We start from the raw sequence: 56909 nt of genomic DNA, 5'->3' as shown, positions 1-56909 counted from the left end.
ACGTTGTCGGTGTCGCCTGGAATGCCCGCGGGACTGCCGAATCGTGAGGCGATGGAACGCGCCAGCGGCCCACCGGGCGACCCGCGGCAACCGGACGCAACGCAATCCGACGTGACGGTCGGCGGTGTGACCTACATCGTGCGCACTCAGCGCAGCCCCGACCGCGTCGTGCAAGCGGTGTTCAGCAAACAGGACAACGATGCGGAGATGGCGCGCTTGGCCGTCGCATTTCTCGTGGCCGGAGTCGGCGCCGTTCTGCTGGTGAGTGTTCTCGCTGCATGGCTCTCCCGGCGGGTGATGCGACCGCTGTCGGATGCGCTGGCGATGCAAAAGCGATTCGTCGCAGACGCAAGCCACGAGCTCCGCACGCCCGTCACTATTCTGAGCACTCGTGCGCAATTGCTGAAACGCGAGTTGAATCGGCTGCCGGGCGAAACGACGGCTGCACAGGACGCGGATGCACTGGTTCAAGACGCCCGCGCGCTCACCGAGATCCTCGAAGACCTGCTGACGGCCGTGGACCCACGGGAAGCAGAAGCGCGAGAAGATGTCGAACTCGCCCACATCGCTGACGATGTCTGTCGAGGTCTCGCGCAGCGGGCAACCGCGAAGGGCGTGACGATCACTCGCGCTGGGGTCGCGCACGCCGTTGTGGTCGGGTCGCCGGGCGCTCTACGCCGCGTATTCGTCGCACTGATCGACAACGCGCTCGAGTTTGCCCGATCGTCGATCGTCGTCGACCTACGGCGTGAGTCCGGCAACGTGGTCATCGAAGTGACCGATGACGGGCCGGGCTTCCCCGCGGAGATTCGCGATCGCGCCTTCGAGCGCTTCGCGCGTGCACGCCTCACAGCGCAGGACCCAGGCGACGCGAGCGCTGCGCGCCACTATGGCTTGGGGCTGGCGCTTGTGGCCGAGATCGCGACACGCCATGGCGGAACCGTCGAGCTCAGCGACGCGGCAACCGCCCAGACGACCGGCGCCGCAACCGGCTTGACCTCTGGTGCGCTCGTCAGGCTGCGGCTTCCCGAGGCAGTTGCCCGGCCGTGACCGTGCTGCCATCGGAACGCACGGCGAAAACACTGCACTCATACTCGCGCGCCGCCCACTCGACGCCGTGCGCCCCCAGCGCGAAAACTGCCGTTGCAAGGACGTCCGCGATCGTCAAGGTGGGCGCGATCACCGACACGCTCGCCAGTTCGGGATGCGCGGCGAGCCCGGTGCGCCCGTCGACGATATGCTCGCCGCGCTCGTATGCGCCTGACGTCGCGATCGCCTCATCGTGAAGAGCGAACACGGCGATCATCGTCATCGGGTCCCACGGCGAGCGAACGCCGATGTTCCATCCGCTGTGCTCATCCGCATTGCCGCGCACCACGATGTCGCCGCCCGCGTTGATGCAGAAGTCGCGCACACCCGCACGCACGAGGATGTCGGCAGCACGCTGAACCGCCCACCCTTTCACCACTCCGTCCGTGTCGAGACCGGCCCCACCAGGCACCCGTAACGCAAACGCGCCGTTCGAATTGCGCTGCACTGATGCGCCGATCGCGAGCACCTCGCGCAGGTCGTCGCTGTAATCAGACGGCACCAACCGCCCCCGATTGACGCGGCTCACCTCGCTGTCGGGGCGGTACCTGCTGAATCGCCGGTCTGCGTCGGCCAAGGCGTTGAACGCGGAGCCGACGGCGGCCGTGAAGTCGCCCTCGCCACGGATGTCGACCGAGATGGGAAAGCCCATGACGGTCTGCATGTGCCTCATCGCTTGTCGATCGCCGCCTGCACGGACGCCGCATATCCCTGCGACGTGTAGGTCGCACCGGACACGGAGTCGATCTGGGCGGATTGCTTGGACAAGACTTCTTGGGCCAAAATCGGCGCGGCCTGCGCGTTGATCTCGACGCTGCGGTCGCGATCGTTTGGAGACTGTAATTCGGTCACCGCCGTGAGCTTCGTGCCTGAGAACGTGACGGACACCTGCACCGGCCCATACGGCGTTTGTTCCACGGCACCGTTGATCGTCGCCGTGCCGGTGACGGCAGTCGACCCCGAGGATGAAGACCCTGAGGAGGACCCCGATGACGAACCGCTCGTGGCAGACGCGGACGGCGATGCGGATGCTGTCGGCTGCGAACTCGATGCGCCCGCGCCGGCGGCAGGCACACCGACCGCGCTCGACGCCGCCGCCAGATTCGCCCCGGAACCGGTGTACAGTTTCAGCCCGATTGTGAGCCCCATCGTGACCAGGATGGTTGCGAACAGCGCCGTGCCTCGCCACTTCTTGTTCATGACATGCTCAATTCTTCTCGATGGATGACCCGCGACGGCAACCGTAGTTTGTGGAGTGAATCGACGACCTGCAGCGCCATTCCCTCTGGGCCGCACAAGAACACTTCACGTGCCTGGAGGTCTGGAACGATCTGACTGAGCACCTCTGCCGACAGCGGATCGTATCCGAGCTCCTGTCTGCGACCGACCAAGGGGATGACAACCAGACTCGGAATAGCGTTCAATTCGGCCCACAGCGCCAGGTGTTCGCCCGATCGTGCGCGATAGAGGAGCACCACCTGATGCCCCCGAGCCACCAGATCCTCCGCGAGGGCGCGGATCGGCCCGATGCCGGAGCCGCCTGCGATCAACAGAATGCGGGCCCGCGTGGCGCGGTCCGCTGTGAAGTGCCCGAACGGGCCTTCGGCGAAGACGAGCGTTCCCGGTCGAAGTTGCCGGATCGCGCGAGAGTGATTGCCGAGCGCACCAACGGTGATCCGCAGATACTGGCCATCCGGAACGCGCGAGATCGAATACGGATGCGCCGTCAGCAGGTGCCCCCAAGACAGAAATCGGAATGACATGAAGTTGCCTGCACGCACTCCGAGTTCTTCGAGGTTGCGCCCGCTGAACCACACGCTGGTCGTTCCTGCGTTCTCCGCCACGACGTGCTCCACGCGCAACCGGTGGCGCCACGCCACTCGCAGCGGCAACACCACGCGCCAGGTCAGGACGGCGGCCGCCGTCGCGAGATAGAGCAGAAGCCACGCCGCACGGTTCGCCGGATCGTTGATGAAGTGCACTCCCGCGCTCAGTTGGTGCAGGAAGGTGAGGAAGATTGCGGCGTACACGCTCACGTGCAGCCAGTACCAGACCTCGTAGGACAGCCGTGCACGAATAGCGCGGGCACTGCTGAAGCCGATCAGGAGGAAGGCGATCGTGCCGATCAGAGCGGTGAGCATGTCCGGGTAGCTTTGCAGGATCGTGATCAGTTCTGACCATGGCAGCTGCTTATCGAGGAACATGCCGCCGACCACCATGAAGATGACGTGGGTGACGATCAAGAACACGACCGTCGTGCCAAGCGTTCTGTGCCAGGCGACGAGCCTGTCCAATCCGACGGCAGCTTCAAACCACGGGATGCGCGCAATCAGCAGCACCTGAACGCACACCAGATAGCCACCGAGCATTCCGCTCAACTCACCGATCGTCGTCGTCACCTGCGCAGGCGTGCCGGCCAGCGGCGCCGGGGTGGTTGCCCACCACATGAACAAGACGATGAAGGTTCCGACAACGATCGTCAGCCGCAACATCACGGCGCGCGCGCGGGTGGCGGGCGGGCGCCTCCTGCGCAGTGTCTGCGCCTGATTGGCTGAGCTGATCGCGGTCATACCTCAACGCTACGGACGCGTTTTTTGCGCATTCTGGGAAACTGGGAGCAAGCTATGCACGCGGCCTCAACGAGGTGAGATCGGCGGTCGCCGGTCATAGAGTGGGCGCATGCACAACCGCCATGCTGAAGTCGACACGACGATCGGTCGGCTGACGATCTGTGCTGCGGATGACGCCGTCACCGGGCTGTACTTTCCACAGCACCGGCATCTGCCCGCCGCAGAGACCCTCGGCTCACTGACCACAATCGCTGACGATCCGCTCCTTGCGAGCGCCGCGGTTCAATTGTGCGAATATCTGGACGGCACCCGCACCAGCTTCGACTTTCCAATGGCCACCTTTGGCGATCCGTTCCAGGAGCAGGTCTGGGCGATTCTCAGAGAGATTCCCTTCGGACAGACCGTCACCTACGGCGAAATCGCACAGGAACTCGGAAACAAGGCACTGGCCCAGAAGGTCGGGCAGGCGGTGGGGCACAATCCCCTCTCGATCTTCATCGCCTGTCACCGCGTCGTCGGTAAGGACGGCAAGCTCACCGGATACGCAGGCGGCTTGCAGCGCAAGCAATTTCTGCTCGATCTCGAAGCACCAGCTGAGGTGAAGGCCGCCAGGCTGTTCTGAACGCTGCGTCAGCGCGCGACCCTCACCCATGACATGCCGCGGGCCGTGAGACTGTAGCGCTCCCCCGTGCGCACCATGACCATCAGCACCTCTTCACAGGTGGGACACCGCACGACCCAACCCATTGGACTGCCGTAGACGATAGCGCGCGCGAGCGGCTCGACATCTGAGCAGCTGGCACAGCGCTCGAGTGCGGTCGTCACGTCGAACACGAACAGTTCCGCGAGTGGGCCGGCCAGCACGTTGCCGTCAAGCAGGTCGCTGCCAGGCGCATGCTGGCTATGACGCACGGACATCAGCCACCTCCGAATCGTTCTGTCTTCACCAGGTGCGGATCGTGCCCGTGCGCGACAAGCACGCGAGAGGTCGCCTCGACGAATCCGGTCGGTCCGCAGACGAAGACCGTCGGATGCTGCGCTGCCGGAATCGTCGCGGCCGCCAGTTCCGCTTCGGTGGCGCGCCCGGGCGGGCGAGGCCACGCATCCGGAACGCGCCGAGTGTAGAAGACCGTGACGCTGACGTCGTCGCCGGGCTGCTCGAGTTCGTCGCGGAAGAACGCGTCTTCGGGTGTTCGCACGGAGTACAGCAGTCGAAACGGCGTATGACTGGCAACTGCTCGATGCGACCGGATCATCGCGATCAGCGGAACAATGCCGGACCCGCCGCCGATCAGCTGCACCGGGTCGAGGCCGGTGCCGTCGGATAGTTCTGGCTTCCAGACAAACCATCCGCCGAGCGGCCCACGGACTTCCAGTTGATCGCCGACCCGAAGGTCGTCGACGAGATAGGGCGAAACCTCGCCGTCCGGCAACCGGTCGACGGCCAGCTCGACCTGTTGGCCTGCGCCGACAGATGCCAGTGAATAGGAGCGCACCGCCTGGTACCCGTCCTCGGCCGTGAGTCGGACATCGGCATGCTGGCCGGCGATATTGCCGGGCCAGCCCGGCACATCCAGCAGGATGCTGCGTCCGCTCGGGGTGAGCATCCGCGTGTCTGCGACGACGCCGACGCGCCAAGCGCCGACGCCGGGTGTCGTCACGGGAGGGCCTTCACGCGTTCGCGTTCACGAGTAGCGCTGTTCCCGCCACGGGTCGCCATACAGGTGGTAGCCGTTCTGCTCCCAGAAGCCCGGCTCGTCGTCGGGTTGCATCACGAGGCCGCGGACCCATTTGGCGCTCTTCCAGAAGTACAGGTGCGGCACGAGCAGGCGCGCGGGCCCACCGTGCTCCGCAAGCAGCGGCTCACCGCCGAACTCGAAGGCGATCCAGGCCTTGCCGTCCCGAAGATCCGCCAGCGGAACGTTGGTGGTGTAGCCGCCATACGAGTGCACCATAACGAACTCGTCAGTGGTCTCGACGTTCTCGAACAGGGTGTCGAGAGAGACGCCGCGCCAGTGCGTGCCGAGCTTCGACCAGCGGGTCACGCAGTGGATGTCCGTGGTGACGTCCTCGATCGCGAGCTGGTGCAGCTGCGTCCAGTCCCACCGATGCGTGACCCCGCTCTCGGTGCGGATCAGGAACTCCCAGTCGGCGGTGGCGATCTGCGGCGTCGGCCCAGCCGAGAGCACCGGGAAATCTTCGGTCAGATACTGCCCGGGCGGCAGGTCCGGGTTGTGCTCGCGGCTGCGACCACCGAATCCGCGGGTGAAGATCGCCATCGCTGCGCCTCCTCAGCTGGCGGGCTGACTCTCGCGATGCGGCAGCTTCCAGCCCGGCCGCACGTAGTGGCAGGTATACCCGTTCGGGTACTTCTCGAGGTAGTCCTGATGCTCCTCTTCTGCCTCCCAGAACGGCCCGGCCGCCGTCACCTCGGTGACGACCTTTCCCGGCCACAGGCCGGACGCGTCCACATCCGCGATCGTCTCTTCGGCGACGCGCTTCTGCTCGTCGGACGTATAGAAGATCGCCGAACGATAGCTGGCTCCCACGTCGTTGCCTTGACGATCCCTTGTCGACGGGTCGTGGATCTGAAAGAAGAACTCGAGCAGATCGCGGAAGCTGATCTGTTCAGGGTCGAAGACGATCTCGACGGACTCGGCGTGACTGCCGTGGTTGCGGTACGTCGCGTTCGGGGTTGTGCCACCGGAGTAGCCGACCCGGGTCGAAATCACACCTGGACGCCGACGAAGCAGTTGCTGCGCTCCCCAGAAGCATCCCCCGGCAAGAATCGCTGTCTCTGTTGTTCCCGACATCGTGATGATCTCCTCTCCCCCAGCAGCGTACGCCGCTGCCGGCCTCACAGGGCTAGACAACCGTATGACCTGTCGCCCTGTTCCCGCTTCTCTGGGTGCGCGCTGTGAAATTGCGGAAGTGTCGCATTCTTCAACAACGCGAACGTGCCGTGGCAGACTCCGGGTATGAGCATTCGCAATCAGCTGACCGACGTGATGATGAAGTCGATGAATGCGTCGCACCGCGCGCTGGTGGCGGTGACGCGTGGACACGTCGGATGGTCGATGGGATCGGTCACCGTCGTCGAACTCCACACGATCGGCCGCAAGTCGGGCAAATCCCGCGCGACGATGCTCAATTCGCCGGTGCATGATCACAGCCGATACTGCCTGGTCGCATCTAAGGGAGGCGACGACAGGCATCCGCAGTGGTATCTGAATCTTCTGGCCAACCCTGACGTCGAATTGACTGTGCGTGAGAAGACCATTCCGATGCGCGCGCGAAAGGCGACACCTGAGGAACGAACCGAACTGTGGCCCGCGATCGTCGCGTCGTACCACGGCTACGCCGAATATCAGAAGAAGACCACCCGTGAGATCCCGGTGGTCATCTGCGAGCCGCGCCAGGCCGCATAGCGAGGAACAGCCGGCTGGGACTGCACAAGGGCCGACGTGGTCTTACTGATATGATGGCTTCATCATATTGCAATCTGATTCCCGAAGCAGTGCCCGAGCTCGCGAAAGGAGCTAGCCACAACTGTGATCATCGCGACTGAACAACGCCCGCTTTACGAGATCAAGGCGAACCTGTTCAGGGGACTCGCGCATCCGTATCGCATCCGCATCCTCGAGATCCTCTCAGCTGCGGCGGCTGCCGCGGCGGTATCGCCATCAACGGAGACCGCGGAGGTCTCCGTCACACAAATGCTGGTCGAGACCGGTCTCGAGCCGTCCCACCTGTCGCAGCACCTGGCGGTGCTGCGCCGCGATCGCCTCGTGCTCTCCGAGCGGCGGGCGAGCACGGTCTTCTACCGGCTCGCATTCCCCGAGGTCGCAGAATTGCTGCGCGTGGCACGCCAACTGCTTGCCGATGTGCTTGACGCCTCGCAACGGCAGTTCCTGTCGGTCGACTCGCTGCCGGTTATCCCAAGCGCCGCGCCGGGAGCCGGTCAGTGAAGGCGCGAGCCGTCGCCATCCGATCGCTGTTGCCAAGCGGGGCCGATTACCGCTCGCTACGCACAAGCTGGCGTGGCGACGTGCTCGCCGGCATCACCGTCGGGATCGTCGCGCTGCCGCTGGCTCTGGCTTTCGGAGTCAGCTCTGGGGCGGGAGCAGAGGCCGGTCTGATCACGGCGATCGTGGCTGGCCTCGTCGCCGCTGTGTTCGGCGGATCCAACATTCAGGTGTCCGGCCCGACCGGCGCAATGGTGGTGGTTCTCGCGCCGATCGTGGCGAGTCATGGTGTCGCAGCCGTGGCCGTTGTCAGCGTGCTGGCCGGCATCATCGTGTTGGCGGCCGGACTGCTGCGACTGGGCAGGACCGTCAGCTACATCCCCTGGCCCGTGATCGAGGGCTTCACGGTTGGGATCGGTGTGATCATCTTCCTGCAGCAAGTTCCCGCTGCGGTCGGCGTCTCAGCTGCCGGCCGCAGCACCAACGCCGTAATCGCGGCCATTCAATCGATTGCGGCTGCGCAGTGGCCGCGGGCGCTCGTGCCGCTTGCGGCTGTGGGTGCCGTCTGTCTCACGATGATTCTGATGGTTCGCGTCAACCGACGCTTGCCCGCCTCATTCATTGCGATCGCCCTCGTGGCGGCGATCGTTGCCGTGACGGGGCTCGACATAGCCACCATTGGCGAGTTACCACGATCTCTGCCGACGCCGTCGATACCGACATTCGGATGGCTCGACCTGACCTCACTCGCCGGCCCGGCATTCGCCGTGGCAGCGCTGGCCGCAATCGAGTCGTTGCTCTCCGCACGGGTGGCCGCATCGATGTCTGACACCGGCCCGTACAACGCGGATCGCGAGCTGGTCGGGCAGGGCCTGGCGTCGCTCGCATCCGGATTCTTCGGTGGAATGCCGGCCACTGGAGCGATCGCTCGCACTGCGGTGAACCTGCGCTCCGGCGGCAAGACCCGCCTCGCTGCGATCGTGCACGCGCTCGCGTTGCTCGGCGTCGTGTATTTCGCGGCGACCGTGGTCGCGTTGATCCCGTTGGCCGCGTTGTCCGGAGTTCTGATGATGACAGCAGCCAAGATGATCTCGCCGAGTATCGTGCGCCGTGTGCTTCGCTCCACCCGATCTGATGCACTCGTGTTCATCGTCACCGCGATCATCACGGTCTCATTCGACCTGATCATCGCCGTGGCCATCGGAATCGCCGTAGCCGCGTTCTTCGCCCTGCGGGCATTGAGCAAGGCGAGCGGAGTGCACCGCGAAGAACTCGATGACGCAGTGTTGCCGGGCGACGAACGTATCGCCGTGTTCCGCATCGACGGTTCACTGTTCTTCGGCGCGGCTGAACGTATCGTCGAACGGGTTTCGGAGCATCACGGCATCGACGTGGTGATTCTGCGACTGTCCCAACTGCAGCTGCTCGATGCCACGGGGGCGCACACACTCGCAGAGCTCGTCACCGCACTCGAGAACCGCGGTGTCACCGTGATCATCAAGGGCATCAAGCCGGATCACCTCGCCCTCCTCGAGCGCGTTGGCGTCATCGGCTCACTGCGCCATCCGAACCATCTCTTCGAGCAACTCGAACCCGCGATCGCACACGCGCGGTCCCACATCCAACGAAACAGGGTGCAATCGTGATCTCAGCAGACGACGCAGCGCAAGCTTCCATCGTTCGGGCCTTCATCGACAACGTCCCCGGCACTGTTCGACGCCGTGATGCTGACACGCTGCTCGAACTGATGACCAGGGTAACGGGGCAGGCTGCACACCTGTGGGGCCCGTCCATTATCGGATTCGGCAGCTACCACTACAAATACAGGAGTGGGCGCGAAGGTGACGCTCCTGCTGCTGCGTTCTCTCCGCGGAAGGCCGCAATGAGCGTCTACCTGCCCGACGGCGTCGGCGCGTACTCAACGCAACTCGCGCGGATTGGCGAGCACACCACCGGCGTCGGATGCCTGTATCTCAAAAATCTCGACACAGTCGACCTCGGCGTGCTCGAGTCGATTGTCATCAACTCGTACCGCACAGTCACGGCGGCGACCTTCGGCCATCGTGCGGCAGACTCCGGTGCTTAGCCCTGCGGTTGGGTGTTCGGCGGTTGGGTGTTCGGCGCTTGGGTACTCGGCGGTTGGGCTCCGGCCATCGTCACCTTCGTACGCCGCGCGTAAGCACCTCCTGCAACCGTGGTGACGAACACGCTGAGTACGGCGCCAAGCAGAATGGCTGCGTCTTCTCCGGGGGCCAGCAGCCCGGATTGAAGGCCGAGCGCGACCGCAGCGATCGGCACACCGAGTTGCCCAGCAGACATCATGGCGAGCAGCCATGGCAGACCTGTCGCGCGCGACACGAGGTGTGCGATAAGAGCCGCTGCGCCGAGAGCGACGCCGAGCATAATCATCCACGGGTGCTCGATGAGCCCGCGCAGTCCGATGGACGCGCCGAGCCAGACGAAAAAGAGCGGAGCGAAGAAGCCCTCTGTCACTCCGAACAGCTGTCGAGCCAGCCGGCGCGGCTCCCCTACCCCGCCGATGACCAGCCCCAGCGCAAAGCCCGCAAGCATGATCGAGATGTGGGTGAACTGGGCGAGTGCCGCCATGGAGAACAGTAGGAGCAGGCTCACCCGCAACTCGAGGGCGAACGCTTGCCGCTCTGAAACCGCGTGGAACCGCTTGAGCGCACCACGACGGTCAAGCCAACGCAACAGAACAAAGAGTATGACGGCGCATGCTCCGATACTCACGGCCCCGAGGCCGGCCCGGCCGGCGTGAACGGGATCGATGGCCAATGGTACTGCGACGATGCACACAACGTCTGCGACAACGACTTGCACGGTGAGGCCCAGAATCCCGGCTCCGGTCAGTCGCAGCGAGTCGACAACGGGCAGGATGATGGCCGCGGACGATGACGCGATCAAAACACCGTACAGCGCCGCGTGTCCCGTGCCGAAGATGGCAGAGAGCGCGATTCCGAGCGCGGCCGCTGCAACGCCGACGACGACGGCCCCGATCGCTCCCCTGCCGAGTGCTGCTCGGATTGCGCGATCCCGCAACGGAACGTGAGATCCGACCACGAACATGGTGAGGCCGAAGCCGATGTCGGCCAGCACGGTCAGCGTCGGATCCTTGGCGTCGATAAGGCCGAATCCCGACGACCCGATGACCATCCCGACGGCCAGCTCGCCGACAGCGACGGGGATGCCCCAGGATCGCCGCAGCGCGAGCAGCGGTCCAGACAGGCCGACGAACACGACGAGGGCCAGGATCGAGAAATTCACTCGCTCACGCTATCAACTCACGCCTGGCCGCCCGGCGCCGGATCGGTGGGCTGAGACGGCTCCGCCTTTGGCTGCTTTTGCCACGGCCACCGACCGGAGATCTCCAGTTCCAGTGAGAAGCTCAAGAATGTGCGGATCAGCACGATGCCGGCAAGCACCGCCACGCTCTCCAACGTGGGCGTGAGCGCGACCGTTCTGATGATGTCTGCCGCAACGAGCAGTTCAAGGCCGAGCAGAATGGAACGCCCCAGCGATCGCCGGAACGGAACGTAGATCGCTCCGCTCTTGCGCAGGTAGCTCCGCACCGCGATGACTGACGCTGCGATCGCGCCGACGACGATGGCAGCGACTCCGGCAAAGTCGATAACCATCCCGATGATCTCGATCACCTGGTGAAATCCCATGGTCCATTGGCACCCCTCACCGGCCTCCGTGTCAAGCTACGGCGAGCGTACCGCGTGGCAGGCGCAGCATCCCTTCGACGGCGTGTGCAAGCAGCACGCTGCGATCCGTCGCTGTACCCCAACGCACGAGCGCCTGCGCATTCAGCCCGTCGATCATTCCGAGGATCTGCCACGAGAGCGATGCCGCGTCATCCGTCTCGAACTCCCCCTCCGCGACACCCCGCTCGAGGATTTCGCGCACGACGGTCTGCCACGCATCCATTTCGGCGCGCACGCGCGCGGCCAGTGGTTCGTTGCGCCTGCCGAGTGTCCAGGCATCCACCCAGATCACTGTCACGTCGGTTCTGCTGCCATCGAGCAAGGTATTCAACAGGTGTGCAAGCTGGTCCACCGCGGTCGGGTCCGCGTCGATCAACACGGTCACCGCCTCGATCTCCGCATGCACGAGCGTTGCGAACGTGTCGGCGACCAGCGCGTCCATATTGGGCTGGTAGTGCGCGACGAGCGCAGAGGCCACGCCCGCGCGCGCCGCGACACTGCGCAGGGTGACCGCGGCGAGCCCGCCATCCAAAGCAAGCCGGCGCGCCGCGTCTGAAATCTCCGCCGCCCGTTGCGACGGCGCTTTTCTTTCGGTCTTCTTGCCTGGAGTTCTTGACATTGTGCCATCAGTATAGATACATTCGCACTGTTATTGATCACGTGATCAACAGTGATTTCACCTGCAATGAAGGAGTCCCGGATGGCCTGGCGCATGCCTGCTGAATCCGCACCGCACGAGCGCACCTGGATGGCTTTTCCGCGCGAAGGGCTGACCCTGGGCGACGACCCTGCGTCGGCCCAAGAGGCCTACGTCACCTGGACCGCCGTCGCCCACGCTGTCGCAGAATTCGAGCCGGTCACGATGGTCGTCGATCCGAGCGAGGCGGAACGAGCCCGCCGCATGCTCGGCAGCGAGATCGAACAGCTCGAGGCACCGCTCAACGATTTCTGGATGCGCGACTTCGGACCGACTTTCGTTGTGGACGACGAACGACCCGACGTGCTCGGCGCTGTCGACTGGATCTTCAACGGCTGGGGCGCTCAGCAGTGGGCCAGGTGGGATCTCGATCGCGAGATCGCGCGGTTCGTCGCCGACCGGGTCGGCGCAGAGCTCGTCAGCTCCGTGCTCGTCAACGAGGGTGGCGCAATCCATGTCGACGGCGACGGCACGGTGCTGGCCACCGAGACCGTCCAACTCGACAGCGGACGCAACCCATATGCCGACAAGCTGCGCGTAGAACAGGAGTTTGCCCGAACACTCGGCACCCGTCACACCGTGTGGCTGCCGCGCGGCCTCACGCGCGACTACGAAGATTACGGAACCCGCGGACACATCGACATGATCGCAACCAGCCCGTCTCTGGGACGCCTGCTCTTGCATTCGCAACGCAACCCGGAGCATCCGGATTTCTCGGTCTCGCGCGATTTGCACGCGTTCCTCGAAACGCAGACGGATGCCGCCGGCCGCCGCTTCGAGATCATCCCGCTTCCTGCGCCGGCAACTCTGCGCGACAGCGAGGGCTTCGTCGATTGGAGTTACGTCAACCACCTGGTCGTCAACGGCGGCGTCATCGCGTGCGGCTACGGAGAAGAACAGGCGGATGCCGCTGCGGCGAAAATTCTCGCAGCCGCCTATCCGGGGCGCCGCGTCGTCACCGTCGATGCGCGGCCGATTCTTGCGCGCGGTGGCGGCATCCACTGCATCACGCAGCAGCAGCCTGCACTCGGTGTCGTCGACGCCAGCACCACACGGCACGGCCGATGAGCCGTCTCGAGGTGGCTGAGGCCACGATCGCACAGTTGCGCGCCGCACTGACGAGCGGAGAGTTGACGAGCGAGCAGCTCCTCGACGAATATCTCGCACGCATTGAGGCGTACGACAGGAGCGGCCCCCTCCTGAATGCGATCGTCGTCATGAATCCGGATGCCCGCGCAGACGCACGCGCATCCGATGGGCGCAGGTCGCGTGGCGAGACGCGCGGCCCGCTCGACGGCATCCCGTACACGGCGAAGGACAGTTACCTCGCCCGCGGGCTGACCGCCGCAGCCGGCTCCCCCGCGTTCGAGCACCTCATCGCACAACACGACTCCTTCGCGATCGACAGGCTGCGCGAGGCTGGCGCGGTGCTCATCGGCCTGACCAACATGCCGCCGATGGCCAACGGCGGGATGCAGCGCGGAGTCTACGGCCGGGCGGAGAGCCCATACAACGCCGATTACTTGACGTCGGCGTTCGGGTCAGGGTCTTCGAACGGCTCTGGCACCGCGACTGCGGCGAGTTTCGCAGCCTTCGGGCTCGGAGAGGAAACCTGGTCGTCGGGGCGGGCACCGGCCTCGAACAACGCACTGTGCGCCTACACCCCGTCGCGCGGCGTGATCTCGGTACGCGGCAACTGGCCGCTCGTCCCGACAATGGACGTTGTCGTTCCGCACACCCGCACCATGTCGGACCTGCTCGAACTGCTGGATGTGCTCGTCGTCGATGATGTTGCCGGCAGCGATGACCGACACCGTGGCGACTTCTGGCGTGTGCAGCCGTGGGTGAAGATTCCGCTGGCGTCCAGCGTGCGGCCCGCGCACTTTCCGGCGTTGGCTCCGGCCGATGCGATGGAAGCGCGCGCGACACTCACCGGCAGACGGTTCGGCGTACCGCGGATGTACATCAACGAGGACCCGGATGCCGGCACCGGCGAGCATACCGGCATCGGCGGGTCGACCGGGCGTGCGATTCACACCCGCGAATCGGTGCTGCAACTGTGGCGGGATGCGAAGCATGAGCTGGAATTTTCCGGCGCAGAGGTCGTGCCCGTCGACTTCCCGGTGGTCTCTAATTACGAGGGCGACCGGGCAGGCGCACCGACCATCGCAACACGCGGCCTCGTCGGCGCGGACTATCTGCAGAGCGAGATCGCCGACCTGTCAGCATGGGCGTGGGACGATTTCCTGCGCGCGAATGGCGACCCGGCACTGGGCCAGCTCGCGGATGTCGACGGTGCGGAGATTTTCCCGCACCCGGAAGGCTCACTACCGGACCGCTATGACGGTTTCGACGATGACATCGCGACCTACCCGGCGATCGTGCGCGATCGCCCGGTGGACGCGATGAGCGACATCCCCTTTCTGGAGGCCGGAGTCCGCGGCCTCGAAGAGACCCGCCGGATCGATCTCGAAGAATGGATGGGCCGGCTCGGCCTGGACGCCGTGATTTTTCCTGCGGTCGCGGATGTCGGACCTGCCGACATGGACGTGAATCCGGCATCCGCAGAACTCGGCTGGCGCAATGGCGTGTGGGTGGCGAACGGCAACCTGGCGATCCGCCACCTCGGGATTCCGACCGTCACCGTTCCGATGGGCACGATGAGCGACATCGGCATGCCGGTCGGTCTCACCTTCGCCGGTTGTGCCTACGATGACACGGCACTGCTGACACTGGCCGCTGCATTCGAAGCAACGGGTTCGCGTCGCACTCCGCCCCCGCGCACGCCGCCGCTGCACTGACTGCCGGCGTTCTGCGTGCTGGCGTTCTGCGTGCTGGTGTTCTGATTGCTGGTGCGCTGACTGCCGTGTGCTGACACTGCTGGTGTGCCGATCGCGGTCCTGTGTTACGCGAGCAAGTCCGCGTGGTGGATCGCGGCGACATTCGGGTGCGCGCGCAAACGGTAGCGCAAGACATTGTCGCCATACGTTTCGAGAATGGGGCTGTTCGTCGGGTCGAGGGAGAGACCGCGCGCCTCGGCCGCGAGTTCCGGGCTCAACGTGAGTTGCGGCATCCGGGTGTCAAGAGCCGGGTTGAAGAAAAACGGGATCGAGATGCGATCTGTGCCGATCAGCGGGGACTCGACGCGGTGCAATGTCGCCTTGAGATAGCCGCCCGTTGCAAGTTCGAGCATCTCGCCGATGTTCACGACAAAGGCGCCTGGCAAGGAAGGTGCATCGACCCACTCGCCTTCGTGCTCGACCTGCAGTCCACCCTTGTCCGGTTCGACGAGGAGGAGTGTGAGGACTCCGCCATCGCGATGCGCGCCAACGCCTTGCTTCGGTGTCGGGTCGGACTCCCCCGGATAACGCACGATCTTGATCAACGAGAACGGCCGCTGCGCGAAAGCCGCGTCGAAGACATCCTCGGGAGCGCCGAGCGACAGCGCCCACGCCCGCAGCAGGCGTAGTGCAACAGTGCTCAGCTCCTCGTTCCAGCGGGAGGTGACCGCCTGTAGCTCAGGTAGTGCTTCCGGCCAGAGGTTGGGACCCTCGAGCCGCCAGTAGTCGGGAACTCCCGGTGCGCGTTCGATCGTGTCCCGCTCAACGCCGATGTCGATCTGCTCGCGCCAGTCGACGTCACCGTGCGTGAGTTCTCCACCCACCCTGGTGTATCCGCGGAACTGCGGGCTCTCCACATTTTCGATGGCGAGTTTCTGTTCTGCCGGCAGTTCGAAGAACCGGCGTGCAACGCGCAGCAATTCTTCGATGAGCGCCTGATCAACTCCGTGCCCCACCAGGTAGAAGAAGCCGATGTCATGCGTGACCTGACGAAGTTCCGCACGGAACGCGTCCGCTTCAGCGGGGCCCGCATCAAGCCGGGACAGGTCGAGAATCGGGAGTTGTGAAATCATACTTCGATCCTTACAGAATCGTGCGGCACGCTCTTCAATTGTTACGACGTGCGCTCTGCGATCCAGGCTTGTCAACGCCGGGCACTTCCTGATCGCGGTGAGCCATGTCAAGAACGTCCGGGATGGTTTGGGCTGAGAGTCGCGCGCCGCACTCATTTGTGTTTGTGTGGTTTCAGGTATTCGCGTTTGGTGTACCAGCCGGGTGGGCTGAAGACGGGTTTGCCGCGAACCATCTTGACGGTGAATTCGCCACGTTCGATCAGGCGGTGATCGAACCAGCAGAGCAGGCAGCCGTTGTCGATTTCGGTGGGTCCGCCCTCACTGTCGGGGATGACATGATGAGCTTCGGCCAGGTACGCCGGGATTCTGCAACCGGGTCTGGCGCAGGTGGGTCCGTCGCGGGCGATCATCGCCTTGCGTTGCGACGGGGTGAAGAAACGCGCCTTGGACGCCAGGTCGATCACCCGCCCACCGGCGTCGACGGTGACCTGTTGGGTGCCGCCGTCGCAAGCGATCTGCCGGATCGTCGCGGCCGGTAACGGCTGATCGGTGCCGACCGCCACCCCGTAACCTTCACCGGCGTCCAGGTCGGTCTGCTGCACGATTGCTAACACGGTCGGGGCGGCACCCTGCAATTGCGGAGTCAGCCCGATCCGGGCGGCGCCCTCGCACAACGCGGTCAGAATGTCCGCGCGTTGCTGATCGGTAGTGCGCGGATCCCGCATCACACCCGACTCACCGTCACCGGTCACACCGTCACCGGTCGCGCCCTCGCCTACCGTGCCCGGATCTGCGGCGTTCTCACCGGCCGCGCCCACGACGGCGCCCCGTGCGCCGTCTTCGTCCGCGGCCAGGAACGCCGGGGCCGTGCGCGGGGACAGGAACGCGTCGAAGACCGGGACGATGATCGCCTCCTGCGCCGGCGGCAACGCCCCGTCAACGCCCAGCATCCCATCGGCCCTGCGGAAGAACCGGATACCCCGTTTGGCCACCAGGCGGTCATCCCGCGGCTGGATGCCGTCTTGATCCAACCGGTCCCTAAACGCCGCCGCCTGAGCCCGGAGCAAATCCGCACACACCGGCGGCGCGTCTTCCGTACCGACCGCGTTGCCCACCAGGGTGGCCTCCGCCCACGCCACCGCCTCGACCGGGATGCTGCGCGGCAACACCTTCAACGTGGTTGTGATCGCATCGGCGGCATCAATACCGATCACCCCACCGGCCAGAGCCTCCCGAACGGCCGGGAACAGTGCCGGCAACGGCAACCCCACATCCGAGATGCGCGGTGCCGCCTGGCCGGCGACCCGCACCCGTTGCCGCGCCGTACGCGAGGACACCCCACTCACCCGCTCAATCAACTGCGCAGCCGTCGCACACCCGTGCCGGGCAGCCAACCCCTCAAACCCCGCCGTACGCGGCGACCGGACCGTGATCTCCGCCGCCACCACAACATGACCGTGATCCACCAGCCGAGTCAAACCCTCCAGACCGGCGGCGAACCGCAACAAACCATCCGCACTCAACACCGTCGGATCCACCTCCACCAGCCGAGCCAACGCCTCACGCGCGCCGTCGATGATCACGCGAGCCGCAGCATCCGCCACCGCCGGAACACCACCCACCGCCCCACCAGCCGCCCCAGCCCCACCCCCGAGACCACCGGCCGCCCTGCCAAAACCACCGGCCGTAACACCGAAATCGGTGCCGAAAGCGTCGGCCGGCGTGCCGGTCGGATCGGGGGCTGCTGCCATGTTGCTCATGACTGCAGTCCATCACCAACCACCGACACGCGAACCCCGTAAACAGCCGGTCACAGCCCAAATTGTGGATAAGAATCCAAACCCACCAAATTGAGGACAAGAGGCCCGTTCAGGTCGGCTTGAGCACCACAAAAGAGTGGGCGCAACGCAGTTCATGGCGCCCCAAATGCTGCGTGACCGCTGTCCGTTCGACACGTCGCGCACCATAATCGGCCGGCGCGCTGTGGTCGCCCAGCGGCGCTGCCGCGCTCGGCGCGCGGTCAGTTCACAGGCGTGTGAACCGCACCGCTACTTCTCGCGGCTCTTCCAGGATGAACTCAACATCGAAAGCCTCTGGGCTACGCGCCTCGAGCTGCGCAAGCAATGGCATCGGCTTGTGATCGACGATCAGGGTCAGCGTTGCGCCAGTCTCGAGTGAGTCGAGCGCGCCGAAAATGGTTGCGTGACGAATGGCGTGCGGGATCAGCCGACCATCGAGCACCACGTGTTTCTCGTTCTCTTCGCCGCAGGTGCAGGCTGTGCCGTCTGCGTGCGCCGCGGCCGGAACAGAGGCTGCGTCTGTAGCGGAAACGAGAGGAAGCGTTGTGCGTATGTCACCCGGTTCTAGATCCATACCTTCGACGATAGCCCTTCGGCGTCACTCACTGAGCGCTCGCTGGCATTCAGCAAATCCATCGAGGCCTGCAGCATGATGGAAAGCCCGCACAGTGAAGGTCGCACGTATGCCGTCAGGTTCTAGTTCCCGCTCCCGGGAGCTCCAGCGCAAAGCCGCAGAAATGATGCGCGTACAGCGCGCCCGCGAACGGCGCCGGCGCATCCTGACCTGGTCGATCTCCGGAGTTCTCGTTGCGGCGATCCTCGCGGTGATCACGGTCACGCTCGTCGTCAACGCCAAGCCAGGTTCCAGCGCAAACGCCTCCGGCGCCACGGACGTGCCCGCGACTCCATCGGTCGTGGCTGTCGGGGCCAGCACGGCCCCGCCGTGGGCGGCTCCGACCGACCCGACCGCACGAGTCAAGGCCGCAGGGCTCGGAATGCTCACCTCGGAGGGCGCCGTCGAGCACATTCACTCGCACCTGAGCGTCACGGTCGAGGGGAAGGCGGTGCAGGTGCCGGCTCTCCTCGGCATCGACGAGACGGCTCAGACGATCTCGCCGTTGCACACGCACGACACGAGCGGCATCATCCACATCGAGTCTCCAGTGAAGTCAACGTTCACACTCGGCGAAGTCTTCACCGAGTGGGATGTCGCCCTCGACGCCACCCACATCGGCTCGCTCGGCGGCAGCGACGGGCAAACCGTCACGGTCTTCGTGAACGGCAAGCAGACATCGGGTGACCCCGCCGCGATCACGCTCGCCGAGCACGAAGACATCGATATCGTCGTGGTGCCGACGGGCACGACTGCAGTCGCCCCAGCCGCATTCAACTGGCCGAGCGGGTACTGAGGCGACGAGCCCCAGCGCCAGCCCGGTCACACTGCCCGGTTACTCCGCCTGATCACGCAGCCTGGTCACGCTGCCCAGTCATGCTGCCCGCTCCTCAGGCGAGCACCTTCGCCTTCGCAGCGGCGAATTCCTCATCCGAGAGGATGCCCTGCGAATGCATCGTGGCGAGGTTCTGAATCTGCGTCAGCACGTCCTCGCCTCCTGCCGCGGCAGGTTGGGGAGCAGCCGCCTGCTGAGCAGCGACGACTTGCTGGGCCGCCGCGTTCATTTGCGCTTGCTGCTGCTCTTGTTCGTAGGCCTGCGCTTCGGATGCCTGCTCCGCTTTGGCGGCATTCCGGCGCTGCATTCCTCCGGACACGGCACCGGCCGTGCCCACAACCACGGCCGTGGTTGCGGCAGCGCCGAGAAGTCCTCGACGCCCCATCCTTCGTCCTAACATTGCTACCTTCTTTTCGTTCGAGGCCGTCGCTCGGGTCAATCCCCGAGCGAACCGACCAGTTCGTTGACTGCGGGAGCCGGGATGCGCTGCGAGTACAGCACCTGGCCGCCCGCACGGTACAGTGCCGCGGCGAACTCGCGCGCCCAGACGTGTTCGACGACGAGGAGTGCCGCGGAGGTTCCCGGTTCGATCTGATCGGCGAACTCGTCGATGTCGTCTTCTCCGGCCAGGCCGAGCTCATCGATCTCAAGCCCGGCGAGCCCGAAGTCATCGGCTACCTCTTCGAGCTCGAGTACGGTGAGTTCGCCATCGCTTGAGCGCGACGCGAACACCATGTCGAGCAACTTCGCGGTGTCCGACTCGATCAGGTTGAGGATCGCTCCGACCACTTCTGGTCCGGGGCGAGATCCGGCGAATCCGATCAGCATGAATTCGACCGGTCCATACGTGAAATCAGCCATCTGATGTCATTCCTTCCTTGTTTTTTGAAACCAATGTTTCTTGAAAAAGAATCTTTACGGCGTGACGATATTGAAGGCGGTGTCACCCGGCGAGAGCACCGAGAAGATCATCCCCAGTTGAGACTGGTCGCCCTCGAGTGTCATGCCCGCCGCGATCGCGCCGGGAAGAGATCCCGCAGCAAGCGGACCGATCGCTGCGTGGCTCAGGGTGACGGTGAGCGCGCTCTGCAATGCAGAATCTTTCATGTTGATGAAGACGCCGTTGTGCAGTGTCGTCCGATAGCGCTCACCTGAATCGGTGAAATTCCAGGTGATCGAACCGTCGAGGTCCCATGCCTTCGGACCGTCGATCTGGATCGCGATGGCGTCGAAGAACTGCTCCGGAGTGATTTTGGCGATCAATCCGCTCAGATCGCCACCTGCCGGGGTACCGAAGTTGCCCGATCGCAGTTCCATCGCCCCGGACAAGTAAGCCGAGCGCCAGGTTCCGTTCTCACTGGCGAACCCCAGTTGCTCCAGTGCGTCGGCAAGCAGCGCCTGTGCGTCCGCGTTATCAGGCTCGGCGAACACGACGTGGTCGAGCACCTGCGCGACCCAGCGGTAGTCGCCGGCCTCGAATGAGCGCCGCGCCTTACGCACGACCTCATCCGAACCGCCCATGAACTCGACATAGCGTTTTCCTGCATCGACCGGGGTATGCGGCCAGAGTCGCGCTGGGTTGCCGTCGTACCAGCCCATGTAACGCTGGTAGATCGCTTTCACATTGTGGCTGACGCTGCCGTAGTAGCCGTGTGTGTGCCACTGCGACACGAGTGCAGGCGGAAGCTCGATCATCTCGGCGATCTCTGCACCGGTGAATCCCTGGTTGATGTAGCGCAGCGTCTGATCGTGCAGATACGCGTACAGGTCGCGCTGAATGCTGAGGAATTGCACAAATCGTTCACGCCCGCAGGTGGGCCAGTGATGCGACGCGAATACGACATCCGCGCGGCTGCCGAAACGCTCGATCGCCTCGGTGAGGTAGTGGGCCCAGACGTGCGGGTTGCGCACAACAGCACCGCGTAGCGTCAGCAGATTGTGCAACGTGTGCGTCGCGTTTTCGGCCATGCACAGTGCCTTCAACTCCGGAAAGAGAAAGTGCATCTCAGAGGGCGCTTCCGTGCCGGGCGCCAGCTGGAACTCGACCTTCACGCCGTCGATGGTGTGCTCCTCGCCGGTCGCGGAAATCTCAACGGTGGGCGCGATGATGCTGAGCGTGCCGGTCGAGGTGGTCTGGCCGAGCCCCGCACCGACGCCGCCGCGCGGATTGCGCGGTAGCACCGCGCCATACATGTAACCGGCGCGCCTGGTCATCGCAATGCCCGCGAAAAGGTTCTCTTCGATCGCGTGCCCCATGAATCCGGCAGGAGCATAGATCGCGACCCGACCGGCATCGACGTCTGCCTGGGTGGTCACGCCGGCGACCCCGCCGAAATGATCGACGTGCGAGTGGGTGTAGATCACAGCGACGACCGGTCGATCGCCGCGATGCTTACGATAGAGCGCCAAGGCCGCAGCAGCCGTTTCGATTGAAATCAGCGGGTCGATGACGATGACGCCTGTGTCGCCCTCGACGAAGCTGATATTCGACAGGTCGAGACCGCGCACCTGATAGATCTGCGGGGTCACCTCGAAGAGGCCCTGCATCGACACGAGTTGTGACTGCCGCCACAGGCTCGGATGCACGGTCGACGGAGGCTCGCCGTGGATGAACGCATAGCTGTCTGCGTCCCAGACGACCTCCCCCGCCGCGTTCAGGACGTTCCCCGGTGTCAGCGACCCGATGAATCCACGGCGGGCGTCATCGAAATCTCGCGTGTCTGCAAATGGATAATCTGCTTCAGCTGCATCGGTCACAATGTGCTCCACTCTGTGTGGCTGTTCGGTACGGCGAATACGGAGCGCGCCGTTCGCTCATACGCGTTCAGAGGCGGGTCAGCCCGTCGCTGAAAATCACGACGCCGATCAGAATCATGATCAGGATGCTGACGATTCGGTTGTTCTTTGCGATCCATTTGCGTGCTCCAACCAACCATTTGTCCGTTCGTTGCGGGGCTAGCATCCGGGCGACGATCGGAATGGCAACAGCGGAGGCCGAGATCACCGTGTAGATCGCGATGACCAGCGCAGTGTTGGCAACGCTGAGCGAATCCGATCGCAGCGACAACCCCGCGGCCGCCGCCAACAGGATCGCTTTCGGTCGAAGGTTCAGCAGCAACGCCAGCCCGAAGGCAGACCATGGCCCGAGCGAGCCGACGGCAGCCAGCCACTTCGGAACGCCGTTCGACGGTTTGCCCACTCCCCGGCGCCACAGCGCGATCGCCCCGACTACCAGCGCCGCGCCAATCACCACAAGCGCGGTCCCGATCCATACTTGCGATTGCTTGGGTGATGACGTCGGGATGACTCGCGCGAGCAGAGTGAAGGCCACGACGACCAACACGATCCCGACCACCCAGCCGAGCAGGAATGTCAGCGAAGAGCGTGACTTGTTCGGTGACAGCAAGATCAAGATCGTGGCCATGATCGGCACTGAGCTGAGCGCGACCGCGACCGCGATCGGAAGAACATGACCCAGCGCCTGCAGCATGAGTGCCCCTTTCGTGGACGATCGGCCCGGACATTTGCGCGGCCTACTGCAACCCCGAAGTCAGCCGGGCAAGACCGTCGAGCACGCTCGACTTCTCAGGCTGCCGAGACCATTCCTCACGGGTCAGTTCGCGGCCGATCTGCCGATAGCCTTCCTCAACGGCACGCATCTGCGTGACGAAGGACGCCCCGCGCACCATCAGCGACACCTCCATGTCGAGGCTGAACGAACGGATGTCCATGTTGCTCGACCCGATCACGGCGACATCGTCATCGATTGAGAAATGTTTGGCATGCAGAATGTATGGAGCAGGATACAGAAAGATGCGCACACCCGCCTCGAGCAGGTCGCTGTAGTAGGAGCGCTGGGCGTGGAACACCGGCCCCTGGTCTCCGATCTCTGAAACAAACAGTTGCACGTCGAGCCCGCGCTGGCACGAGGATGTGATTGCGTACATCATTGCTTCGTCAGGCACGAAGTACGGGCTTGTGATGATGATCCGATCCTGCGCCGAGTACAGCAATGCGAGGAACAGCCGCAGATTGTTCTCGCCGTCGAACCCCGGCCCGCTGGGCACCACCTGGCAGTCGAGTGCAGCCGAGGAGGTGTCAGCCGGAACGAGGTCGGCGGCGACCCGCTCATCCGTGATCAGTTCGTCCGTTTCGCTGTACCAATCGGACAGGAAGATCACGTTGATCCCGCTCACGACGGGGCCGGTGACCCGCGTCATCAACTCCTGCCATTGCAACCCCCGCTTGATGTTCTTCGGTGAGTTGTAACTGCGGTCGATCAGGTTCTGCGAACCCATGAAACCGACTCGGCCGTCGATTACGACGAGCTTGCGGTGATTGCGCAGGTCCGGCCGTTGGTACTTGCCCTTCAACGGCTGCACCGGCAGCATGAAACTCCAGCTCACGCCGATCCGATCAAGCTCGGCGAACGTCTGCTTGTGTCCGGCAGTCCTGATCGATGCGACATGGTCGAGCAGCACCCGCACCGTGACACCGCGTTTGACGGCAGCCTCCATCGCGGCGAAGAACCTCTTCGTGGTCTGGTCGAAGGAGACGATGTAGAACTCGACGTGTACGAACGCCGTCGCCGTGTCGATGTCTGCGGCCATCGCCTCGATCGAGTCACCGTAGTCTCCGATCAGAACGGCGGTGTTGCCGCTGACTAAGGGCACAGCGCCGAGCGTCTGATTGAGTTCGACGACACGCGCGAACCAGGCAGGCCAGTCATCCCGATCCGAGGCGAGGTCCATTCCGGCCGTACCGGCTGCGATCATGGCGTTGATCCGCTTCTGCTTCTGCCTACGACGCCGCGGCAGTTTCGAACTTCCGAGTAACAGGAAGAAGATCACACCGGCGTAAGGAATCAGGAACACGGCCAGTAGCCAGGCCATTGCGGAACTCGGCTTGCGGTTTCGCGGAATGATGATGATCGCTGCGATGCGGATGCCCAGGTCTACGACGACAGCGAGAATCCAGATCAGATTCGTTGTCTGCAGTGCGTTCACGAGGCGCGCCCTTCCGGCTGTCGATGACGGCCGCATACTGTGGGCCTCCCTCAGCGTCGACGCTAACGCCGGCTCAAGCCGGCCTGCATCATCCGAATGGGATGACGCCCGGTGCCTTCACAATCCCTAGCGTGATGCCATGACCATGGAAGCGCGATGAGCGAATCGGGCGTGCCGCGTCATCAGTCGGCTGGCGCATTCCCTCGAGGAACGACCACTCTGATCGCTTTGGCCGCGGCCACCGTGACGGCAATCGGCATTAGCGGCATCAAAGGCATCATTGCACCGGTGCTGCTCACGTTGATTCTGACGATCTGCGCGAATCCGGTGCGCACGTTTCTGCTGAAACACGGCGTACCGGGCGGCATCGCAACCGGCTCCGTCATCCTCGTCGTGTTCGGGTTGCTCGCGGCATTCACGTACACGATCATCATCGCGTTCGCACAGTTCGTGACGATGCTGCCGAGCTACTCGAAACAGTTCGCGCAGGTCGGCGCGAACATCGGCGCGTGGCTCACCAGCATCGGCATCGGCCCGGACCAGGTGAAGGCTGTCGAGAAAGGAATCAGCCCCAGCAACATTGCCGGCGTCGTGACCGGGGCGTTGGGCAGCGTCGTCGGCATCACAGCATCCCTCGTGATCGTGCTGACCATGATGATCTTGATGGCGGCTGACGCGGTGTATACGCGAACGATTCTCGCGCAATTGTCGACGCGCAAACCCGACCTCGTCATCGCGATCGACCAGTACGCGTCGAACGTGCGCCGCTACATGGTCGTCACCACCGTGCTCGGCGTGGTTCAGGGCATCCTCAACGCGCTGGCTCTGTACATCATGCACGTGCCCGCCGCACTGTTGTGGGGTTTGCTCGCCTTCCTCTGCAGCTTCATCCCCAACATCGGCTACTTCTTCGCGATCACTCCACCGCTGATTTTCGGCGGCCTGGTTGGCGGCTGGCCGACCGTCATCGCCATCATCATCGTCTACGGCATCATCAACGCGGTCGTGCAGTCGATCATCCAGCCGCGCGTCGTCGGCCACGCTGTTTCACTGAGCCAGACGATGACGTTCTTCTCCGTGCTGTTCTGGGCAGTCATCATCGGGCCGATCGGCGCCATTCTCGCCATCCCGCTCACCTTGCTCGTCAAGGCGATCCTCATCGATTCGAACCCGGAATCGCATTGGGTGCGGCCAGCACTCGGGCCCACTTCCGAGACCAGGAATATCCTGAAAGCAAACGATTCCGCAGCCAAGCAGGATCGAAAGGACCACAGGGCGGATCAGAAGGCACAACGCAAGGCGCGGTCGGCCGCGCCTCCCGAGTGACAAGTCAACTCAGCGCGACGGGCGCGATTCACAACCCCGGCACAGCGGTGAGCCTGCCGCTTGAGACGGCCTCGACGAATGCAGCATAGTCTCGCTCGTTCTGGTCGGCATATGCCGTTGAGAAGTCAGCGATCGCGCGATCGAAGCGGTCGCCTTTTCCCAGGTAAGCGGCGATCGCGACGCGATCACCCGAGCGGGAATGTGCTCGGGCCAGCGCCTGACCGCAGAGCCGGGCATAGAACTTGACGCCGCGGGCGCGGACGTTGTCGACGTCGACCGAACCCTTCCAGTCGTGGAGCTGTCGAACATAGAAGTCACGTTTGACGCCGTCGACACCATCGACTTGCTGCCAACCGAGAAAGATGTCGCTGGCAGCCTGCATCAGTCGCTGTCCTGCAACAACGCGCTGACCGTGCTCGGCGTATTGACTCGGGCCGAGGAACCGCTCCAATACCGACTCCTGCGCTTCCTTCGCCTGAAGGACCAGCGAATCGTGATCGTCGCGGCCCCGCAAAAGCAAGACCCACGCCCGGGTGCCGACGCTTCCGACTCCGACCACCTTCCGGGCCATGTGCACATAGCGATATTCCTGGATCGGGTGCCGCTCACCTGGAAGGGTCGTTGTGTAGTCCTCGATCAGCGACCGCATGGTTCCTTCGAACCTGCGCCGAGTGTCGTCGTCAGGGGCAATATTCTCGATGGTTTCGATGAGCGGCGGATCCGGTTGGATTCGAAGTTGGCCATCGACCACCCGCACGAGCTTCGCAACAGCCCCGGCGCTGTCTTTCGTCCTGGCCTTCGCGATGATCTCGTCAGCCTTGCCCATTTGACGGCCGCCCACGTGCTTGGCATGCCGTTCTGCTCGGAGCAATTCCAGAACCTGATCGACATCGAGCCGGTCGTACCAGGCCTGCAGCACCGGAGCGTGTGCCGCCTCGCGCATCTGTTCTCGATAGCTGCGTGACACCGCACGCGTCGCCGCACGGCGATCGGATTTCGACAGCTTCGCGTTGCGTCCCCCGATCTCGAAACTCGCAGCGAGACGTTTCAGGTCCCATTCCCAGGGTCCTGGCAGCGTTTCGTCGAAGTCGTTGATGTCGAAGATCATGGTGCGCTCCGGAGTGCCGAACACGCCGAAGTTCGACAGGTGCGCATCCCCGCAGAGTTGCGTAATGATGCCGGAGTTCGGTGTCGTGGAGAGGTCCGAGGCCATGATCAGCGCGGCACCTCGGTAGAAGGTGAACGGCGAGACCATCATGCGCCCGTAGCGGATCGGCACCAGCTCGGGCACACGACTGGCGGCCTGCTCCTCGAGGAGTGCAACAGGATCAGGTCGGTCGCTCGACGGAACCCAGGCCGCATGCAGGCCTCGCGGAACCCGCTTGCGTGCGGCGCGGCCGATCGCTCGGCGCACCTCGAAACTGGGTATCGCAGCTTCTTGCACCGGAGCCTGTGGATCGGATGCGTTCGCCGATTCGGGTGTGCTCTTTCGGGTTTGCGTTCGTGTATTCATCGTGCAACTCCCCATATCTCCGCTCAAACAGATTGCCGTTCAAACTGCTTTGGCTAGTGTGTGAAGCTCGCAACGAGCCCCTCGGTCGGCATCGGGGATTCCAGTGCGTCCAAATAGGCGACGGCCTCCGTGATGTCGAGAATCAGGCTCTCGGCCAGGTTGCGGCTGAGCCCGTTGCGCACAACAATGCGTTGAACGACCATGTCGGTGAGATCGTCGGGCATCGGATACGCCGGAATCAGCCAGCCCTTGAGGCGGAGGCGCTCGGAGAGATGGTACAGATTCCAGTTCTGCGTGTAGCCTTTCGACAGCTGCCACGCGAACACGGGAATGTCCGTTCCGTCGTTCCACAGGTCGAATGCGGGCATTTTCGCGATTTCGCCGGCCAGATACACCGCCACGTCCTGACTGGCTTTCTGCACCCGGTAGTAACCGTCCCAGCCGAGGCGCAGAAACAGGTAGTACTGCAGAAGCACCTGAGCACCCGGGCGAGAGAAGTTCAGCGCGAAGCTCGGCATGTGTCCGCCGAGGTAGGTGACGTCGAACACCAGGTCCTTCGGCAAATCATCGACAGTTCGCCAGATCACCCAGCCGAGGCCTGGATACACGAGACCGTATTTATGCGCGGACGTGCTGATCGAAGCAACACGCTCAAGCCGGAAATCCCAGACCAGGTCCGGCTGCAAGAATGGCGCAATCATGCCGCCGGATGCACCATCGACGTGGATCGGCACGTCCCATCCCGTCGTCTCCTGGATGCGATCGAGCGCCTTCGCGATCTCGGCCACCGGTTCATACATTCCGGTGTACGTCACACCCATGATTGCAACGACGCCGATCGTGTTCTCGTCAACGTACTGGTCGAGGTTCTCGCCGTCGAGCACCTTGTGCTCCAGCGAAATGGGCACGAAGCGCGGTTCGACATCCCAATAGTTGCAGAACTTCTCCCAGCAGACCTGCACCGCGCTGGACAGGATGAGGTTCGGCTTGTCCGTCGGCTTCCCCGCCGCACGCCGAGCCTGTTGCCAACGGCGCTTCAAGGCCAACCCGCCGAGCATGCAGGCTTCTGAGGACCCGATCGTCGATGTGCCGATCGCCTTGTGTGCATCGGGTGCATTCCACAGTTTTGCCAGCATCAGCCAGCACCGTGTCTCAATGGCAGCGGTCTGCGGATATTCGTCCTTATCGATCATGTTCTTGTCGGCGGACTCCGCGTAGATCCGGTTGGCCGCCGGATCCATCCAGGTGCCAACGAACGTCGCGAGGTTCAACCGGGAGTTTCCATCGAGCATCGCTTCGTCGTGCACGACCTGATAGGCCGTCTCAGGCAGGCTTTCCCCGGGTGGCAGACTGTCCAACGGAAAATCGCTGGCCTCTCCGGAACGGGTGAAAAGCGGATTGAGCTGATTCTGGTTTCCGATGCCGTTGAATCCGTGCGTATGAATGCTCGGCTTCGCTAGTGGCCTGCGTGTCGTCATGTGCTTACGCTAGAAAGCTCAGTCTCTAGCGACATCATCACAATCGGATGATGTGCGAACTCACGCCGCATTTCACGGAAAACAAACTATGGCTTTCCCGGTGATCTCCTGCGAGAATTTAGCGCGGAAGACGGGGAACGGGTACGAGACATTTCGAACCAGCACACGCAATCGATCGTCCGCTATTGCGCTCGGCGCTGGATGACTCGCTGGCGACTACGCTGACTCTGCTCATCGCACAAGCCGGCGCCGGTAAGACGGTGTTGCTGTCGCAATGGGCGTCGTCGCATCCCGAACTCGACTTCGTCTGGCTTGACATCGTCGCTGCGGACAACGACCCCGCATATTTCGTGCGTCGCCTACTCGCCGGCCTTCCCGGCTCGAATCCCGAAATCAAGGAGCTTGCGCAACTGGTCGCGTTGCACGACGGCGGACTCGGCACGCCGTTCCTCGACGCCGTCAGCGAGGCGATGGGCGATCTGCCTCCACTGGTGATCGTGCTCGACGATCTTCATCACCTTTTCGCGAATCAGGACTTGGTTTCCGATTTGGTGCGGTTGGTCGATGTCGTGCCGCCGAACGTCCACCTGGTGTTTTCCGCGCGTTCGGAGTTGCCCGTCACGATAAGCAGGCGACGCCTTCAGGGCGCTCTCACAGACGTCCGCGGCGCCGATCTCGCACTCGACAGCATGCAGTCTGCCGAGCTGATCGCTCGAATCTCCGGTCGCACACTCTCGCCTCACAGCATCGCGATTCTGACGGAGCAAGCCGAAGGGTGGGCGGCCGGACTACAACTGGCCGGTCTGGCCTTGCGCGCACAGGACAATCCAGACGAATTCATCACCCGATTCACGGGAACTGACCGTTTCGTTGCCGACTACCTGCGTGAGGAAGTGCTGCAGTCGCAACCGGTGCGCACACGTACCATGTTGCTTCGCGTTTCTGTGCTGGAGAACATGTGCGCGGATCTCGTCACGTTCGTCACCGGCGAACCCGAGGCGCAGGGATTCTTCGAAGAGCTGGAACGAAAATCGATGTTTCTGGTTCCACTGGACAACCGTCGCGAATGGTTCCGTTTCAATCATCTGTTCCGGGACTTTCTCCGCTCACGGCTTCACGCGGAGAGCACCGAGTCGGAGGCGGAGATGCTGACCAAGGCTGCGCGGTGGCATCTGGATCGCGAAGAGGTGCATCCGGCCGTCGAATATCTGTTGCGCGCACAAAAGTGGGAAAGCGCGGAAGAATTGATCCGGGCGCGGGGCTCGGAAATCTTCGAGCGCGGCGAAATGCTCACGATGATTCGCTGGATCACGGCACTACCTCAATCGCGCAGCGCAGACGAACTCAACTTGACTCTTCTCCTCGGCTTTCTCCGCGGACTCGCCGGCCAGACAGTGGCCGCTGAAGACATTCTGCGCCGGGCGATGAATCATCCCCGCGCGACGATCGGGCAGCGCGTGGTCGCGAGCGCCCTCATTGCCGGACGAGTTCAGTGGTCGCCTCATCCCGAGACGTCAGTCGATTTCGCGGTGCGAGCGCTGCGACTCCTGGAGGAGCACCCGCACGTCAAGACGCCCGACCTGTTGCACCTGACCGATCGAGCATCGCTGCTTGCGACAGTGCTTTTCTCTGGCGGTCGAGCCCACTTTCTCGCAGGCAATCTGGTCGAAGCGCGCCGCTGGCTCCAGCGCTCGCTCGCCTCCGAGGGTGCAGAATACTCACCATGGAGAGTGAGCGCTCTCGGCTCGCTCGCGCTGGTCGAGGCCTGGAGCGGGCGCCTTCACGACGCGGAAGAGTCAGCGACTGAGGCGTTGAACGTTGCGAAGGCAGCACACCTGATTGTTCACTCGGTCTCCGCCGACGCCTACCTTGCGCTCGCACTGATCGCGCTGGAGCGCTCCGAGCCGCATCGGGCAGCGCTCGCCCTTCACGAAGGGTTGGTCCGCGCCTCGTCCAACCGGCGCGCGCAGTTGTTGTGGGTGCAGCATGTTGAAGTACAACTGTTGCGAGCCGCGTCGAACGACCCCACGGAATCAGCACCGCCCGACGGACCGCCGCCCGCCGTTGTTCGCGACCGGCTGAAGGCGTTGCACGGGCGACAACAGCGACTCGCGGGAAGTACCGATCACACTGCGCAGGCCTGGCCCGGCGGCACCCCGACGCCGGCTGTGCTTTTCGAACGCGTCGCCACAGCGCTCACGCTCGGGCAACCGGAGTACGCCCGCACGCTGCTCGCGCGAGTAGCCTCGCCTGCGCCGTCGGACGGCCCGCTCGTGAGCGTCGAACACCTCATACTGCAGGCGTGGCTGATGAATTCGGTCGGCGAGCTCGCCCAGTCGCAGGCGCTCTTCGAGCGGGCGCTCGAGCTGGCCGAGACGAATGATTTGGTCGATGTGTTCCTCCGCGGCGGCCCGCACGTCATCAAACAGCTCGCACAACTGCCGGAGCCGCGCTCCGCATTTCTTGCCCGCGTGCTGCACCGCGCCGCGCAGTCGCTTCCTGCTGCTCCCGGCGCAGAACTGCCTGAACCGCTCACGTACCGGGAGCGAGAAATCTTGGCGTATTTGCCCAGTCGTTTCACGAACCTGGAACTCGCGGAACGCTGCTTCGTTTCAGTGAACACGATCAAGACGCACATCGTTCACATTTACCGCAAACTCGATGCGCCGAATCGGAGTGCAGCGATCGAACGCGCACGCGAACTCGGCCTGCTCGTCTGAGCCGAAGATCCGAGAGCCGAACACCCGAGAGCCCGGCATCCGAGAGCCGAACATCCGAGAGTGGGGAACGACCGTGGCTGCACAACCTGTCAGGCGTCTGCGGCGCGAGGCGTGGGGATTCGCGATTGGGTCGCTCGCGTTCATGCTGGGCGCAGTACCGCTGTACGCGCAGGCGGTTGGAACCGTGATCGACAATGTGACGTTCTTCATCGGCGCACTGTTCTTCACCGTGGCAGCGTTCATTCAGCTGAGTCTGAGCGGCCGCAGGCCGCCTCGCCGAGGCACCACCCGAGCGGATGTCTACGATTGGTGGGCCGCCGCAGTGCAGTTCGTCGGCACACTGTTCTTCAACGTGAGCACGACCGACGCGCTCGTGACGGCGCTGAACAGCAGCACGCGCCTGAACAGCGGCTGGCGCCCGGACGCCTTCGGCTCGAGCGCATTTCTTCTCGCCAGCGCGTTCGCAGTTGTCGCGACAACGAAGCGCGACAAGCTCTGGGATCCGAACGCTCGCGTCTGGCGCACGACGTGGTTGAACATGCTCGGCTCCGTGCTGTTCGCCGTCTCGGCGGTTGGCGCGTTCGTACTTCCCGAGACGAGTAGCATGGTGAGCCTGTTCTGGGCTAACGCCGGCACCTTCACAGGTGCGGTATGTTTCTTCAGCGCGGCGCTTCTGAGTCGGCCGCGACGATCGTATTGAGCTCGCCCTGTGCTGCCCCGGAACCGGATGCGCCTCCCCCGCGTCCGCGCAGCAGGAAAGCCATCCCCACGGCGATGACTCCTCCGGCGATGGGTCCGACCACGTAAAGCCAGTATCCGGTGAAGTCGCCGGACACGAGGTCCGGGCCGAAGGTTCGTGCCGGGTTCATCGATGCCCCGGAAATCGGACTCCCCCACAGTCCCGCCAGAACGATGTACGCGCCGACCCCGAACGCCCCGATGATGCCCACGTTCTGCGCACCGGATGCGGTGCCCAGGATCACGCTGACCAGCCCGAATGTCAGTACCAGTTCCATGACGAATGCGATGCCGTCTGAGTACCCCTTGGCCGGGTAGTTCGACCCGAATGAAGCAGACACCGGAAGCACCCCGGTGAGGAACCATGCGGCGAGACTCGCCCCGATCAACTGGATGAGAATGTAGCCAGGTACGCGCGCCCACGGGAAGTCACCGCGCAACGCGAACGCGATACTGACGGCAGGATTCAAGTGCGCGCCTGAAACCTTGCCCATGAACAGGATGATCGCAAACACCATCAATCCCGGTGCCACGACCGCGTCGGTCCGGGTGATCGTGCCTGCGAACGCTTGACCCATCATCCCGCCACCCGCTGCCACCAGCACCAGGAAGAAGGTGCCGAGCAACTCGGACACGAGTCGCCGCCACTCCTGCGATGAGTCGTGGAAGTCTTCGATCGACTGGTCGATGCTCACCGGCAAGTGCAGCAACCTGCCGTGGACGAGGTCTGACAGCACTGTGCTCGCCGGCTTGCTGAGCTCTGGTTCGTTTGTCATGGCGTCACGGTAACCGCGTCGCGCCGCCCGGCAATCACCCGCGCAGGATGATGCCGCCCTCGCGCACGTCAGGCCACCGCAATGCGCTCAGCCGCGGGCGGCCTTCATCGCGGCCTTGTGCGCCTTCTTCGACTCGCGCACGAGGGCGAGCGAGTCCGCGTCGACGATGTCTGCGACCGAGTGGAACGTGCCCGGTTCGCCAAGCGGTGCGGATGCTTCGCGCCAGCCGGGCGCATCCAGCCCGTACTGCTTGCCGAGCAGCGCGAGGAAGATCTTCGCCTTCTGGTCGCCGAACCCGGGCAGCTTCTTCAACCGGGCGAGCACCTCGACGCCGGTCGGGTCGCCGCGCTTCCAGATCGCGGACGCATCGCCGCCCCAGTCCTCCACGACCGTGCGGCACAGGGTCTGCACGCGAGCGGCCATCGAGCCGGGAAAACGGTGCACCGCCGGTGTCACGCGGAACAGTTCAACGAACGCCTCCGGGTCGTAGGCCGCGATTGCTGCCGCATCAAGGGAGCCCGCGGCGCCCATCCGTGCAGCGATCTTCGCCGGGCCGGCGAACGCGCTTTCCATGGAAACTTGCTGGTCAAGCAGCATTCCGATGACGAGAGCGAGCGGATCGGAGGAGAGCAACGCATCCGCTGCCTGGTCACCGGTCAGATGCAGTTCTGGCTTCATGCGCCCATCATGCCACCCGGTCAGTACGGTTGCACCGTGCGAGTGTGATCCCACGGCACGGCCCAGCCGAGTTCGTCGAACATCCGCGACAACACGATGGCGGTGAAGCCCCAGACCAGGCGACCGTCCACTGCGAACGCCGGCGCGCTGAACACCCGGGACCCGGACCGGTGCTGCGTCATCACCCGGTTGGCGGGATCGAGCATCTCAGCGACCGGTATCCGAAACACGTCGTCGGTCTCCTGGCGGTCGACCGCTGCGACGACTGAGGGAAGGGTCCACCACGCCGCAACTGGCGTAACCACGTGATTGCTCACCGGCACGGACAAGTCGGGCAGCGTGCCGAGCGTTTCAACGCCTGAGGGCTCCAGCCCGGTTTCCTCGACCGCCTCACGCAGCGCCGCAGCAGTGGCATCCACATCGAATGCCTCAACCCGACCACCCGGGAACGCAATCTGGCCCGGATGGTTGTCCAGGGTGTCCGACCGGCGCAGCAGGAGTACGTCGAGGTCGCGCGCGACCGGGGCGAACGCGGCAGCGGATGCCCACACCTCGGACTGCGCCCATGCCGCCACAGGGTCGAGGCGCCCGAAGAGCACCAGCACAGCGGCGCGACGCGCATCAGTTGGGCGCAGCATCATCCGCGATGCGTCGACCTGCCAGTCGAGGCCGCGCATGCAGAGCGCCGCGAGTTGAGCGCGGGCATCGGCGAGCACAGCAGGCATGATCTCAGCCTACGCAGCGCTCAGCGACGGCGTTCACCGGGTTCAGCCGCGCCCGCGATTATGGCGCCGGACCTCGCGGGGTGCGCGACCGCCGAGAAACGACCGACCTGCGTCCACGATGAATCCTTGACGCAGCGCTTCGCGACCGACGAGCATCCGAAACCCCATTTGATCGCGGTTGCTCAACGTCGTCTCGGCTGTGACCGTTCGGCCGAACAGTTCGACATCGACGAGCACCACGATGCGGTCCTCTGCGTGCCCAGACGAACTGCGAACCGTGCGACGATCATGCACCGCACACTCCACAGTGATGACATCCTCAACGGATCGCTGCCACGGTCGCACGCTGAACAGCACGCGGCCTTGCCCCTCGTCTCCCTTGCCTGGTAGTTCCTCGATGTCGAAGGCGTGCAATGACGAACTGCGGGCACCGGTGTCGAGTTTTGCCTTGATCCAGGGCACGCCGATTCCGGGCAGCTTCACCCACTCGCGCCAGCCCACGATGGTGCTTGAATGGAGTTCGTCTCTCACTCCACCATCTTGGCAGGGGCCCCGAATGAAACTCGCTATTCTCTCGCGCGCCCCGCAGGCGTATTCGACGCAGCGGTTGCGTGCGGCTGCGCTTCAACGCGGTCATAGGTCGAAGGTGCTGGACACGCTCCGCTTCGCCATCGACCTATCCGGCCCAGAGCCCGACCTCCAATATCGCGGCAAACTGCTATCGGATTATGACGCGATCCTGCCGCGGATCGGCAGCTCGATCACGTATTTCGGCACGGCCGTCGTGCGTCAATTCGAGCAAATGGATGTCTACACGCCCAACACCGCAAACGGCATCACGAACTCGCGCGACAAGCTGCGTGCGAACCAGATCCTGTCTCGCCACAGCATTGCGATGCCTGCGACGGCGTTCGTGCACAGCCGTGCCGATGTGCGTCTTGCCATCGAACAGGTGGGCGGTGCGCCCGTGGTCATCAAACTACTGGCCGGCACTCAGGGCATCGGCGTGATCCTCGCCCCGGAGGTGAAGATCGCAGAAGCGATCATCGAAACGCTCCATTCAACGAAGCAGAACGTGTTGATTCAGAGCTTCATCTCGGAAAGCCGGGGACGGGACATCCGCGCGCTGGTCGTCGGTGACCGGGTGGTTGCGGCGATGCGACGGGTGGCGACCGGCGATGAGTTCCGGTCGAATCTGCATCGTGGCGGCACCGTTGAACCGGTGGTGCTGGCACCCGACTACGAGTCGGCGGCCGTGCGTTCCGCGCAGATCATGGGCTTGCGCGTCGCAGGAGTCGACATGCTCGAGGGCAACGACGGCCCGCTCGTGATGGAGGTCAACTCCTCCCCCGGGCTCGAGGGTATCGAGCGAGCAACCGGCCTTGACGTCGCCGGGGCAATCATCGACTTCATCGCAAACCAGGTCGCGTTCCCGGAGATCGACGTGCGTCAACGGCTGAGCGTCTCGACCGGGTACGGCGTGGCCGAACTTCTCGTCTACGGCGACGCCGATCTGATCGGCAAACCGCTCGGCGATTCCGGGCTGGGCGAGAGGGACATCACCGTGCTGACGCTGCACCGTGGGGCGATGGTGATTCCGAATCCGCGGAGCGGTGTGGTGCTGGAGGGCGGCGACCGCCTCCTTTGCTTCGGCAAGCTCGAAGAGATGCGTTCGATGATCCCCGAGCGACGCCGACGCCGCACGAAGGTTCGGAAACTGCCGAAAGAGCCGATCCCCGAAGCCTGACGCACGATCAGAAGGCCCGAAGGCTGGAAGGCGAAAAAGCGAGATCAGCGTCTGCGGTTTCGACCGACGCGAGCAGTCGTCTGTTAACCCGCGCGCTTCCGAGGTGAACGGCCACTGACCTCGATCGGGATGTTCCGTGAGAAGAGCAGCGCCACCATCGCGAACAGGATGAGACCGAGGAACGACGCCCGAAGCCCTGACACCTGTGAATCGCTGTAGATCGTGGTCAGTTCCTCGCCTTGGCTGCTGGTCAATCCGGCCTTCGCCGCGATGGCGGGAACGCTGCTGACCGGCACGATTTGGATTCCGGCCTGGCTCGCAGTCGTCACCTGACTTTTAACGGCGGACGGAAGGTCGCTGCTGGCAACCCCGCCCAGGAATGACGACGCCAGTGTGGCGATCAGGATCGAGCCGATGAGCGCTGTTCCAAGCGATGAGCCGAGGTTCTGGAAGACGCCTTGCAGCCCGCCGACCTCGCTTGTCTGCGCCTCGTCGACGGCCGACATGTTGACGTTGCCGAGCTGAGAGGCGAGCAGACCCAGTGCCGCGCCGGCGAAGAACATTCCGAAGCCGAACGCGATCGATTTGAGCTCCAGAGACACCGATGCGAGCAGTGTCACGCAACTCGCGATGAGTACCAGTTGACCGAGCCGAACGATCGCGCGAGGGGACCAAATCGAAGACAGACGCGTTCCCACGATCGAAAAAAGTATGAGTGCCACGGACAACGGGAAGACCTTCAACCCTGTGTCGAGTGCGTTGTAGCCGAGCGTCATCTGCAGGTAGACGGGGATCATGAAGAACAAGCCGGCCGTCACGACATATTGCGCGGCGAGTACCGAGAGGCCGGCACGCAGCCGCGCGATGCCGAACATCGACACCTGAAGCAACGCGGGTCGTCCTGCCTCCACGAGCTGACGCTGCCGCACAAAGAACCACCACAACAGAGCGGCACCGGCGACGATGAAGTACGGAACCAACGACAGCCCGAGAGGCTCGATCGGCTTGCCGGAAATCGTCGGTGGGTGAGCCGGAAGCACCCACCCCCAAACGCTGCTGCGCAACATTCCAAAAACGATGAGCACCAGCCCCGCCGCCGACAGCAGCACGCTCAGCACATCAACACGGATGCTTCGCGGCTGGCTGGTATCGGCGACGAATCGGGCGAACAACAGCACGATCACCATGATCACCGACTCCCCGAAGAACACGTACCGCCAACTCAGGTAGGTGGTGAGAAACCCGCCGATCAACGGACCGGCCGCAACGGCTGCGCCGGAAATCGCGCCGATGATGGCATAGGCGGTGACCCGGTCGTGACCCGTGTAGTTGTTCGCAACGAGGGCGGCAATGGCAGGGATGACCAATACCGCTCCGAGTCCTTCGATGACCGACCAGCCAAGGAAGAGTACGGCAAAGTTCGGGCTGAGCGCGGTCGTCAGCGAGCCGCACGCGTACACGATCGATCCAATGACGAACGCGCGACGGCGCCCCCAGACGTCTCCGAGTTTCGCGCCAAGGAGCATGACCGCGGCCATCGTGAGGGTGTAGAAGGTGATCGCGCCTTGCATTGCCGCGACGCTGGTGTGCAGGTCTTTCACCACGGTTGAGATCGACACGTTCATGACCGTGCTATCGAGCACCATGACGAACTGCGCACACCCGAGCAGCAATACCGGCACCCATTTTTTCCGTGTGTTGCCCACCATTTGTGTCGCCCGCAATCGATCCGGCGTTTTGACACCTGACAGTAACGTCGCGGATCTGCCGCGACATCACCCCATGAGGATGACGAAAGTGGTCGCACCAACGAGAGCTGCGTGTGTCGACGATACTGGAGACTGGCGATCACCTGCTCTGTGCGGCACGTTCGAAGAAACGCGCCCGATGTTCCCGACTGGTGTCGCATGAAGGTGCGCATATCGCCGTAGGAACTGAGTCCGTAAGCCTGAGGAGGCGCCATGCCGCATGGCTACCCGCTCTACACGACCGTGGAGGTCGAGTGCCTGTGCTGTGGCTCTCTGCAGCCATTCAGGTTCACGGCCGCGACGGACCAGGTCGTCTGCACGCACTGCACGAAGCATCTCGGCAGTGACAAGGCCGAACGCCGCGATCGCGAGCATGTCGCGCTCTGGAGTGCCATCGACGAGGATCGTCGAGCTCGCTTCGCGGCGTTGGCCGCGCAGGCGGCGGCGGATGCGGCCACCGCAGCTGCCGCTCTCGCCGCGCTGAGCGCACAGGTGGCCGAGCTCTCGCGCACGGTCATCGGCCAGTTCGACGCTGAGCCGGGCTCAGGCGTCCGCGCCGAACTGCAGAACGAGCTGGTGCGGCGCGCGGAGCGCAAAGCCGAACTCGCGGGGCGGTATTCGGATCGTCTGATGGTGGTTCTCTGGAGGCTGGCCGCGCTGCACCATCCGGATGCCGCGCATGCCTCGCGCTGCAATTGCGGCACCGCGATCACTGCGTGCGCAGAATTCCGGCTGGCCGATGCGGAGCGCGCTGCGATCGCGCAGTGGGAGTCGAAGCAACTCGGTCTGCTCCGGGCCGGAGCCCGGCATGCGCTGCCAGCCGAGCATCCTGAGGTCGCGGCCGCGCGGAAATGATTCGGCCGTGCGGGCAATCGCTGTGCGTGACGTTTCCGCAGAATCGCACTACCCGACGCGGTGACGCGCCACACTCGCCAGCTCGTCTGCGTCCAGTGCAAAGAGATCGCGCGACCCTGCCGTAGCAGCCGGCAGCAGCCCGGCACACTGCGGCAGCAGCTGCTCCGCATAGAACCGTGCCAGAACGAGCTGAGTTTCGGCACCCTCGGCGCTGTCCAGCTTCGAACCCGCCAGTGCAGAGCGCGCCATCAGCCAGCCGCAAACAACCAGACCCCACATGCGCAGGTACGGGCTCGACCCGGACAGCACAGCGTTCGGATCGGTCGGTCCCGTCTTCAGCATCCATACCGTCGCGTGCTGCAGGGCGTTCAGTTGTTCCGTCAGTTGTGCGCGGATCGAAGCGAACTCAGCGCCGGCGTCCGCCAGTTCGGCATCGATCTCACGCATTGTCGCGATGAACTCCAGCACAGAAGCACCGTCACGCACGCCGAGCTTGCGGCCGACGAGATCAGCCGCCTGGATGCCGTTCGTCCCCTCGTAGATCGCGGCGATTCGCACATCCCGATAGTGTTGCGCGGCGCCAGTTTCCTCGATGTAGCCCATGCCACCATGGATCTGCAATGCGAGCGACGTGAGTTCGTTTCCGAGATCGGTGCCGAATCCCTTGCAGATCGGCGTCAGCAGACCTACGATTTCGTCTGCTCGCGCCCGGGACGCCGGATCAGGGTCATGGGTGCTGTGATCGACATACGCAGAATTCAGCAGCATCAGGCGGCGCAACGCAGCCAGATACGCTTTCTGGGTCATCAGCATCCGTCGCACGTCGGGAAAGTCGATGATCGCCGAGTCGGGCTCGGATGCGTCGATCGCGCGACCCTGCCTGCGTTCTTGTGCATATTCCAGCGACTGCTGATACGCGCGCTCTCCAACCGCGAGCCCCTGCATGCCAACCGACAGTCTCGCACTGTTCATCATGACGAACATGATGCGCATGCCGAGGTTCTCTTCGCCGATCAGGTAGCCCGTGGCGTCTTCATACGACTGCACACAGGTGGGTGAGCCGTGGATGCCGAGCTTGTGTTCGAGCGACAGGGTGCTGACGCCGTTCGGCTCGCCGAGCGATCCGTCCGCATTCACGAGCACCTTTGGCACGATGAAGCAAGAGATGCCACGGGTACCGGCAGGGGCGCCCGGGGTGCGTGCGAGCACGAGGTGCACGATCTGCTCGGTCATGTCGTGGTTGCCATACGTGATGAAGATCTTCTGGCCGGTAATTGCATACGTTCCATCGTCGCGGCGCACCGCACGGGTGGTCAACGCCCCGACATCCGAGCCCGCCTGGGGTTCGGTCAGGTTCATCGTCGCCGCCCACTCCCCGGTGACCATCTTGGGCAGATAACGCTGCTTCTGATCGTCGTCGCCGTAGTTCAGCAACGCTTCGATGGCCCCCTGTGTGAGCAGTGGGCCCAATGCGAACGCCATATTCGCGGAAGTCATCATCTCCTGAAGGAGCAGACCGACGGTGCGGGGGAACCCACCGCCGCCGAATTCCTCAGGCAGAGGCACCGCACCCCAGCCCGCTTCGACGTATTGGTGATATGCCTCTTTGAAGCCGTCGGGGGTCACGACCGAACCGTCCGACTGTCGCACGGACCCTTGCAGGTCGCCGGCGCGATTGGTCGGTGCCACAACCTCTGACATGAACTCGCCCGCCTGCTCGAGCAACTCGACGACCGTCTCAAGGTCGGCGTGCTCGAAGCCGGGCAATCCGGCGATCGCCGGATAGTCCACGACATGCTCCAGGATGAATGAGATGTCGGCAAGAGGCGGTCTGTATTCAGTCATGATCGTCACTGTTCCCTTCGGTCAGGTGTGTGTTTCGGTGTCGAAGAAAGATCGTCGGCAGCATTTTCATCGCGAGACTTTTCCGGTCAGGCCGGCAATCGGGCGCAAGAACATCGGTCGTGCGGCCACCCACGCGGCGACCACGATCACCAGCGATGCGGCGAAAATCCAGAAGCCGACCCAATTCACGTCGTTGCTGCTGCCGTACATGTGGTTGAGGTTGCGCAGCGCACCTGTCGAAAGCACGAGCGTCACGTGGGCGACGATGAAGAGCACGAAATACAGCATCACCGGAAAATGGATCGCGCGTGCGAGCGTAATCGGGTAGATCCTGTTCAGCCGAGTTGCGTTCCTCGGCCACGCGCCCGACATCCGCAGGCCTGTGATGATGGCCAGCGGAGCAGCAAGGAAGACCGTGGCGAAGTAGGCCAGCAACTGCAGGCCGTTGTAGTTGACCCATCCGGTTTCAGTCGGCCAGTTCAACGATGCGTACTGGATCGCGACTGAGATGGCGTTCGGAAACACGTCCCAGTGCACCGGGACGATCCGCGTCCATTGCCCGGTCGAGAAGATCAGCACGTAGAACACGATCCCGTTCAGCACCCACAGCCAGCCGAGGCCGAAGTGAAACCACAGATCAAGACTGATCGTGCGCGGCGGATTCTTCGTGCGTATCAGGCCGGTGTTGTTGCGTGTCCAGTGCGCGCTCGGCCTTGCCGTGTTGCGCACCTGCCAGCCCGCACGAATGATCAAGACGATAAGCAAGAAGTTGAGGTAGTGCTGCCACTCCAGCCACACTGGAAATCCGACCGGGGCCCCGGCAGGAAGTTCCGACGTGCCCGGGTAGGTGTGCATGAACGACTGCACGGCTGGAAGACCCCGAATCCAGTTCGCGGCAAGGACCACAAGCAGCAACGCGACCAACGCCGCAGGCACTATCCAGACCAGCTTGAACCATCGAGACGTGGTCAGGGTGCGCGTGTCGGTCTTCACGGGGTCCGTCTTCGCCGGGCTGGTCTTCACTGCTGCGCGCGAGCCTGAATGGACTCGATCAGCTGTGGCACGACCGTGAAAACGTCACCCACGATTCCGTAATCGGCGATGCCGAAGATGGGGGCATCGGCATCCTTGTTGATGGCGACGATCGTCTTCGCCGTCTGCATGCCGGCGCGGTGTTGGATCGCTCCGGAGATTCCGAGCGCGACATACAGTTGCGGCGAAACGGTCGTCCCGGTCTGGCCGACCTGGAATGACTGTGGCACATAGCCCGCATCGACGGCGGCGCGAGAGGCGCCGACGGCTGCACCGAGGGCATCCGCAAGTCGCTCGACCAGCTCGAAGTTCTCCGCAGAACCAAGGCCTCGCCCACCCGAGACAACCGTCGCCGCATCGCGCAACTCTGGCCGGGTCGACGACGACACGGCGTCATGCACGGCGTCGATGAACGCTGCGCTCGCCGAATCGACGGTCACCGGCACCGTCGACGCGGATGCCGTCACCGCCTCCGCGCGCTCTTGCACGGCGCCCGGCCGCACCGTCACGATCACCGGACTGCCGCCGGCCGCAGGTTCGACGGTGGAGTCAACAGTGTACGCACCGCCGAAGATCGAGTGAGTCGCGACGATTTTGTCCGCCTCCATTCGCACCGCTACGGCGTCGATCGCGAGACCCGCGTGCAGCCTCGCCGCCAGACGCCCGGCAACATCACGGCCGTCGGTCGAGTTCGCGATCAGGATTGCGGCGGGCTGAAGCGCCGCATTTGCCGCCACCAGGGCCTCCAGCTCGGGGGACGTCAGCAGTGCGCCCGCCTGGTCGGTTTCGGCGATGAACACGTCGGCGGCGCCCATCGCCCCGAGCTCATCGACGAGCCCGTCGCCGGCGCCAGGAGTGACCGCCAGCACGGCGACGGGCCTTCCCAGCACGGAGGCGGCCCCGAGTAATGCCGCGGCGGTATGGCCGATCTCGCCGGAGGGTGAGATTTCGATGAGTGCAAGTATGTTCGACATCCGCTCGTCCTTCGTCAGATCAGGTGGTTCTCAGCCAGGAATGCAGCAAGTTCGACACCGGCATTCCCCTCATCGGCCACTTTCACACCCGCACTGCGAGCTGGGCGCGTCGTCGTGCTGAGCACGACCGATCGGCCGGCTTCCGCGTCGAGCACGGCTGGATCGAGTCCGAGTTCGCTGAGTGTGGTGACGGTGAGCGGCTTCTTTTTGGCTGACAGGATGCCTTTGAAATTCGGGAACCGAACCTCCGGCATCCGCTCCGTGACGGAGATCACTGCGGGCAGCGACGCGTGCACGTCCAGGCTCCCGGATTCCGTGCCGCGCACCCCGCTGACCGCAGTATCACTGATTTCGACGGATTCGAGGCTGGTCAGGTGCGGCATTCCAAGATGCTCGGCCACCATCGCGGGCACAACCCCGCCGCGCCCATCGGTGGACTCGTTGCCTGCAACGATCAGGTCTGGTGCCTGCGCTGCGAGTGCTGCGGCTAGCACACTCGCGGTGAGGCCGACGTCAGCGCCGGCGAGCGAATCGTCCAGCACGTGCACGGCCGAGTCGGCGCCGAGCGCCAGTGCTTTGCGCAGCGCCGCGGTGACGGATGCCGGCCCCATCGCCACCAACACGACCTCCGTGTCCTTGTTCGCATCTTTGTGCTGGAGCGCTGCCTCGATGGCGCGCTCTGAGATCTCATCGATGATCGGCTCGTTGGCGGCGCGGTCGAGTCGGCCTGTTGCCACGTCGAGGTGCCGCTCTTCGTACGTGTCCGGCACTTGCTTGACAAGCACTGCGATCTTCATTGACCCTGCCTTCATTGACTGGTTCCTCCTGCCAGGTGCGGGTGAATGGCCCCCAGCGTGCCTTCGAATGCGTCGTTCTCTTCCCGATCGTACGGCTCCGCTCGTCAAACCGAGACCAGATCGAGAGCCGTGCAGACAAGCCTAATCGAGTTAATGGTGATTTACTAAGATTTCAGATAATCGCGAGCACCGGTGCTGCACTCCCGTGGATTCCGGCTCGAATTGTGTGCAGGAAGGTCAACCGTCACATGGATTTCGACACAGAAGAAAGTCACGCCGACATCCGCGAAGCGGTCGCAGCGATCACGAAGTCGTTCGGCCGCTCGTACTATGCGGACCACGCCGAGCGCCATCAACCCACCCAGGAGTTGTGGCTCGAACTCGGCAAGCAGGGCTTCATCGGCATCAACCTCCCCGAGGAGTACGGCGGCGGCGGAGCCGGACTCGCGGAACTCGCACTGGTCTGCGAGGAGACCGCTGCGCAAGGCTCTCCCCTCCTGCTCATGCTGGTCTCCAGCGCGATCTCGGGCGAAGTCATCTCGCGATACGGCAGCACGCAACAGAAAGAAACTTGGTTGCCCCGTATGGCGAGCGGAGAAACGAAAGTCGTCTTCGCCATCACAGAACCTGATGCCGGGTCCAACACTCTTCGTATGTCGACCACCGCCACACGAGACGGCGACGGTGAGGCTGCCGACTGGCTGCTGAACGGAACCAAGTACTACATTTCCGGTGTCGACGAGGCGGATGCCGTGCTCGTCGTCGCCCGCACCGGCACGGATCACAAGTCAGGCAAAGCACTCCTGTCGTTGTTCATCGTTCCGACGGATGCGCCCGGCTTCACGGCGCAGAATCTGCCGGTGTCGGCATCCCTGCCGGAAAGGCAGTTCACGCTGTTCTTCGACAACGTGCGGCTGGGCGCCGATCAACTCGTCGGAGTACTGGACGAGGGCTTCGCCGAGGTTTTCCACGGGCTCAACCCGGAGCGCATTGTCGGCGCGGCCATCTGCGTCGGCGTCGGCCGCTTTGCGCTTGAGAAGGCCGCAGAATATGCGCGGACCCGACAGGTGTGGGACGTGCCGATCGGCGCCCACCAGGGCATCGCACACGCACTGGCCGCCGCAAAGATCGAGATCGAACTGGCGGCACTCATGACAGACAAGGCCGCCTGGTTGCACGACTACGGACGCCCGGCGGGTGAGGCGTCGAACATGGCCAAGTACGCGGCAGCCGAGGCCGCGTTGGTGGCCGTGGACGCCGCCATCCAGACGCACGGCGGCAACGGGCTGAGCACGGAATTCGGTTTGATCCCGCTGTGGGGCATCGTCAGGCTGTTGAAGATCGCCCCGGTCAGCCGAGAGATGGTGCTCAACTACGTCGCTCGGCACTCACTGGATCTGCCGCGGTCGTACTGACACTCCTTGTTCAACCGCTGTGCCCCTGAGCAGTCTTCGCTCGCCGGCAGCAGCGCGGCGCACCTACGCGATGACGTAACAGGTCTTAGCATTCGCGTCACGATTCAGTGGGCATGTCACGCTTGATCTATGTAGCGCGCACCGCGCACAACGTGACCACAGCATCCGCCGAATCGAAAGGGGTAACGATGGCTTTGCCCCGGACCGCGGAACCGCAGACTGCCGACCAGCAGATCGCCGACCAGCAGACCATCGAACGGCGAGAGGGGTTTGCAACCCAGCAACTGCACGCGGGCGACGTCGGCGTTATCACTGCGAACCCGCGCGCGACACCGATCTATCTGAGCGCCGGTTTCGCGTTCGACGATTTCGACCAGGCCGCCGAAGAATTCAGCACCGGCGACGGCTACTCTTACACGAGGGTGAGCAACCCGACCTCGGCAGCGGTGGAACGACGTGTCGCGGCCTTGGAACACGGTGCAGCCGGATTGCTGGTCGGCAGCGGCCAGGCCGCCGTCGCGATAACCGTGCTCGGGCTCCTGCAGGCGGGCCAGCACGTCGTCTCGGCGAGCAGCATCTACGAGGGAACACGCGGGCTGTTCCTCGACAATCTGCCGCGACTGGGCATCGAAACCGACTTCGTGAACGACGCGAACGACCCCGTCGAATGGGAGCGCTTGATCCGGCCGACGACACGGGCGCTGTTCGCAGAGTCGATTCCGAACCCGAAGAACGACATCCTGGACATCGCTGCGGTCGCGAAGGTCGCACACGCGCACGGGATCCCGTTGATCGTCGACAACACACTGGCCACGCCCTACCTCCTGCGACCGATCGAACACGGTGCGGACATGGTCATTCACTCGGCCAGCAAATTCCTCGCAGGCCACGGCGCCGTACTGGGTGGCATCATCGTGGACAACGGTCAGTTTGACGCAGAAAGTTCCGGCAGCCTGTTTCCGCACCTGACCAGCAGCGGGCGCCTCGGCAGCCCCAGCTTTGCCGAGCGAACAGGCGGCCTGGCACGGTTCGCGTATCTGCGCGAAGTGGTCTCGATGCGCTTCGGTCCGACACCCTCACCGCTCAACGCGTTCCTGATCAACCAGGGCATCGAAACGCTCTCACTGCGCGTCGAACGCCAGAGCGAGAACGCGCTCGGCGTCGCCCGCTGGCTCGAACAGCGGCCAGAGGTTCACTCGGTGGACTACTCCGGGCTTGAGTCGAACCCGTTTCACGCGCTTGCACAGCGGTATCTCCCCGATGGCCAGGGCTCGGTCTTCTCGTTCACGTTGCGCGGCGGTATCGAGGCGGCACGCCGATTCGTCAACGCGCTGACGGTGTTCACCCACATGACGCATCTCGGCGATGTGCGCTCGCTCATCCTGCATCCGGCCACGACAAGTCACAACCTGCGCACAGACGACGAGCGCAGCCAGTCGGGCATCTGGCCGGGCACGCTCCGGCTCTCGATCGGCATCGAAGATGTGGCCGACCTTATCAACGATCTCGACCGCGGACTCGCTGCGGTGCGAGCAGGCGCACTATGACCCGTCAGCAGCATTTCGGCTGGTTCTTGGCGCGCGGTTTCGGGCCGCACGGTTGGGGGCATCCGTATCTCGACTGGAATTACCGGTGGACCGAGCCGGCCCTGTACCAACAGTCAATCCGTGAATTGGAGCAGGCCGGATTCGACCTGCTTATCATCGAGGATGCGCCGTCGCTCGGCAATGCGTCCACGATCGATCTGCGGATTCGGCAGGCGTTCGGCGGCCCAAAACACGACCCGCTGCTGCTCGCACCTTACCTATTCGCCACCACCTCACAGATCGGCGTTGTTCCGACGGTGAACCCGGCGGGTTACCTGCCATACACTGCAGCGCGCCAGTTCGCGACACTGCAACACCTCAGCGGTCACCGGCTCGGCCTGAACGTCGTGACCGACACCGGTAGCGCCCGGCATTTCGGTGGGGACACTCTGTCGCACGACGCCGCCTATGACCGCGCCGAAGAATGGCTCGGCGGCATCAAAGCGCTCTGGAACAGCTGGGGCGACACAGCGCTGATCGCTGATCCCGCACAGGGTCGCTACGCCGACGGCTCGAAGCTGCACACGATCCAGCATCGCGGCGAATACTTCTCCTTCGACGGCCCGCTCAACGCAATCCCGTTCACCGACGGAGAGCCTGTGATCGTCTCCCCCGGCGGTTCCGGGCGCGGCCTCGGGTTCGCCGGTGCGAACTCTGATGTGCAATTGGCCCTCGCTCCGCTCGACGCGGACAGCATTCGCGGTTATCGCGCACGCATCCACGAGGCTGCCCGCGAGCGCGGTCGCTCCTCACGCGATATCAAGATTCTGTTCGCCATCCAACCGGTGCTCGTCTCCAGCGCGGATGAGGCGGACAGGCTGGTGGCGGCATCCGCGAACCCGGATGACGCGGTGATTCTGAACATTGCCGAGCGTCAATCCAGCGACTTGGAGACCGACCTCACCGCGCTCGATTTCGATGCGCCGCTTGACGTGTCGGTGTTCGGCGACCATGTTTCCAAGGGCAGCATCAATCGTCTGCTCGGCGGGCTGGACCCGGCGACCACTCCCCTGCGCACGCTGCTTGAAAAGCAGGCGCGGCTGGGCCGAATCAGCGATCGCAGCGGATTCGTCGGCACTGCTGAAGAGCTGGCCGACCTCATCGAGGACCTCGGCGAGTCCGCTGACAACGACGGGATGCTGTTCTGGGGCGACCTGCACCCGGTCACCGTCCACCGGATGCTGGACGAGCTCGTTCCGATCCTGCGCCGGCGTGGCATTGTCCGCAGCGAGTTCGGCGGCGGAGGGTTGCGCGGCAACCTGCAAGACTTTTAGCGGCATCGCACAGCGAGCGCACCGACCGCGCCGGCTGTGACCGTCTCGACGCGTTCAGCCGGTGAAGTTGACGATGCTGCCCGCCAACGGCAACTCGTTGGAGCGCGGCTGCGTCGCGCTGAGATGGTTTTCGAAGAACGTGCCGGTGAAGTAGAAGTCGGAATTCAGCATCCGTTGCGCTGTGACGAAACCCGCGTAATCGAAATTGCGGACCACATACGGCACTCCGTCGCTTCCGACCAGATTCGGTCCGTCCATGAGTTGAAAGTGCAAATGCGCGGCGTTGGAGTTGCCGGTGTTGCCGAGCTTGGCGATCACCTGGCCGGCGTGGACCTTGTCGCCCGGTTTGACCAGCAACGAGCCCTTCTGGAGGTGCGCATACATGGCCCAGACGCCGCCGCCCAGGTTCTCGACGATGTGGTTGCCGTCCACGTTCTCGACCGTGAGGGTCTTCGCCGCCTCCGGGTCGCTGGCGGGCAGGATGCCGGGCGTATTCGCTGCCAGCGTGTCCAGAGTCGATGAGATGGTGCCATCGGCGACGGCGAGAATGTTCTGCCCGTATGAGAAATAGCTGTCGTTCTTCGTCTTGTCACCGCTATAGAACGCGCCGTTGTCGTCGAGGCGCACCCAATCGATGGCGAAGCGCTGACTGTTCGCCAGTGTGCCGCTGAACGGTTGCAGAGAAGGTACGTGCGGAAGTCCGATCTGGCAGCATCCGTTCATCGCCACCCAGTTCGTGCCGCCCACCGGAGGGGCGATCACGCGCGCGCTGCCGGCGGAGACATTGATCGGGCCGGCAAGATACGTCATCGGCGTGGGTTCTTTCGCGCCCGGGTTGGCTGCGCCTGTGATTTGCAGCCGATGCACCACGATCTTCGGCGCGCCCGCGAGCGATTGCAGTTCGAAATCGACCAGGAGCGCTCGCGCCTGCTGTGCGGGGATGACGGTGTCTGTGGCCGGCTTTGAGGGGAGAAGACGGAGCCGGTTGCAATTGCCGTAATCGCAGCCCGGGTCCACGAGTGCCTTTCCGGAGAACGACGCGAGCGGTGTAGCGCGATGTGCGGAATCCAACACGTCGACCTTCTGGATGTCGGCGGGCACTGCCGAAGCGTTCGTCAGCTGCAGATCGTAGACCACGTGATACCTGCCGTCCGAGCCTTTGAACGGCAGCGTCGGAGAACCGAGCTGTTGAACCGTGACCGGTGTGTACGCCGCAGGGATCGACACCAGCGGGCTCGGCGTCGGGCCCGTACTGGGGCCCGCGCTCGACCCGGCGTTCGGCGTCGCGGTGCACGCAGCGGTCAGAGCCACCAGCGTCATCCCGAGCAGAACGCCGGCGATCCGCCCGCTGCCCGTTCGGCGCGCGCTCCCCCGGCGGGTGCTCCCCCGGCGGGCAGCGGGCTGGTCTGCGATGCCGACGACGACAGAATCTACTGCTGTGTGAGTCATCCACCGGCTCCTTTTGTTGAGGGCCCTCGATCTTTTATACTGGTCCTCTAGCGGACAATGCTAGGCCCTCAAGCGGTCAAGTCCGCAAAAGGACACCGCACGCTTTCATGGACAGCACGGGAGACTCGCCATGGACCGCACTGAAAGAACGTTGCTCGGCACGGCACTACGTGCGCGCCCTCGTACAACGGCAGAACTCGCGGCGCTCGTCGAACGCCCTCTTGATCACGTCGTGGCTCTTCTGACAGAGCTGGAGCACGAAGGTCTGATGCGTCTCGACGGCGATGTGATCCACTACCGATCCCCGGACCGTCTTGTAGCGGACCGAGTCACGGCATTGATTACACAACACGAGCAGCGACTGTTAGACGGTCTCGCAGAGATCCAGGACCTCGTGCGGGACCTGCCCGGGCTCGTCAATGATTGGGCGATCGGCGTGAGCCCCGATGCGCCCGCTCTCGGCGTCGAGCTGCTGCACGGGCCCGACGCTGGAACTGAACTGTGGCGACGGCAATTGCCGGATGGTGCCCCGCTCTTCGCAGCCGCCGTATTACCGGATCTGCATCGCTTCTATTTGCCCGACGTGGCCGAGCAGCAGCGTTTCATCGAGCGAATGGCTACGCGCGGCGCACATGCTCGTGCGATCGTGACCGCGGCCGAGACGAGGCATCCGTCGATCCAGGCCCAACTGGCCCGATTCGCAGCGGCCGGAATCGAAATCCGCATGCATCCACGCCCACCGAGCTGGTTCTGGATCCACGACGATCACACGATCGGAATACCACTCAAGTGGGGCGAAGCGTGGCCGACCAGCGTGATGGCATTACACAGCGAATCGATCACGTCGATGGTGCGCACACTGTTCGAGCAGCTCTGGCGTGAAGCGGTGCCCACGACTGGCGCCGACCGAAGCTGGGACCCACTGTTGCGGTTGATGCGCAATGGAGCGACCCTTGATGCGGCCTCCCGCTGGCTCGGAATCACTCCTCGTACCGGTCGGCGCCGAATCGCGTCAGCCATGGAGCACTACGGAACCGAGACTCTTTTCGCACTCGGCACCGCGTGGGCCGAGGCCGGCGAATCAAGCGGTCCTCAGAGCCGAGCGACCTGAACGTGTTCGCGCCCGGACATCACCGAGGGGCTCGGCAACCGCCGAGCCCCTCCGCGCTCAGTGCATTACGGTGCCGGCGTGAGCCAGGCGGCCCGGGCGCTGCCCCAGCCTGTCTGTGAGTCCCAGCCGACTCCGACCGTCAGTGACGTATTCGTGGTGCCGAAGGAACGCACCGAGTACAGGTACCCGCCGCTCGCATCCACTCCGTTGGCGAAATCAACGCGGATGTTGCCCGCATCGATGCCCGCACCTGTCACGTCGTTGAATCCCGAGTGATCCGCGTAGATCATCGGGTTGAGCAGACCGAAGCGGTGACTGCTGGCCTGGATCTTGAGTGCCGTCATACCTGCGAACAACGGCGATGCGAGGCTCGTCCCTCCGATTCGATAGGTGTCATATGACACACCGGTTGGGAAAGTCTGCGTCTGTCCGACCAGCATCCCGGTCGTCGGGTCGGCGTCCATCGAGACGTCGGGAACAGCACGGCCACCGTTCGGGCTGTTGATTCCAGCGGCGACCTGGTAGGCGGGCTCCGCTATATTCGACGAGTAGCCACCACCACCGCCGTACTGGAACGGGATGGATACTGCCCACGCACCGTTGACGAGCGAGTACTTGGTGGTCTGCCAGCCGGTCTCGCCGACGACTCCCGCTTGAGTGATCGCCGTCGATGTGCCGCCAACGCCTGTCACATATGGATCAGACGCAGGGTAATCGGTCTGCGGTGTACCAAGGGCGGCAGCTTCATCTCCCGCATCCCCGGTGGAGAACACGTAGCTGATGCCCTCGACGGCGCCCTGGAGGAACGCAGCCTCGTAGGCCTGAAACAGTGCCGGCTTAACCACATCGCCCACGCCGCCCCACGAGTTGGTCACGATGTTCGCGACGCCTTCGTCATTGATGCGGTTGAACGTGTCGAGCAGGTCGGAGTCCTGGCAGCTCTTGCCCGCGTAGTAGCGCACGTTCGCTGCCGGCGCCATGGCGTGCACTGCCTCGACATCGAGCGTCTGTTCGCCGTACCACCCTGACGCGTCGCACTGCTTCGGCGACTTGTTGCTGTTCACCTGCGTGAAGGTTCCTGGCAGGTTCTGCGTGTACTGTCCCGTGGCGAACGGCTGGTCACCGGTGCTTGTCGCGTAACGGTTCGCATCGGATTCGATCGTGGGCGAGGCGTATGCATCGGTGATCGCGACTGTCACGCCGCGCCCATCGAGACCGGCTGACGCGCCCGCCTCATAGGCATTGCGCAACTGAGGGCCGGTGTACCCGCACGGCGCGTACGGCAATGCGGTTCCGTTGAACGTTGGCAACGATGTGCCGTCCGGGGTGGGCAGCGTCGTCGGGCTCTGGTCGCCGTACCACTGCGAGCAGACCGGCGCGTTGCGGAACCCGGCGGAGGGCGGCGACGGCTTCTGTGTCTGCGGTTGCACGACCGTGACCGTCGTGTCGAGTCCTGTGATTGCGATGACGGATGCCGCAACAGCGTCGGGAGCGCTCGCTGCGCCCGTCGGCGCCTGAACGCTCAAGCCGTCATGGGTGAACTTCGCGATCGAGACGCCGAACGCCTTGTTCGCCGCTCCCACGCTGCCGGAGGCGTCGATGTAGCGGTGATTGGCTTCCACGCTGACATGCAGGCCGGCGCCGGTCAGCCATGCACTCACGGCGCTGACGGTTGCGGCGGAGGCATCGAATTTCGCGTGGTACTGCGACGGTGTGAGGAACTTGTGCTGACTCGATGCCGTGGCAGCAGCTGTCTGCAGCGCGCCCATCCCGCCGTTCGGTGCGAGGTAGACGCGAGCGTCGACCGGGGCGTTGGCCGGAGCGGGACCGAGATTCTTACCGTGGGCGAGCCAGCCTGGCGCCGAGTTCGGTATCGGTTTCGATGGAGGCGCGGCGTTGGCCGGGCCAGCGCCCGTGAGCGCCACGACCATTGCTGCGATCGCAATCAAGGAAACTTCGAGGACATGTGTACGCATCTAGGATCTCCAGACGTCAGAAGTACGGTCGCTGACGGTCGCCAGTGGCCGCTCGTTGCTAAACGTACGACCGATGACCCCTCGGCGGCAATACCGAATGTTTTCAGTTCTCGGCGAGTCGCATGCCGCGATTCCGAAATCGGTTAGCGCACCTCTGCAGCCTTCTTGAGAGCCGCCAATGTCTCGTGGATGCCCGTGTGTGCGCTGGTTTCGCGCAGCCGCAATTCGGCTTCGGCGCTCGCTCCGTAACGCTCCGTGAAATGACGCACCCCGGCAGGAAGCACCTCCCACGATTCCGTCAGTTGCGTGCCCGCCGCATTCTGTTTGAACGTGTAGCCCCAGCGCGTGCGATCACCGCCGACATTGAAGGCGAATTCGCGCCCTGGGTCGTCTACCGCGACCTGCGAGCGAGTTTCCCAGGTGCGCTCAGGCGTCTCGTTGTGACCGGTGAACCAGGCACCGACGCCGCGGGCGTCGTCATCCCACCAGCAGCCTGTGCACACGGGGCTCCACTCCCCCATGCGCGTGATATCCGACACCAGCGCATAGACCTCCTCAGGTGGCCGCGCGATAGTGATCGACTCCGAGAAGTTCCAGTTGCCCATATCCGAAGTCTAGGCGCGCCGCGGGCGGCAGCGAATCGACAGTTGCGCAGCACACGCACGCAGGCAGAAGATCGAACTCATGAAGCCAGATAAAGGCCTGACGTGTTCGCGGGCCTGAGCGCATTCCCATTGACGCCCATCACCGGCAACGGCATCGATGAGGCCGCCTTTGCCGGCCTCGTCCGACGACTCGCGGATACCGGTGTCGACTCGATCAGTGCGCTGGGTTCGACCGGGAGCTGCGCATACCTCAATCGCGCAGAGCGTGCGCGCGCAGCGACGATCGCCGTCGACAATGCCGGGGGCGTCCCGGTGATCGTCGGAGTCGGAGCCGTGCGTACTCGGCACGTTCTCGCGCACATCGACGATGCTCAGGCCGCAGGTGCGTCGGGGCTGCTCCTACCGGCGATGACGTATCAGCACCTGACTGACGACGAAGTCTTCGACCTCTATGCGGATGCCGCCGAGTTCGCATCGCTGCCCATCATCGTGTACGACAACCCAGGTACCACTCACGTCGATTTCTCCGACGAATTGCATGGCCGGATCGCCCGCCTCGACGGCATCGTCTCGATCAAGATTCCTCCCGTCGCGCTCGACACAGCTCAAGCGACGGCACGCGTCGCGCGCCTTCGAGCGCTCATACCGGCCGACGTCGGCATCGGGGTCAGTGGCGACGAGGCAGGCGCGACCGGGCTGCTGGCGGGCTGCGAGACGTGGTACAGCGCGATCGCGGGCACTGTCCCAGAACCCTGCCTCGAGATCACTCGTGCCGCGGTCGGCGGCAACGCCGAGCAGGCACGCACGTGCTCTGATCGCATGCGGCCCATCTGGACGCTATTGCGCCAGTACGGCAGTTACCGCGTTGCTGCCGCCATCGCCGAATATTTGGGCCTGGTCAAAGGACCGAGCCTGCCTCGGCCGGTTCAGGGGCTCGATCCGTCCGGTCGACGGGCCGTCGCAATGGCGCTCGCCGAAGTCGGCATCAGGTCAGTGTTGTAGAGCGCTCGCCACTGCGCGGGCATACTCTTGTCGAAGCATGCAGGAGGCGTACATGGAAGTCAGCTGGGCGCAAGAGCCTGAACCTCATGATTATCCCGCGGCGATTTCGTACCTCAGCCTCGTCGCCCACCCTGATCGTGCCCGCTCGATCGTGAAAGAGCTGGCCAAACAGCCCGTCGTGCCACACAAGGCGAAAGACGTGCTTCGCGCTGCGCGCCTGCCCCTGCTGCCCCCTGACGACCCATATGTCGCGAAGGATCTGGAACGGGTCAAGCAGGGCAAGAAGCTGAGCCCGGTGTTGCTCATACGCGGCAGCCTCAGCGGCGCGCCGTTGATCATCGCGGACGGTTACCACCGGGTTTGCGCGTCGTATCATGTCAGCGAAGACACGGATATTTCAGCACAACTCGTCACGGTCGATGAGGACTGAGCCATGACGATGGACCGCGTTCCGATCGCGCCGCAGAGCGTCGACGCACCACTCACGCGCTCGGCCGTCTTCCTGGTGCTCGGCGTCACCGACGACGCGGATGCGATCGACACCGTGCGCGCCGTGCTTGCCGATCTTGACGGACTGGTCAAAACGGTCGGCTTCCGCGATCTGCAAGGACGAGTGTCGTGCACCGTTGGGATCGGCAGCCGGATTTGGCCGGACCTGACCGGCCACGATCGACCGGCGGAACTCCATCCGTTCCGCGAGATCGTCGGTGAGGTGCACACGGCCGTCGCAACACCGGGCGATTTGCTGTTCCACATCCGCGCCGAGCGACCCGACCTGTGCTTCGAACTTGAACGCCTGCTCCTCGATTCCTTGGGCAAAGCCGTATCGACCGTCGACGAGGTGACCGGATTCCGCTATTTCGACGCTCGCGACCTTCTCGGTTTCGTCGACGGGACTGCTAACCCGGTGGGGCCAGATCAGCCCGAATCCACTCTCGTCGGTGAGGAAGACCCGGAGTTTGCAGGCGGAAGCTACGTGGTTGTATAGAAGTACCTGCATCCGCTCGCCGCGTGGGCGGCTTTGACTGCGGAGCAACAAGAGGCGATCATCGGGCGTCGGAAACTGGACAACGTGGAACTCGATGATGCTGTGGAAGGTCAGAAATCGCACAAGACCCTGGGCACCATCACCGACGAGCAGGGTGAGCACGACATTCTGCGCGACAACATGCCGTTCGGCCGGCCCGGCAGCGCCGAGTTCGGAACGTATTTCATCGGATACAGCCGATACCTGTGGGTGATCGAACGGATGCTGGAACGCATGTTCATCGGAGACCCTCCCGGCTTGCACGATCGGCTGCTCGATTTCTCCGCGGTACAGACAGGGTGCACCTTCTTCGCCCCTTCAGCAATGATGCTGTCGACACTTGAGGAGGATGCGAACCCGGATGCGGACGCCGATGCCGAATCGCTGGACTCCGGCTCGCTGAGGATCGGCTCGCTGGGGATCGGCTCGCTGAACACCACTACTGCTGAGAGGGCCGGACCATGAATCATCTTCTGCGCGAACTCGCCCCGCTGACCCCGGATGCCTGGGCTCTCCTCGATGGCGAGGCGAGCACCCGGCTTTCCGCTGCGCTCGGTGCGCGCAAACTCGTCGACTTCACTGGCCCGCTCGGCTGGCAACATTCGGCGACGTCCACGGGAGCGCCGTGCACAGGAGCGGAATCACTGAAGCGTAGCCGTTCTCGACAACACCGGTTGGCGTGTCGAAGACCTGCACCTTAGCCGTCTTGCCGTACCGAGGCCAGCCCGGGTCACCCGTTGTGACGAGCCCAACCGCACCGACGTGAACGTCGTTCGCCACGGATTGCGGCAGGTTCGTGCCTGCCACATCGACGACCCGATCTGCGTCGAGACAGTCGAAGAAGAACGGCACATCGAGGCAGTGGAAGGCAAAATTGTGCACCGGAGACCGCCAGGAGAAGCGGTAAGCCCAGGTGGGGGCATCCGCTCGCGCGTCGACGATTTTCAGGATGTAGGTGCGGAAGAGCTTGTCACTCAGATATCGGCCGAGCACCGCCGCGGTGCCGTTCTTCCTGACGTCTGTGTTGGCGGCAAGGTACGCTCGGCGGGGCTCTCCCCTCAAGCCGACCTTGCCGAGCATGAAACCGGCCGGTACCCAGCGCAGCTGCTTCTTGGCGTCTGCGAATGCGATCGAGAACTCATCGTCGGTCGCGCCGAGTACGAGCGGGATCTCTGCACCGACCCCGGCACGAATCGAGTCGAGGGTGGATCGAGTGATCAGTTCGCCGTCGATGACCGGTCCGAGGGCGAGCCCGTCGTCGGCGAAGGAGCGCAGCATGTCCAGCTGTTTGCCCTTGGGCTCCATGGTCTTCTTCTGCAGTTCCAGGAGCTTCAGTTCCGGCACGGATTCGAACCCCGCCCGTGTCGGTTCGACGCCGGCGCTGGCGGCAATGCCCTTCATGAAATCCTTGGCGCGCTCGGGCGCGACGTCGGCCGTCGCGCCCGAGATGCTGTAGACAGCGCGGAACAGCGGATGCGCGCTGGGCATGCCGAGTAGCGTGAGCACAGCGCCGCCACCGGCGGACTGGCCTGCGACTGTAACCCGACCGGGGTCGCCACCGAAGAAGCCGACATTGTCGCGCACCCATTCCAAGGCCAGCAACCAGTCGAGCACACCGCGGTTGTGCGGTGCGCCCTCGATCCAGCCGAAGCCCTCGATGCCCAGGCGGTAGGAGATCACGACGGTGATCACTCCGTCACGGGCGAAAGCCGCACCGTCATACCACGGGCTCGCGGGAGAGCCAGCGAAGAATCCGCCGCCGTGGATGTAGACGAGCACAGGCAGGGCGGCATCCGTACCGGGTGACGGTGTGAACACGTTGACGTTCAGGGTGGATGGGCCGGGGATCGACGGCTCAGGAATCAGCGTGGGCTCTGCATCCCCGCCACGTTGGGCCGTCGCGCCGAATTCGAGCGCGTCGCGAACGCCATCCCATGACGCACGTGGCACGGGAGCGGCGAAGCGCAGGGCGCCCACAGGGGGCTCGGCAAACGGGATGCCCAGAAAAACGGCGCAATCGCCACGCCACCTACCGCGCACCCGGCCCGCCAAAGTCTGCGCCTCGACGAACGCCTCGTTGCCACTAGCACTGCTGTCCACGGATACTCCTCACAAGCTGAAGGTTTGAAAACAGTATCGCGTTCTGTTTTAAGGATCAAGTAAGGCTCAATGTCCTAGGCTGATCGCATGGCAGCACGTGGTTCCTATGCGAAAGGCATCGCAAAACGCGACCAGATCCTGACCACCGCCCTGGACGTCATTGCTCGCCAGGGCTATCGCAAAGCATCGATCCGCGA

54 protein-coding genes and 2 pseudogenes (2 of these 56 only partly in view) are annotated in these 56909 nt (G+C 63.9%); 23 read left to right on the top strand and 33 right to left on the bottom strand.

What is annotated here, in order from left to right; genetic code table 11:
- Positions 1-1050: the 3' portion of a sensor histidine kinase gene (locus QU604_RS09735; RefSeq protein ID WP_308468607.1), read on the top strand. The gene continues 243 nt to the left of window position 1, outside the view; the window shows 1050 of its 1293 coding nt (coding positions 244-1293); its start codon lies off the left edge, out of view; it ends in the stop codon at positions 1048-1050.
- On the opposite strand, the gene QU604_RS09730 is transcribed toward QU604_RS09735, so the two are convergent.
- Genes QU604_RS09730 through QU604_RS09720 form a run of 3 tightly spaced genes read right to left on the bottom strand, consistent with a single transcriptional unit; the run spans position 1013 to position 3659 of the window.
- Positions 1013-1753 (bottom strand): FAD:protein FMN transferase, encoded by a 741-nt coding sequence (locus tag QU604_RS09730; RefSeq protein ID WP_308468606.1) that lies wholly within the window; start codon positions 1751-1753, stop codon positions 1013-1015. The genes QU604_RS09735 and QU604_RS09730 overlap by 38 nt on opposite strands.
- Positions 1754-1758: 5 nt before the next feature.
- Positions 1759-2289 (bottom strand): FMN-binding protein, encoded by a 531-nt coding sequence (locus QU604_RS09725; RefSeq protein WP_308468605.1) that lies wholly within the window; start codon positions 2287-2289, stop codon positions 1759-1761.
- Positions 2286-3659 carry a ferredoxin reductase family protein gene (locus QU604_RS09720; RefSeq protein ID WP_308468604.1) on the bottom strand — a complete coding sequence of 458 codons (1374 nt, stop codon included), beginning with the start codon at positions 3657-3659 and terminating at the stop codon, positions 2286-2288. Before QU604_RS09720 ends, QU604_RS09725 begins: the two co-directional genes overlap by 4 nt.
- A 109-nt stretch (positions 3660-3768) precedes the next feature.
- Between QU604_RS09720 and QU604_RS09715 the strand changes: the two genes are divergently transcribed.
- The gene (locus QU604_RS09715; protein ID WP_308468603.1) at positions 3769-4281 is read left to right on the top strand and encodes a methylated-DNA--[protein]-cysteine S-methyltransferase; all 513 of its coding nucleotides are present in this window, start codon (positions 3769-3771) and stop codon (positions 4279-4281) included.
- 8 nt (positions 4282-4289) lie between these two features.
- On the opposite strand, the gene QU604_RS09710 is transcribed toward QU604_RS09715, so the two are convergent.
- Genes QU604_RS09710 through msrA form a run of 4 tightly spaced genes read right to left on the bottom strand, consistent with a single transcriptional unit; the run spans position 4290 to position 6472 of the window.
- Positions 4290-4577 carry a DUF6510 family protein gene (locus QU604_RS09710; protein WP_308468602.1) on the bottom strand — a complete coding sequence of 96 codons (288 nt, stop codon included), beginning with the start codon at positions 4575-4577 and terminating at the stop codon, positions 4290-4292.
- Complete coding sequence (locus QU604_RS09705) at positions 4577-5320, bottom strand: ferredoxin reductase (protein WP_308468601.1); 744 nt, start codon at positions 5318-5320, stop codon at positions 4577-4579. The genes QU604_RS09710 and QU604_RS09705 overlap by 1 nt, the downstream gene beginning before the upstream one ends.
- 24 nt (positions 5321-5344) lie before the next feature.
- Positions 5345-5938 (bottom strand): molybdopterin-dependent oxidoreductase, encoded by a 594-nt coding sequence (locus QU604_RS09700; RefSeq protein WP_308468600.1) that lies wholly within the window; start codon positions 5936-5938, stop codon positions 5345-5347.
- Between the two features lie 12 nt (positions 5939-5950).
- Complete coding sequence (gene msrA / locus QU604_RS09695) at positions 5951-6472, bottom strand: peptide-methionine (S)-S-oxide reductase MsrA (RefSeq protein ID WP_308468599.1); 522 nt, start codon at positions 6470-6472, stop codon at positions 5951-5953.
- Between the two features lie 165 nt (positions 6473-6637).
- Between msrA and QU604_RS09690 the strand changes: the two genes are divergently transcribed.
- The 4 genes from QU604_RS09690 (at position 6638) to QU604_RS09675 (ending at position 9710) form a co-directional block, all read left to right on the top strand.
- Positions 6638-7087 (top strand): nitroreductase family deazaflavin-dependent oxidoreductase, encoded by a 450-nt coding sequence (locus QU604_RS09690; protein ID WP_308468598.1) that lies wholly within the window; start codon positions 6638-6640, stop codon positions 7085-7087.
- 123 nt (positions 7088-7210) lie between these two features.
- Complete coding sequence (locus QU604_RS09685) at positions 7211-7627, top strand: ArsR/SmtB family transcription factor (protein WP_308468597.1); 417 nt, start codon at positions 7211-7213, stop codon at positions 7625-7627.
- Positions 7624-9270 carry a SulP family inorganic anion transporter gene (locus tag QU604_RS09680; RefSeq protein WP_308468596.1) on the top strand — a complete coding sequence of 549 codons (1647 nt, stop codon included), beginning with the start codon at positions 7624-7626 and terminating at the stop codon, positions 9268-9270. Before QU604_RS09685 ends, QU604_RS09680 begins: the two co-directional genes overlap by 4 nt.
- Complete coding sequence (locus tag QU604_RS09675) at positions 9267-9710, top strand: DUF1801 domain-containing protein (RefSeq protein ID WP_308468595.1); 444 nt, start codon at positions 9267-9269, stop codon at positions 9708-9710. Before QU604_RS09680 ends, QU604_RS09675 begins: the two co-directional genes overlap by 4 nt.
- Here QU604_RS09675 and QU604_RS09670 read toward each other — a convergent pair.
- Genes QU604_RS09670 through QU604_RS09660 form a run of 3 tightly spaced genes read right to left on the bottom strand, consistent with a single transcriptional unit; the run spans position 9707 to position 11971 of the window.
- Positions 9707-10909, bottom strand: coding sequence for a cation:proton antiporter (locus QU604_RS09670; RefSeq protein WP_308468594.1), 1203 nt, complete (start codon positions 10907-10909; stop codon positions 9707-9709). The two genes, QU604_RS09675 and QU604_RS09670, sit on opposite strands and share 4 nt — an antisense overlap.
- A 17-nt stretch (positions 10910-10926) precedes the next feature.
- Positions 10927-11313 (bottom strand): DUF1622 domain-containing protein, encoded by a 387-nt coding sequence (locus tag QU604_RS09665; RefSeq protein WP_308468593.1) that lies wholly within the window; start codon positions 11311-11313, stop codon positions 10927-10929.
- A gap of 31 nt (positions 11314-11344) precedes the next feature.
- Positions 11345-11971, bottom strand: coding sequence for a TetR/AcrR family transcriptional regulator (locus tag QU604_RS09660; RefSeq protein WP_308468592.1), 627 nt, complete (start codon positions 11969-11971; stop codon positions 11345-11347).
- A gap of 81 nt (positions 11972-12052) precedes the next feature.
- On the opposite strand from QU604_RS09660, the gene QU604_RS09655 reads away from it, so the two are divergent.
- Positions 12053-13117, top strand: coding sequence for an agmatine deiminase family protein (locus tag QU604_RS09655; protein ID WP_308468591.1), 1065 nt, complete (start codon positions 12053-12055; stop codon positions 13115-13117).
- Positions 13114-14850: an amidase gene (locus QU604_RS09650; protein ID WP_308468590.1), complete on the top strand. Its 1737-nt coding sequence runs from the start codon at positions 13114-13116 to the stop codon at positions 14848-14850. Before QU604_RS09655 ends, QU604_RS09650 begins: the two co-directional genes overlap by 4 nt.
- A gap of 104 nt (positions 14851-14954) precedes the next feature.
- On the opposite strand, the gene QU604_RS09645 is transcribed toward QU604_RS09650, so the two are convergent.
- From QU604_RS09645 to QU604_RS09635, 3 genes are all read right to left on the bottom strand, one after another.
- Positions 14955-15962, bottom strand: coding sequence for an isopenicillin N synthase family dioxygenase (locus tag QU604_RS09645; RefSeq protein ID WP_308468589.1), 1008 nt, complete (start codon positions 15960-15962; stop codon positions 14955-14957).
- A 152-nt stretch (positions 15963-16114) separates the two neighbouring features.
- A complete protein-coding gene (locus QU604_RS09640) occupies positions 16115-17722 on the bottom strand; it encodes an HNH endonuclease signature motif containing protein (RefSeq protein WP_308468588.1) in 1608 nt (535 codons plus the stop codon).
- A 265-nt stretch (positions 17723-17987) separates the two neighbouring features.
- Positions 17988-18335 carry a DUF2249 domain-containing protein gene (locus QU604_RS09635; RefSeq protein ID WP_308468587.1) on the bottom strand — a complete coding sequence of 116 codons (348 nt, stop codon included), beginning with the start codon at positions 18333-18335 and terminating at the stop codon, positions 17988-17990.
- A gap of 163 nt (positions 18336-18498) precedes the next feature.
- On the opposite strand from QU604_RS09635, the gene QU604_RS09630 reads away from it, so the two are divergent.
- Positions 18499-19170 (top strand): hypothetical protein, encoded by a 672-nt coding sequence (locus QU604_RS09630; protein ID WP_308468586.1) that lies wholly within the window; start codon positions 18499-18501, stop codon positions 19168-19170.
- A gap of 94 nt (positions 19171-19264) precedes the next feature.
- On the opposite strand, the gene QU604_RS09625 is transcribed toward QU604_RS09630, so the two are convergent.
- From QU604_RS09625 to cls, 5 genes are all read right to left on the bottom strand, one after another.
- On the bottom strand, positions 19265-19594 hold the full coding sequence (locus QU604_RS09625; protein ID WP_308468585.1) for an SHOCT domain-containing protein: 330 nt from the start codon (positions 19592-19594) through the stop codon (positions 19265-19267).
- A 50-nt stretch (positions 19595-19644) separates the two neighbouring features.
- Positions 19645-20070 carry a DUF6325 family protein gene (locus QU604_RS09620; protein WP_308468584.1) on the bottom strand — a complete coding sequence of 142 codons (426 nt, stop codon included), beginning with the start codon at positions 20068-20070 and terminating at the stop codon, positions 19645-19647.
- A gap of 54 nt (positions 20071-20124) precedes the next feature.
- On the bottom strand, positions 20125-21966 hold the full coding sequence (locus QU604_RS09615) for an alkyl/aryl-sulfatase (protein WP_308468583.1): 1842 nt from the start codon (positions 21964-21966) through the stop codon (positions 20125-20127).
- Between the two features lie 67 nt (positions 21967-22033).
- Positions 22034-22699, bottom strand: a complete 666-nt coding sequence (locus tag QU604_RS09610) for a GAP family protein (protein WP_308468582.1) — start codon at positions 22697-22699, stop codon at positions 22034-22036.
- Between the two features lie 43 nt (positions 22700-22742).
- Positions 22743-24215 (bottom strand): cardiolipin synthase, encoded by a 1473-nt coding sequence (gene cls / locus QU604_RS09605; protein ID WP_308468581.1) that lies wholly within the window; start codon positions 24213-24215, stop codon positions 22743-22745.
- Positions 24216-24371: 156 nt separating this feature from the next.
- Between cls and QU604_RS09600 the strand changes: the two genes are divergently transcribed.
- Complete coding sequence (locus QU604_RS09600) at positions 24372-25541, top strand: AI-2E family transporter (protein ID WP_308468580.1); 1170 nt, start codon at positions 24372-24374, stop codon at positions 25539-25541.
- Positions 25542-25569: 28 nt separating this feature from the next.
- On the opposite strand, the gene QU604_RS09595 is transcribed toward QU604_RS09600, so the two are convergent.
- Together QU604_RS09595 and QU604_RS09590 are read right to left on the bottom strand one after the other, a co-directional pair.
- Positions 25570-27054, bottom strand: a complete 1485-nt coding sequence (locus tag QU604_RS09595) for a DUF2252 domain-containing protein (RefSeq protein ID WP_308468579.1) — start codon at positions 27052-27054, stop codon at positions 25570-25572.
- Between the two features lie 53 nt (positions 27055-27107).
- Positions 27108-28532: a glutamate decarboxylase gene (locus QU604_RS09590; RefSeq protein WP_308468578.1), complete on the bottom strand. Its 1425-nt coding sequence runs from the start codon at positions 28530-28532 to the stop codon at positions 27108-27110.
- A gap of 185 nt (positions 28533-28717) precedes the next feature.
- On the opposite strand from QU604_RS09590, the gene QU604_RS09585 reads away from it, so the two are divergent.
- The gene (locus QU604_RS09585; RefSeq protein WP_308468577.1) at positions 28718-31252 is read left to right on the top strand and encodes a winged helix-turn-helix domain-containing protein; all 2535 of its coding nucleotides are present in this window, start codon (positions 28718-28720) and stop codon (positions 31250-31252) included.
- 73 nt (positions 31253-31325) lie between these two features.
- Positions 31326-31952 (top strand): hypothetical protein, encoded by a 627-nt coding sequence (locus QU604_RS09580; RefSeq protein WP_308468576.1) that lies wholly within the window; start codon positions 31326-31328, stop codon positions 31950-31952.
- Here QU604_RS09580 and QU604_RS09575 read toward each other — a convergent pair.
- From QU604_RS09575 to QU604_RS09560, 4 genes are all read right to left on the bottom strand, one after another.
- Entirely contained in the window at positions 31912-32766 is an 855-nt protein-coding gene (locus QU604_RS09575) for an MIP/aquaporin family protein (protein WP_308468575.1), read from the bottom strand. The two genes, QU604_RS09580 and QU604_RS09575, sit on opposite strands and share 41 nt — an antisense overlap.
- An 87-nt stretch (positions 32767-32853) precedes the next feature.
- The gene (locus QU604_RS09570) at positions 32854-33444 is read right to left on the bottom strand and encodes an HhH-GPD-type base excision DNA repair protein (RefSeq protein ID WP_308468574.1); all 591 of its coding nucleotides are present in this window, start codon (positions 33442-33444) and stop codon (positions 32854-32856) included.
- A gap of 20 nt (positions 33445-33464) precedes the next feature.
- Positions 33465-34169 (bottom strand): NUDIX hydrolase, encoded by a 705-nt coding sequence (locus QU604_RS09565; RefSeq protein ID WP_308468573.1) that lies wholly within the window; start codon positions 34167-34169, stop codon positions 33465-33467.
- A gap of 42 nt (positions 34170-34211) precedes the next feature.
- Positions 34212-34700, bottom strand: a complete 489-nt coding sequence (locus QU604_RS09560; RefSeq protein WP_308468572.1) for an ATP-dependent zinc protease family protein — start codon at positions 34698-34700, stop codon at positions 34212-34214.
- Between the two features lie 25 nt (positions 34701-34725).
- Between QU604_RS09560 and QU604_RS09555 the strand changes: the two genes are divergently transcribed.
- Entirely contained in the window at positions 34726-35916 is a 1191-nt protein-coding gene (locus QU604_RS09555; protein ID WP_308468571.1) for a RimK family alpha-L-glutamate ligase, read from the top strand.
- 83 nt (positions 35917-35999) lie between these two features.
- Here the strand turns inward: QU604_RS09555 and QU604_RS09550 are convergent, their stop codons facing one another.
- Positions 36000-37625, bottom strand: a complete 1626-nt coding sequence (locus QU604_RS09550; protein ID WP_308468570.1) for an MFS transporter — start codon at positions 37623-37625, stop codon at positions 36000-36002.
- Positions 37626-37877: 252 nt separating this feature from the next.
- Here QU604_RS09550 and QU604_RS09545 point away from each other — a divergent pair, with 252 nt between their 5' ends.
- The gene (locus tag QU604_RS09545; protein WP_308468569.1) at positions 37878-38519 is read left to right on the top strand and encodes a hypothetical protein; all 642 of its coding nucleotides are present in this window, start codon (positions 37878-37880) and stop codon (positions 38517-38519) included.
- 48 nt (positions 38520-38567) lie between these two features.
- On the opposite strand, the gene QU604_RS09540 is transcribed toward QU604_RS09545, so the two are convergent.
- From QU604_RS09540 to QU604_RS09525, 4 genes are all read right to left on the bottom strand, one after another.
- Positions 38568-40364 (bottom strand): acyl-CoA dehydrogenase, encoded by a 1797-nt coding sequence (locus tag QU604_RS09540; protein ID WP_308468568.1) that lies wholly within the window; start codon positions 40362-40364, stop codon positions 38568-38570.
- 66 nt (positions 40365-40430) lie between these two features.
- Positions 40431-41357, bottom strand: coding sequence for a cytochrome b/b6 domain-containing protein (locus QU604_RS09535; protein WP_308468567.1), 927 nt, complete (start codon positions 41355-41357; stop codon positions 40431-40433).
- A 26-nt stretch (positions 41358-41383) separates the two neighbouring features.
- The gene (locus QU604_RS09530; RefSeq protein WP_308468566.1) at positions 41384-42370 is read right to left on the bottom strand and encodes an electron transfer flavoprotein subunit alpha/FixB family protein; all 987 of its coding nucleotides are present in this window, start codon (positions 42368-42370) and stop codon (positions 41384-41386) included.
- A gap of 14 nt (positions 42371-42384) precedes the next feature.
- Entirely contained in the window at positions 42385-43167 is a 783-nt protein-coding gene (locus QU604_RS09525; RefSeq protein WP_308468565.1) for an electron transfer flavoprotein subunit beta/FixA family protein, read from the bottom strand.
- Positions 43168-43415: 248 nt separating this feature from the next.
- On the opposite strand from QU604_RS09525, the gene QU604_RS09520 reads away from it, so the two are divergent.
- The 3 genes from QU604_RS09520 to QU604_RS09510 all read left to right on the top strand — a co-directional run bounded on the left by QU604_RS09520 (position 43416) and on the right by QU604_RS09510 (position 47442).
- On the top strand, positions 43416-44582 hold the full coding sequence (locus QU604_RS09520; protein ID WP_308468564.1) for an acyl-CoA dehydrogenase family protein: 1167 nt from the start codon (positions 43416-43418) through the stop codon (positions 44580-44582).
- Positions 44583-44770: 188 nt separating this feature from the next.
- Positions 44771-46129: an O-acetylhomoserine aminocarboxypropyltransferase/cysteine synthase family protein gene (locus QU604_RS09515; protein ID WP_308468563.1), complete on the top strand. Its 1359-nt coding sequence runs from the start codon at positions 44771-44773 to the stop codon at positions 46127-46129.
- Positions 46126-47442, top strand: a complete 1317-nt coding sequence (locus QU604_RS09510; RefSeq protein WP_308468562.1) for an LLM class flavin-dependent oxidoreductase — start codon at positions 46126-46128, stop codon at positions 47440-47442. The genes QU604_RS09515 and QU604_RS09510 overlap by 4 nt, the downstream gene beginning before the upstream one ends.
- A gap of 54 nt (positions 47443-47496) precedes the next feature.
- Here the strand turns inward: QU604_RS09510 and QU604_RS09505 are convergent, their stop codons facing one another.
- On the bottom strand, positions 47497-48891 hold the full coding sequence (locus tag QU604_RS09505) for a M23 family metallopeptidase (RefSeq protein WP_308468561.1): 1395 nt from the start codon (positions 48889-48891) through the stop codon (positions 47497-47499).
- 130 nt (positions 48892-49021) lie between these two features.
- Here QU604_RS09505 and QU604_RS09500 point away from each other — a divergent pair, with 130 nt between their 5' ends.
- Positions 49022-50002: a hypothetical protein gene (locus QU604_RS09500; RefSeq protein WP_308468560.1), complete on the top strand. Its 981-nt coding sequence runs from the start codon at positions 49022-49024 to the stop codon at positions 50000-50002.
- Between the two features lie 65 nt (positions 50003-50067).
- Here QU604_RS09500 and QU604_RS09495 read toward each other — a convergent pair whose 3' ends face one another.
- Together QU604_RS09495 and QU604_RS09490 are read right to left on the bottom strand one after the other, a co-directional pair.
- The gene (locus tag QU604_RS09495) at positions 50068-51978 is read right to left on the bottom strand and encodes a S53 family peptidase (protein ID WP_308468559.1); all 1911 of its coding nucleotides are present in this window, start codon (positions 51976-51978) and stop codon (positions 50068-50070) included.
- A 143-nt stretch (positions 51979-52121) separates the two neighbouring features.
- Positions 52122-52583, bottom strand: coding sequence for an SRPBCC family protein (locus QU604_RS09490; protein WP_308468558.1), 462 nt, complete (start codon positions 52581-52583; stop codon positions 52122-52124).
- Between the two features lie 102 nt (positions 52584-52685).
- On the opposite strand from QU604_RS09490, the gene QU604_RS09485 reads away from it, so the two are divergent.
- The 4 genes and pseudogenes from QU604_RS09485 to QU604_RS09470 form a co-directional block, all read left to right on the top strand.
- A complete protein-coding gene (locus QU604_RS09485) occupies positions 52686-53585 on the top strand; it encodes a dihydrodipicolinate synthase family protein (protein WP_308468557.1) in 900 nt (299 codons plus the stop codon).
- A 52-nt stretch (positions 53586-53637) separates the two neighbouring features.
- A complete protein-coding gene (locus tag QU604_RS09480; protein ID WP_308468556.1) occupies positions 53638-54015 on the top strand; it encodes a hypothetical protein in 378 nt (125 codons plus the stop codon).
- Between the two features lie 3 nt (positions 54016-54018).
- A pseudogene (locus QU604_RS09475) lies at positions 54019-55077 on the top strand (Dyp-type peroxidase).
- Positions 55074-55205: pseudogene (locus QU604_RS09470) on the top strand (encapsulin); the annotation flags it as partial. The pseudogenes QU604_RS09475 and QU604_RS09470, both read left to right, overlap by 4 nt.
- On the opposite strand, the gene QU604_RS09465 reads toward QU604_RS09470, so the two are convergent.
- Positions 55189-56712 carry a carboxylesterase/lipase family protein gene (locus QU604_RS09465; RefSeq protein WP_308468555.1) on the bottom strand — a complete coding sequence of 508 codons (1524 nt, stop codon included), beginning with the start codon at positions 56710-56712 and terminating at the stop codon, positions 55189-55191. The pseudogene QU604_RS09470 and the gene QU604_RS09465 overlap by 17 nt on opposite strands.
- A gap of 87 nt (positions 56713-56799) precedes the next feature.
- On the opposite strand from QU604_RS09465, the gene QU604_RS09460 reads away from it, so the two are divergent.
- Positions 56800-56909, top strand: partial view of a TetR/AcrR family transcriptional regulator gene (locus QU604_RS09460; RefSeq protein WP_308468554.1) — the start only. 532 nt of this gene lie beyond the right edge of the window; only the first 110 of its 642 coding nucleotides appear in the window; the start codon lies at positions 56800-56802; the stop codon falls past the right edge of the window.

Source organism: Rathayibacter sp. SW19 (genome assembly GCF_030866825.1).
Classification (GTDB): domain Bacteria; phylum Actinomycetota; class Actinomycetes; order Actinomycetales; family Microbacteriaceae; genus Rathayibacter_A; species Rathayibacter_A soli.
The sequence above is the reverse complement of the archived record's forward strand: the minus strand, read 5'-3'. Positions and strand labels throughout refer to the sequence as shown.

What these genes read in the sequence shown, in the direction of transcription:
- QU604_RS09510 (WP_308468562.1), top strand. Translation starts at nt 46,126, where the DNA reads ATGACCCGTCAGCAGCATTTCGGCTGGTTCTTGGCGCGCGGTTTCGGG.
- QU604_RS09500 (WP_308468560.1), top strand. Translation starts at nt 49,022, where the DNA reads ATGGACCGCACTGAAAGAACGTTGCTCGGCACGGCACTACGTGCGCGC.
- QU604_RS09595 (WP_308468579.1), bottom strand. Translation starts at nt 27,054, where the DNA reads ATGAATACACGAACGCAAACCCGAAAGAGCACACCCGAATCGGCGAAC.
- QU604_RS09655 (WP_308468591.1), top strand. Translation starts at nt 12,053, where the DNA reads ATGGCCTGGCGCATGCCTGCTGAATCCGCACCGCACGAGCGCACCTGG.
- QU604_RS09700 (WP_308468600.1), bottom strand. Translation starts at nt 5,938, where the DNA reads ATGGCGATCTTCACCCGCGGATTCGGTGGTCGCAGCCGCGAGCACAAC.
- QU604_RS09730 (WP_308468606.1), bottom strand. Translation starts at nt 1,753, where the DNA reads ATGCAGACCGTCATGGGCTTTCCCATCTCGGTCGACATCCGTGGCGAG.
- QU604_RS09505 (WP_308468561.1), bottom strand. Translation starts at nt 48,891, where the DNA reads ATGACTCACACAGCAGTAGATTCTGTCGTCGTCGGCATCGCAGACCAG.
- QU604_RS09545 (WP_308468569.1), top strand. Translation starts at nt 37,878, where the DNA reads ATGCCGCATGGCTACCCGCTCTACACGACCGTGGAGGTCGAGTGCCTG.
- QU604_RS09530 (WP_308468566.1), bottom strand. Translation starts at nt 42,370, where the DNA reads ATGTCGAACATACTTGCACTCATCGAAATCTCACCCTCCGGCGAGATC.
- QU604_RS09650 (WP_308468590.1), top strand. Translation starts at nt 13,114, where the DNA reads ATGAGCCGTCTCGAGGTGGCTGAGGCCACGATCGCACAGTTGCGCGCC.
- QU604_RS09480 (WP_308468556.1), top strand. Translation starts at nt 53,638, where the DNA reads ATGGAAGTCAGCTGGGCGCAAGAGCCTGAACCTCATGATTATCCCGCG.
- QU604_RS09660 (WP_308468592.1), bottom strand. Translation starts at nt 11,971, where the DNA reads ATGTCAAGAACTCCAGGCAAGAAGACCGAAAGAAAAGCGCCGTCGCAA.
- QU604_RS09520 (WP_308468564.1), top strand. Translation starts at nt 43,416, where the DNA reads ATGGATTTCGACACAGAAGAAAGTCACGCCGACATCCGCGAAGCGGTC.
- QU604_RS09495 (WP_308468559.1), bottom strand. Translation starts at nt 51,978, where the DNA reads ATGCGTACACATGTCCTCGAAGTTTCCTTGATTGCGATCGCAGCAATG.
- QU604_RS09640 (WP_308468588.1), bottom strand. Translation starts at nt 17,722, where the DNA reads ATGAGCAACATGGCAGCAGCCCCCGATCCGACCGGCACGCCGGCCGAC.
- QU604_RS09725 (WP_308468605.1), bottom strand. Translation starts at nt 2,289, where the DNA reads ATGAACAAGAAGTGGCGAGGCACGGCGCTGTTCGCAACCATCCTGGTC.
- QU604_RS09490 (WP_308468558.1), bottom strand. Translation starts at nt 52,583, where the DNA reads ATGGGCAACTGGAACTTCTCGGAGTCGATCACTATCGCGCGGCCACCT.
- QU604_RS09630 (WP_308468586.1), top strand. Translation starts at nt 18,499, where the DNA reads ATGATGCGCGTACAGCGCGCCCGCGAACGGCGCCGGCGCATCCTGACC.
- QU604_RS09715 (WP_308468603.1), top strand. Translation starts at nt 3,769, where the DNA reads ATGCACAACCGCCATGCTGAAGTCGACACGACGATCGGTCGGCTGACG.
- QU604_RS09690 (WP_308468598.1), top strand. Translation starts at nt 6,638, where the DNA reads ATGAGCATTCGCAATCAGCTGACCGACGTGATGATGAAGTCGATGAAT.
- QU604_RS09515 (WP_308468563.1), top strand. Translation starts at nt 44,771, where the DNA reads ATGGCTTTGCCCCGGACCGCGGAACCGCAGACTGCCGACCAGCAGATC.
- QU604_RS09710 (WP_308468602.1), bottom strand. Translation starts at nt 4,577, where the DNA reads ATGTCCGTGCGTCATAGCCAGCATGCGCCTGGCAGCGACCTGCTTGAC.
- msrA (WP_308468599.1), bottom strand. Translation starts at nt 6,472, where the DNA reads ATGTCGGGAACAACAGAGACAGCGATTCTTGCCGGGGGATGCTTCTGG.
- QU604_RS09575 (WP_308468575.1), bottom strand. Translation starts at nt 32,766, where the DNA reads ATGACAAACGAACCAGAGCTCAGCAAGCCGGCGAGCACAGTGCTGTCA.
- QU604_RS09620 (WP_308468584.1), bottom strand. Translation starts at nt 20,070, where the DNA reads ATGGCTGATTTCACGTATGGACCGGTCGAATTCATGCTGATCGGATTC.
- QU604_RS09555 (WP_308468571.1), top strand. Translation starts at nt 34,726, where the DNA reads ATGAAACTCGCTATTCTCTCGCGCGCCCCGCAGGCGTATTCGACGCAG.
- QU604_RS09590 (WP_308468578.1), bottom strand. Translation starts at nt 28,532, where the DNA reads ATGACGACACGCAGGCCACTAGCGAAGCCGAGCATTCATACGCACGGA.
- QU604_RS09570 (WP_308468574.1), bottom strand. Translation starts at nt 33,444, where the DNA reads ATGAAGCCAGAACTGCATCTGACCGGTGACCAGGCAGCGGATGCGTTG.
- QU604_RS09525 (WP_308468565.1), bottom strand. Translation starts at nt 43,167, where the DNA reads ATGAAGATCGCAGTGCTTGTCAAGCAAGTGCCGGACACGTACGAAGAG.
- QU604_RS09565 (WP_308468573.1), bottom strand. Translation starts at nt 34,169, where the DNA reads ATGCCTGCTGTGCTCGCCGATGCCCGCGCTCAACTCGCGGCGCTCTGC.
- QU604_RS09645 (WP_308468589.1), bottom strand. Translation starts at nt 15,962, where the DNA reads ATGATTTCACAACTCCCGATTCTCGACCTGTCCCGGCTTGATGCGGGC.
- QU604_RS09540 (WP_308468568.1), bottom strand. Translation starts at nt 40,364, where the DNA reads ATGACTGAATACAGACCGCCTCTTGCCGACATCTCATTCATCCTGGAG.
- QU604_RS09610 (WP_308468582.1), bottom strand. Translation starts at nt 22,699, where the DNA reads ATGCTGCAGGCGCTGGGTCATGTTCTTCCGATCGCGGTCGCGGTCGCG.
- QU604_RS09720 (WP_308468604.1), bottom strand. Translation starts at nt 3,659, where the DNA reads ATGACCGCGATCAGCTCAGCCAATCAGGCGCAGACACTGCGCAGGAGG.
- QU604_RS09550 (WP_308468570.1), bottom strand. Translation starts at nt 37,625, where the DNA reads ATGGTGGGCAACACACGGAAAAAATGGGTGCCGGTATTGCTGCTCGGG.
- QU604_RS09625 (WP_308468585.1), bottom strand. Translation starts at nt 19,594, where the DNA reads ATGGGGCGTCGAGGACTTCTCGGCGCTGCCGCAACCACGGCCGTGGTT.
- QU604_RS09665 (WP_308468593.1), bottom strand. Translation starts at nt 11,313, where the DNA reads ATGGGATTTCACCAGGTGATCGAGATCATCGGGATGGTTATCGACTTT.
- QU604_RS09635 (WP_308468587.1), bottom strand. Translation starts at nt 18,335, where the DNA reads ATGGATCTAGAACCGGGTGACATACGCACAACGCTTCCTCTCGTTTCC.
- QU604_RS09600 (WP_308468580.1), top strand. Translation starts at nt 24,372, where the DNA reads ATGAGCGAATCGGGCGTGCCGCGTCATCAGTCGGCTGGCGCATTCCCT.